The organism is Burkholderia sp. 572, assembly GCF_040545135.1.
In the GTDB taxonomy this organism is placed as follows: domain Bacteria; phylum Pseudomonadota; class Gammaproteobacteria; order Burkholderiales; family Burkholderiaceae; genus Burkholderia; species Burkholderia cepacia.
This window is the reverse complement of sequence record NZ_JBEPLH010000001.1, coordinates 279,951-337,621: the sequence shown is the minus strand read 5'-3', so window position 1 is coordinate 337,621 and position 57,671 is coordinate 279,951. Positions and strand designations below refer to the sequence as shown.

At 64.2% G+C, this 57,671-nt stretch carries 47 protein-coding genes and 5 pseudogenes (1 of these 52 only partly in view); 28 read left to right on the top strand and 24 right to left on the bottom strand.

The annotated features are described in order from the left end of the window. Positions 1–90: 90 nt before the first annotated feature. From ABIC51_RS01585 to ABIC51_RS01575, 3 genes are all read right to left on the bottom strand, one after another. On the bottom strand, positions 91–1,299 hold the full coding sequence (locus tag ABIC51_RS01585; protein ID WP_226128303.1) for an alpha/beta fold hydrolase: 1,209 nt from the start codon (positions 1,297–1,299) through the stop codon (positions 91–93). Positions 1,300–1,369: 70 nt separating this feature from the next. Next, a complete protein-coding gene (locus ABIC51_RS01580; RefSeq protein WP_049098466.1) occupies positions 1,370–1,972 on the bottom strand; it encodes a DUF8737 domain-containing protein in 603 nt (200 codons plus the stop codon). Positions 1,973–2,041: 69 nt separating this feature from the next. Beyond that, positions 2,042–3,136 (bottom strand): NmrA family NAD(P)-binding protein, encoded by a 1,095-nt coding sequence (locus ABIC51_RS01575; protein ID WP_226128300.1) that lies wholly within the window; start codon positions 3,134–3,136, stop codon positions 2,042–2,044. A gap of 231 nt (positions 3,137–3,367) precedes the next feature. Here ABIC51_RS01575 and ABIC51_RS01570 point away from each other — a divergent pair, with 231 nt between their 5' ends. From ABIC51_RS01570 to ABIC51_RS01560, 3 genes are all read left to right on the top strand, one after another. Continuing rightward, positions 3,368–3,901 carry a winged helix-turn-helix transcriptional regulator gene (locus tag ABIC51_RS01570; RefSeq protein WP_134255904.1) on the top strand — a complete coding sequence of 178 codons (534 nt, stop codon included), beginning with the start codon at positions 3,368–3,370 and terminating at the stop codon, positions 3,899–3,901. A 331-nt stretch (positions 3,902–4,232) separates the two neighbouring features. Further along, positions 4,233–5,528 (top strand): MFS transporter, encoded by a 1,296-nt coding sequence (locus ABIC51_RS01565; RefSeq protein ID WP_027790157.1) that lies wholly within the window; start codon positions 4,233–4,235, stop codon positions 5,526–5,528. A gap of 50 nt (positions 5,529–5,578) precedes the next feature. Beyond that, positions 5,579–6,361, top strand: coding sequence for a substrate-binding domain-containing protein (locus tag ABIC51_RS01560; protein ID WP_060083200.1), 783 nt, complete (start codon positions 5,579–5,581; stop codon positions 6,359–6,361). Between the two features lie 24 nt (positions 6,362–6,385). On the opposite strand, the gene dctA is transcribed toward ABIC51_RS01560, so the two are convergent. From dctA to ABIC51_RS01505, 11 genes and pseudogenes are all read right to left on the bottom strand, one after another. Next, positions 6,386–7,714, bottom strand: a complete 1,329-nt coding sequence (gene dctA / locus ABIC51_RS01555; RefSeq protein ID WP_175898533.1) for a C4-dicarboxylate transporter DctA — start codon at positions 7,712–7,714, stop codon at positions 6,386–6,388. Positions 7,715–7,747: 33 nt separating this feature from the next. Then, positions 7,748–8,671: a LysR family transcriptional regulator gene (locus ABIC51_RS01550; protein WP_027790154.1), complete on the bottom strand. Its 924-nt coding sequence runs from the start codon at positions 8,669–8,671 to the stop codon at positions 7,748–7,750. Positions 8,672–8,688: 17 nt separating this feature from the next. Further along, positions 8,689–8,971 (bottom strand): annotated as a pseudogene (locus ABIC51_RS01545) (helix-turn-helix domain-containing protein); the annotation flags it as partial. Positions 8,972–9,023: 52 nt separating this feature from the next. Continuing rightward, positions 9,024–10,226 (bottom strand): MFS transporter, encoded by a 1,203-nt coding sequence (locus ABIC51_RS01540; protein ID WP_027790153.1) that lies wholly within the window; start codon positions 10,224–10,226, stop codon positions 9,024–9,026. A 144-nt stretch (positions 10,227–10,370) separates the two neighbouring features. Further along, positions 10,371–11,798 carry an MFS transporter gene (locus ABIC51_RS01535; RefSeq protein WP_226128298.1) on the bottom strand — a complete coding sequence of 476 codons (1,428 nt, stop codon included), beginning with the start codon at positions 11,796–11,798 and terminating at the stop codon, positions 10,371–10,373. A 206-nt stretch (positions 11,799–12,004) separates the two neighbouring features. Further along, a complete protein-coding gene (gene aroQ / locus ABIC51_RS01530) occupies positions 12,005–12,448 on the bottom strand; it encodes a type II 3-dehydroquinate dehydratase (RefSeq protein WP_027790151.1) in 444 nt (147 codons plus the stop codon). Between the two features lie 19 nt (positions 12,449–12,467). After that, a complete protein-coding gene (gene aroE, locus ABIC51_RS01525) occupies positions 12,468–13,301 on the bottom strand; it encodes a shikimate dehydrogenase (RefSeq protein WP_060193192.1) in 834 nt (277 codons plus the stop codon). Then, positions 13,301–14,521: a CaiB/BaiF CoA transferase family protein gene (locus ABIC51_RS01520; RefSeq protein ID WP_146254250.1), complete on the bottom strand. Its 1,221-nt coding sequence runs from the start codon at positions 14,519–14,521 to the stop codon at positions 13,301–13,303. The genes aroE and ABIC51_RS01520 overlap by 1 nt, the downstream gene beginning before the upstream one ends. Then, positions 14,521–14,979: a MaoC family dehydratase gene (locus ABIC51_RS01515; RefSeq protein ID WP_021157528.1), complete on the bottom strand. Its 459-nt coding sequence runs from the start codon at positions 14,977–14,979 to the stop codon at positions 14,521–14,523. Before ABIC51_RS01515 ends, ABIC51_RS01520 begins: the two co-directional genes overlap by 1 nt. A 2-nt stretch (positions 14,980–14,981) precedes the next feature. Beyond that, entirely contained in the window at positions 14,982–15,374 is a 393-nt protein-coding gene (locus ABIC51_RS01510) for a VOC family protein (protein ID WP_027790149.1), read from the bottom strand. Further along, positions 15,371–16,321, bottom strand: a complete 951-nt coding sequence (locus ABIC51_RS01505) for a ketopantoate reductase family protein (protein WP_027790148.1) — start codon at positions 16,319–16,321, stop codon at positions 15,371–15,373. The genes ABIC51_RS01510 and ABIC51_RS01505 overlap by 4 nt, the downstream gene beginning before the upstream one ends. Before the next feature lie 132 nt (positions 16,322–16,453). Between ABIC51_RS01505 and ABIC51_RS01500 the strand changes: the two genes are divergently transcribed. The 12 genes from ABIC51_RS01500 (at position 16,454) to ABIC51_RS01445 (ending at position 27,294) form a co-directional block, all read left to right on the top strand. Beyond that, complete coding sequence (locus tag ABIC51_RS01500; protein WP_027790147.1) at positions 16,454–17,374, top strand: LysR family transcriptional regulator; 921 nt, start codon at positions 16,454–16,456, stop codon at positions 17,372–17,374. 227 nt (positions 17,375–17,601) lie between these two features. Continuing rightward, on the top strand, positions 17,602–18,282 hold the full coding sequence (locus ABIC51_RS01495; protein ID WP_226128296.1) for a hypothetical protein: 681 nt from the start codon (positions 17,602–17,604) through the stop codon (positions 18,280–18,282). A 31-nt stretch (positions 18,283–18,313) separates the two neighbouring features. Then, complete coding sequence (locus tag ABIC51_RS01490) at positions 18,314–18,805, top strand: Lrp/AsnC family transcriptional regulator (protein ID WP_027790145.1); 492 nt, start codon at positions 18,314–18,316, stop codon at positions 18,803–18,805. Between the two features lie 151 nt (positions 18,806–18,956). Continuing rightward, on the top strand, positions 18,957–20,036 hold the full coding sequence (locus ABIC51_RS01485) for a homoserine dehydrogenase (protein ID WP_226128294.1): 1,080 nt from the start codon (positions 18,957–18,959) through the stop codon (positions 20,034–20,036). Further along, entirely contained in the window at positions 20,033–21,463 is a 1,431-nt protein-coding gene (locus tag ABIC51_RS01480) for an aldehyde dehydrogenase family protein (RefSeq protein WP_354006312.1), read from the top strand. The genes ABIC51_RS01485 and ABIC51_RS01480 overlap by 4 nt, the downstream gene beginning before the upstream one ends. Before the next feature lie 82 nt (positions 21,464–21,545). After that, positions 21,546–22,343, top strand: coding sequence for an ABC transporter ATP-binding protein (locus ABIC51_RS01475; RefSeq protein WP_034196105.1), 798 nt, complete (start codon positions 21,546–21,548; stop codon positions 22,341–22,343). Positions 22,344–22,374: 31 nt separating this feature from the next. Then, complete coding sequence (locus ABIC51_RS01470; protein WP_226128292.1) at positions 22,375–23,154, top strand: ABC transporter substrate-binding protein; 780 nt, start codon at positions 22,375–22,377, stop codon at positions 23,152–23,154. Positions 23,155–23,225: 71 nt separating this feature from the next. Next, entirely contained in the window at positions 23,226–23,903 is a 678-nt protein-coding gene (locus ABIC51_RS01465; protein WP_059699164.1) for an ABC transporter permease, read from the top strand. 13 nt (positions 23,904–23,916) lie between these two features. Continuing rightward, positions 23,917–24,612: an ABC transporter permease gene (locus ABIC51_RS01460; RefSeq protein WP_081066296.1), complete on the top strand. Its 696-nt coding sequence runs from the start codon at positions 23,917–23,919 to the stop codon at positions 24,610–24,612. Positions 24,613–24,656: 44 nt separating this feature from the next. Continuing rightward, complete coding sequence (locus ABIC51_RS01455; RefSeq protein ID WP_027790138.1) at positions 24,657–25,826, top strand: trans-sulfuration enzyme family protein; 1,170 nt, start codon at positions 24,657–24,659, stop codon at positions 25,824–25,826. 104 nt (positions 25,827–25,930) lie between these two features. Further along, entirely contained in the window at positions 25,931–26,860 is a 930-nt protein-coding gene (locus ABIC51_RS01450) for a homocysteine S-methyltransferase family protein (RefSeq protein WP_124546350.1), read from the top strand. Next, a complete protein-coding gene (locus tag ABIC51_RS01445; protein WP_021157543.1) occupies positions 26,857–27,294 on the top strand; it encodes an Lrp/AsnC family transcriptional regulator in 438 nt (145 codons plus the stop codon). The genes ABIC51_RS01450 and ABIC51_RS01445 overlap by 4 nt, the downstream gene beginning before the upstream one ends. Before the next feature lie 132 nt (positions 27,295–27,426). On the opposite strand, the gene ABIC51_RS01440 is transcribed toward ABIC51_RS01445, so the two are convergent. Then, entirely contained in the window at positions 27,427–28,368 is a 942-nt protein-coding gene (locus ABIC51_RS01440) for a LysR substrate-binding domain-containing protein (RefSeq protein WP_175898553.1), read from the bottom strand. A gap of 82 nt (positions 28,369–28,450) precedes the next feature. Here ABIC51_RS01440 and ABIC51_RS01435 point away from each other — a divergent pair, with 82 nt between their 5' ends. The 6 genes and pseudogenes from ABIC51_RS01435 (at position 28,451) to ABIC51_RS01410 (ending at position 36,866) form a co-directional block, all read left to right on the top strand. Further along, on the top strand, positions 28,451–28,849 hold the full coding sequence (locus ABIC51_RS01435; RefSeq protein ID WP_027790134.1) for a nuclear transport factor 2 family protein: 399 nt from the start codon (positions 28,451–28,453) through the stop codon (positions 28,847–28,849). 37 nt (positions 28,850–28,886) lie between these two features. Beyond that, a pseudogene (locus ABIC51_RS01430) lies at positions 28,887–29,144 on the top strand (aromatic alcohol reductase); the annotation flags it as partial. Between the two features lie 838 nt (positions 29,145–29,982). Then, positions 29,983–32,766, top strand: a complete 2,784-nt coding sequence (locus ABIC51_RS01425) for a type VI secretion system Vgr family protein (protein WP_027790133.1) — start codon at positions 29,983–29,985, stop codon at positions 32,764–32,766. A gap of 11 nt (positions 32,767–32,777) precedes the next feature. Continuing rightward, positions 32,778–34,952 carry a T6SS effector phospholipase Tle3 domain-containing protein gene (locus tag ABIC51_RS01420; RefSeq protein WP_226212277.1) on the top strand — a complete coding sequence of 725 codons (2,175 nt, stop codon included), beginning with the start codon at positions 32,778–32,780 and terminating at the stop codon, positions 34,950–34,952. A gap of 149 nt (positions 34,953–35,101) precedes the next feature. After that, positions 35,102–36,586 (top strand): type VI lipase adapter Tla3 domain-containing protein, encoded by a 1,485-nt coding sequence (locus tag ABIC51_RS01415; protein ID WP_034195993.1) that lies wholly within the window; start codon positions 35,102–35,104, stop codon positions 36,584–36,586. A gap of 19 nt (positions 36,587–36,605) precedes the next feature. After that, positions 36,606–36,866 carry a PAAR domain-containing protein gene (locus ABIC51_RS01410; RefSeq protein ID WP_027790130.1) on the top strand — a complete coding sequence of 87 codons (261 nt, stop codon included), beginning with the start codon at positions 36,606–36,608 and terminating at the stop codon, positions 36,864–36,866. A gap of 71 nt (positions 36,867–36,937) precedes the next feature. Here the strand turns inward: ABIC51_RS01410 and ABIC51_RS01405 are convergent, their stop codons facing one another. Genes ABIC51_RS01405 through ABIC51_RS01395 form a run of 3 tightly spaced genes read right to left on the bottom strand, consistent with a single transcriptional unit; the run spans position 36,938 to position 40,516 of the window. Next, positions 36,938–38,059 carry a Rieske 2Fe-2S domain-containing protein gene (locus tag ABIC51_RS01405; protein ID WP_124919671.1) on the bottom strand — a complete coding sequence of 374 codons (1,122 nt, stop codon included), beginning with the start codon at positions 38,057–38,059 and terminating at the stop codon, positions 36,938–36,940. After that, positions 38,053–39,639 (bottom strand): GH3 family acyl-acid amido synthetase, encoded by a 1,587-nt coding sequence (locus tag ABIC51_RS01400; RefSeq protein WP_027790128.1) that lies wholly within the window; start codon positions 39,637–39,639, stop codon positions 38,053–38,055. The genes ABIC51_RS01405 and ABIC51_RS01400 overlap by 7 nt, the downstream gene beginning before the upstream one ends. A gap of 7 nt (positions 39,640–39,646) precedes the next feature. Continuing rightward, entirely contained in the window at positions 39,647–40,516 is an 870-nt protein-coding gene (locus tag ABIC51_RS01395) for a fatty acid desaturase family protein (RefSeq protein WP_244112266.1), read from the bottom strand. 179 nt (positions 40,517–40,695) lie between these two features. Here ABIC51_RS01395 and ABIC51_RS01390 point away from each other — a divergent pair, with 179 nt between their 5' ends. Further along, the gene (locus ABIC51_RS01390) at positions 40,696–41,580 is read left to right on the top strand and encodes a metal-dependent hydrolase (protein WP_226128284.1); all 885 of its coding nucleotides are present in this window, start codon (positions 40,696–40,698) and stop codon (positions 41,578–41,580) included. Next, on the top strand, positions 41,577–42,497 hold the full coding sequence (locus ABIC51_RS01385; protein ID WP_027790125.1) for a lipase family protein: 921 nt from the start codon (positions 41,577–41,579) through the stop codon (positions 42,495–42,497). The genes ABIC51_RS01390 and ABIC51_RS01385 overlap by 4 nt, the downstream gene beginning before the upstream one ends. On the opposite strand, the gene ABIC51_RS01380 is transcribed toward ABIC51_RS01385, so the two are convergent. Together ABIC51_RS01380 and ABIC51_RS01375 are read right to left on the bottom strand one after the other, a co-directional pair. After that, positions 42,485–43,591, bottom strand: a complete 1,107-nt coding sequence (locus ABIC51_RS01380) for a hypothetical protein (RefSeq protein ID WP_027790124.1) — start codon at positions 43,589–43,591, stop codon at positions 42,485–42,487. The genes ABIC51_RS01385 and ABIC51_RS01380 overlap by 13 nt on opposite strands. Before the next feature lie 4 nt (positions 43,592–43,595). After that, positions 43,596–44,285 (bottom strand): hypothetical protein, encoded by a 690-nt coding sequence (locus ABIC51_RS01375; RefSeq protein WP_226128282.1) that lies wholly within the window; start codon positions 44,283–44,285, stop codon positions 43,596–43,598. Between ABIC51_RS01375 and ABIC51_RS01370 the strand changes: the two genes are divergently transcribed. After that, positions 44,284–45,843, top strand: coding sequence for a fatty acid desaturase family protein (locus tag ABIC51_RS01370; RefSeq protein ID WP_354006311.1), 1,560 nt, complete (start codon positions 44,284–44,286; stop codon positions 45,841–45,843). The genes ABIC51_RS01375 and ABIC51_RS01370 overlap by 2 nt on opposite strands. Positions 45,844–46,148: 305 nt before the next feature. Here the strand turns inward: ABIC51_RS01370 and ABIC51_RS01365 are convergent, their stop codons facing one another. After that, positions 46,149–46,799 carry an alpha-ketoglutarate-dependent dioxygenase AlkB gene (locus ABIC51_RS01365; protein ID WP_080982168.1) on the bottom strand — a complete coding sequence of 217 codons (651 nt, stop codon included), beginning with the start codon at positions 46,797–46,799 and terminating at the stop codon, positions 46,149–46,151. Between the two features lie 68 nt (positions 46,800–46,867). Further along, a pseudogene (locus ABIC51_RS01360) lies at positions 46,868–48,368 on the bottom strand (DNA-3-methyladenine glycosylase 2 family protein). Positions 48,369–49,447: 1,079 nt separating this feature from the next. On the opposite strand from ABIC51_RS01360, the gene ABIC51_RS01355 reads away from it, so the two are divergent. From ABIC51_RS01355 to ansP, 4 genes and pseudogenes are all read left to right on the top strand, one after another. Continuing rightward, positions 49,448–50,449, top strand: a complete 1,002-nt coding sequence (locus ABIC51_RS01355; RefSeq protein WP_027790120.1) for an FHA domain-containing protein — start codon at positions 49,448–49,450, stop codon at positions 50,447–50,449. After that, positions 50,446–53,364, top strand: a pseudogene (locus ABIC51_RS01350) (TOMM system kinase/cyclase fusion protein); the annotation flags it as partial. The gene ABIC51_RS01355 and the pseudogene ABIC51_RS01350, both read left to right, overlap by 4 nt. Then, positions 53,300–53,604: pseudogene (locus tag ABIC51_RS01345) on the top strand (YcaO-like family protein); the annotation flags it as partial. The pseudogenes ABIC51_RS01350 and ABIC51_RS01345, both read left to right, overlap by 65 nt. A 346-nt stretch (positions 53,605–53,950) precedes the next feature. Next, a complete protein-coding gene (gene ansP, locus ABIC51_RS01340; RefSeq protein WP_027790119.1) occupies positions 53,951–55,441 on the top strand; it encodes an L-asparagine permease in 1,491 nt (496 codons plus the stop codon). A gap of 300 nt (positions 55,442–55,741) precedes the next feature. Here ansP and ABIC51_RS01335 read toward each other — a convergent pair whose 3' ends face one another. Next, entirely contained in the window at positions 55,742–56,833 is a 1,092-nt protein-coding gene (locus ABIC51_RS01335) for a porin (protein ID WP_060175099.1), read from the bottom strand. Positions 56,834–56,980: 147 nt separating this feature from the next. Then, a protein-coding gene (locus tag ABIC51_RS01330) for an SDR family NAD(P)-dependent oxidoreductase (protein ID WP_027790116.1) crosses the window boundary here: on the bottom strand, positions 56,981–57,671 show its 3' portion. It continues 32 nt past the right edge of the window; only the last 691 of its 723 coding nucleotides appear in the window; its start codon lies off the right edge, out of view; the stop codon is at positions 56,981–56,983.

Genomic DNA, 57,671 nt, shown 5'->3' with positions numbered 1-57,671 from the left:
GCTGCCACTGGCCGATCCTTCAATAGACCGCTCAATTGCGTCATCGAGATTCAGAAGCGGTCGCCGCGGACCCATCCCTCGTAGAACACATCATGAGCCGGCTGAAACCGGAATCGGCCAGATATCGCCAAGACTCGCTTGCGAGGGAGCATCGCCCAGCCATTGCATGAATTCGCCCACATGCCGCGCCCAAAGATCGGGACGAGTCATCGTGAAATGGCCCGGCGACGACGGTGTGCCCTGCTGCACCAGATACCGGCCATGCTGAAGCGTCGGCACAAGTCGCTCGAGAACGCGCAGGGTGTCAGGGTTGAATTCGTCGTCGGAGAAATTCAGGGCAAACAGCTTGGCCCGAATCCTGGAAAGCCCTGGCTCGGGATCGTAGTCAAACGATGACTTGAGCGAATAAAGAATGTCGTTCGCGTCGACATGCTCCGCCTGGAAGCGCACGGTCGCGAGAAACTTGCTTGCCGCCGCGCCGTCCGGAATTTCCTGCTGTAGCGCGGTCGCACTGTCGATCATCATTCGCAACACCCCGAAGCCTTGGACCCAGCCGCGGGGCGTTTGCGTGTACTCCCCGCTCTTCCAGTCGGGATCGGAGCGGATCGCGTCGATCACCATGCGCCGCCACAGCAGATTGCGGCCCGAGACCGTAATCGGTAGCGAGACCACGGGCATGACGCCGTCCATCATGTCGGGATATGTTTCCGCCCATTGCCAGGCGTTCATGCCGCCCATCGACATGCCGAGAATCGCATGAAGATGCTCGATGCCCAAGGTTTCGGTCACCAGCTTGTGCTGGAGATCGACGATGTCGCCGTAATCGTAGTTTGGAAATTTCGCCCTTAACCCGTCACTCGGTTTGCTCGACTGGCCGTGGCCCACGTTGTCGGGAAAAATCAGGTAGTAGCGATTCGCGTCGAGCGGACGTCCGCGGTCGAACAGGGCTTTTGTGTAAGTCGGACTCAGCAGCGTTCGACTGTCCGCGCCGGTCCAGTGCAGGACCAGGACGGCGTTGTCAACGGCGCCATGGGCATTGCGATGCGGCGTGCCGAGCGTTGCGTAGTGGATCCGCAGCCGGGGCAGCGTCTCGCCATCCCGGAACCGGTAGTTGTCGAACCAGGCATCGGCCTCAACGGCCGTCGGATTCGCGCGCTGGTCCCACGGCGCCGTCGCTTCGCCGGCGGAGGCGGCCGACGGGATACCGGGCTGTGCCGACGCGGTGTCCTGAAACGTGGGGCCGCACAGCAGCAAGCCGAACAGCACGCTGGCTGCGGCACGGGTACGACGAAAGTTCACGATGATTTCCTTGTCCGATTGAAGAAGCGGTTTCGTACAGGGGGCACTAGCGCCGTTGCTTCGGCAAGCCTCACCGCACGTTCGAAAGGCTCGGGCGGCGGCGCAGCAGGTCGAACGCCATGATGTGGCTCGCTCCTGAAATTCCGACGCCGTAGAACGGGATCAATGCCATCGGCAGCGTCTGGATGCCGGACATGCGGGGATCATTGAGCAGGAAGTAGGTCAATCCCGTACCGACCGCCACGACGAAATCTGCGAACCCGAACAGATGAAAGATCAGATACCGGTTGCGCGTTTTCGGCAGCATGGTGACGCCGAACGCCATCAACCCCGCGATGAGGTCGCCCCAGCCGGCGTTCCTGACGAATGCTTCCGGCAGGAGATCGTGCGCCCCGTACCAGAAGAAGACCAGCGCGGCCGCAATTCGCCAGATATGAAACGCAGTCAGCGTTCTTAGCCCGATGGTCGCGATGTATGTGCGAAAGCTCCGGGACATCGAATAAACGACAACTGGCGCCACGATACCGAGGGCAATGAGGCAGGCGAGCCCCAGCGGGTAGACCGCTCGATAAACCCCCGCTTCGGCCGCCGCGGCAACGGCTAATCCCCAGACGATCAGCACACCCAGCAAGCCCGTCCCGCCGTTCTTCCGGATCTCGACGATCTGATTCATTTCCGAAGCCCATTAGGTTAACTAAACATTGATCGAATTCCCGGTATCTACTGGACGTGATGCCGTAGATTAAAGCGCGCCTTTTCTGCCGTCTTCGGACAGCTTCAGAAGCGGCACCGACTTGAACAGGGTTTCCGGCTGCACCCGCTCCCAGAGACTTCCTTTGCCTTGCTGCTGGCCACGCTCGTCTTCTCGTCGAAGCCATTGCTCGACGGTCCGGATGCGGTTCGGATGGATTTCGTCGAGTAGCGCGTAGTCGCGGCGGATGACGTCGTGCTTCCAGATGTTCCAGAATCCAGTGAAGTTGTCGCGGAAACTCATCGTGCTCTTGTCATTCGGGTCCGCGTTGTATCCGGCGGGCGAGCTCGCTACCATCTTGAGCGGGCCGTTCCAGTAGGTGTCCAGATCCGTGTCGATGTAGCGCGCCGGATGCCCCGTTACCCGTTCGAACGCCTCGGCCAGCTTCCCGTACGCGACATGCTCAATGGCGACCTGGAGATCCATGCCGTTCGCGCGCTCCGGGTGATCGAACAGCCAGCGCGCGTAGTAGCCGCAATCCTCAAGTGCGACATGCGGCACCGCACCGTTGCCGAGCGGCACGCGCCAGGTGACGACTCCGTCCTCGACGAAGGGCATCATCGGCGTCTTCGCCGAAATGGCCATCTCCATGTATGGCCCGGTGGTGAACACGGCCGCGCCCATGCGGTCCCGGTTCGTCTGGTTCTGGAACAGGATCCATTCGCCTACGCGGCCTTTGCCGTCGTAGTGGCCAGCACGAAAGCGCGAATCGTAGCCGGCCTGTTTGAGCGCGTAGTCGAGGTTGCCATACACGAAGAACTTGATGCCTTCTTCCAGCGCGATTTCGTAGCAACGCATCGCCCAGTAGATCTCCGTTTTCTCGCCGGTGTTGAACCCGTCCAGATTGACGTACGCACCGTCGCAGCCGCGAAAGCCTGCCCGCAGAACGGCTTCGTCGGCAAACGTGCCTTTCAGGATCGACACGTTGCCGAGTGCGAGCAGCGCCTTGGCGCGCCGGGAATCGGGATCTCGGCTCAACGCGCGAACGGAATACTTGCCGTCCGCGACGAGCGCGCTGATGACAGGCAGGCCCTGCGCGCCTGTACCACCGATGACGAAGATTCTGGAAGCGGCATGGGAAGGCATGATGGTTTCCTTGAGTTCGATGCTACGGACGCCCACCGACGATGCCGGTCAACAAGCGGGACACTCACTCTTATAATAAGAGTGAGTGTCCCGCAAGACAAGAACTTTTCGGCACTTGAACCGGGAAGGCGACGGGCTCTTGGGTGGAAACGTCCTGTCGACGTTTGCGCGACTCTTATAATGAGACTCACTCTCGGCGACGATCGCCGGGGCTAATCTGGGAAACGGCTCATGCGCTCGAAGGGTTTTGACGGAATGGTGTGCCCGATTGCCGGCGTCATGGCGGCGATCGGTGACCGATGGGGCTTGCTGATACTTCGCGACCTTGTCTGCGGGCTCAGCCGGTACGACGAGTTTCGCCAGTCGTCCGGCATAACCAACGCGACGCTCAGCGACCGGCTCAAGCATCTGGAGGCCAACGGCCTCGTTGAGCGTAGGCGCTATCAGGTGAATCCGGAGCGATTTGAATATCTCCTGACTCACAAGGGCTGGCAGATCGCCCCGGTGATGCCGGTACTCGCCCAGATTGGGGACAGTCTGGAAGTTTCCGGAGCTTCGGCGCCTCCGATGAAGTTCGTGAATCGAAAGACGGGAGCCGAGGTGCGGTGGAGCTTTATCGATCAGGAGACGGGGGAGCAGACCAACGCGGCGGATTTGGAGATCCAGGAAGGTCCCGGCGCGGACGAGCTGGTCCGCTGGCGCCTGTCGCACGGTAACCGGCGACGCCGAAAAGCAGATCCGCCAGGCGGACGATCGCCTGCTTGATGGTCGCCCGGGTTTCTCCGTCGAACTCCATCGGGTCCTTCTCGGACACCTCGTCAGGCAGCATGCTGCGCTGGCGATCCTGGCGAGCAGCGCATCCTCGGCCCTCGCCGAGTGTTTCGCTTGATCAGCTCGACATCTCGTGATGCCCGACGACCTCGCCAGTTAGGCGTGCAGGCGCTGATCGAAACTGGCGAGGCCGTGTCGATTGATAACCTCCTTGCATCAATTCTTCCAAAAATCGCACTTATCGTTTGATCGACGTCGAGCGAACATTCCGGAAAACCACAATCGACCCGCCCCGCATATTTCCGGATTTTCAGGAGACACCTCGATGCACCCCTCGTCCAGCCTTCCGGCCGAACGTTCGAAGGCCGCCGCGATCTTTCGCGTCACGGCCGGCAATTTTCTCGAGCAGTTCGACTTCTTCCTGTTCGGCTTCTACGCCACGCAGATCGCCAATGTCTTCTTCCCTGCGCAAAGCGAGTTCGCTTCGTTGATGATGACCTTCGCCGTGTTCGGCGCCGGCTTCCTGATGCGGCCGCTGGGCGCAATCGTGCTGGGCGCGTACATCGACGAGGTAGGCCGCCGCAAGGGCCTGATCGTCACGCTGTCCATCATGGCGAGCGGCACCATCCTGATTGCGTTCGTGCCGGGCTACGCGTCGATCGGGCTGCTGGCGCCCGTGCTCGTACTGATCGGGCGGCTGCTGCAGGGCTTCTCCGCAGGCGCCGAGCTGGGTGGTGTATCGGTCTATCTCGCCGAGCTGGCAACGCCCGGCCGCAAGGGCTTCTTCACCAGCTGGCAATCGGCCAGCCAGCAGGTTGCGATCGTCATCGCGGCGGGCCTCGGCTTTGCGCTCAATCAGTGGCTGAGCGCATCGCAGATCGCCACCTGGGGATGGCGCGTGCCGTTCTTCGTCGGCTGCATGATCGTGCCGTTCATCTTCATGCTGCGCCGCAACCTGGAGGAAACCCAGGAGTTCAAGGCGCGCAAGCATCGCCCGGGCATGAAGGAAGTGTTCGGCACGCTGGTTCAGAACTGGGGCGTCGTGGTCGCCGGCATGATGCTGGTCGCGATGACCACCACGAGCTTCTATCTGATCACCGTCTACGCACCGACCTTCGGCAAGACGGTGCTGCATCTGAGCACCGCCGACAGCCTGCTCGTGACGCTCTGCGTCGGCGTGTCGAACTTCGTGTGGCTGCCGATCGGCGGTGCGCTGTCCGATCGGTTCGGCCGTCGGCCGCTGCTGGTCGGCATGACGATGCTTACCGTCCTGACCGCCTATCCGGCGCTGTCGTTCCTCGCTCACGCGCCGTCGTTCGCCAACATGCTGCTCGTCCTGCTCTGGCTCTCGTTCATGTACGGGATCTATAACGGTGCGATGGTCGTCGCGCTCACCGAAGTGATGCCGGTGCAGGTGCGTGTCGCGGGCTTCTCGCTCGCCTACAGCCTCGCGACGGCCGTGTTCGGCGGCTTCACGCCGGCCATCTCGACCGGGCTCATTCACATGACGGGCGACAAGGCCGCACCCGGCTACTGGATGAGCTTCGCCGCGGTGTGCGCGCTGCTTGCGACGTTCGCGCTCTACCGTCACCGCACGGCGACGCTCACGCCGGCGCATTGATAGCCCATCCGAAACTTCACCCCCACACACGAATTCGCATGACCACGACCATGAGAAATCAGCTCCTGAAATTTTGCGCGACCGCGCTCGTCGCCAGCGCGGCGTTTGCGGCCAACGTGCAGGCGGCCGAGCTCCACGTGATGAGCTCGGGTGGCTTCACGGCCGCCTATAAACTGCTCGGCCCGCGGTTCGCGTCCACGACCGGCAATACGCTCGACACCGCGCTCGGCCCGTCGATGGGCAAGTCGCCCGAAGCGATTCCGAACCGGCTCGCGCGCGGCGAGCCCGCCGACGCCGTCATCATGGTCGGTTACGCGCTGGACGAACTGATCAAGCAAGGCAAGGTCATCCCGGGATCCCGCGTCGAGCTGGCCGATTCGCGCATCGGCATGGTCGTGCGCGACGGCGCGGCAAAACCCGACATCAGCACCACCGAAGGTCTCAAGCAGGTGCTGCTGCACGCGAAGTCGATCGCCTACTCGGACAGCGCGAGCGGCGTGTATATCGAACGCGAGTTGTTCAAGAAACTCGGCATCGAGGAGCAGGTGAAGTCCAAGGCGAAGATGATCCCGCGGATTCCGGTGGCTTCTGTCGTCGCGAACGGCGACTACGAAATCGGCTTCCAGCAGGTCAGCGAGCTGCTGCCCGTCCACGGTGCGACCTTCGTCGGCAAGATTCCCGAATCGCTGCAGTCCGTCACGCGCTTCGCTGCCGGCATCCCCGTCGGCGCGCAGCATCCGAAGGAAGCGAAGGCGCTGCTCGATTATCTTGCGTCGCCCGACGTGCAGGCTGACGTGAAAACAACCGGACTGGATGCCGTCCCCGCGCATTGAGTCCGACCCGCGGGAAGGCTTGTGTCACAAAGTCTTCCCGTTGCCGCCGGCATCCCCTGCGGTACTGTCTTCATCGACCCCGTTCGGGGATGCCGGGCCGGCCATGGCGAGCCTCTGCGCAAGCCGCATGCGATCGCACGCACCTTCCCACAGCGAAACGAAGATCACCGCGCAGGCATTGCTGATCACGCTTGTCAGGGCGCGCGCCTCCGACATGAAGCGATCGATGCCGACCAGCAGTGCGACGCCGGCGACGGGCAGGTCGGGCATGACGGCGAGTGTGGCGACCAGCGCCACCAGCCCGCTACCGGAAACACCGGCCGCCCCCTTTGACGTGAGCAGCATGATGGCGAGCATCACCGCGATCTGCGACGCGGAGAGCGGCACGTCGCACGCCTGGGCGATGAACAATGCCGCGAGCGTCAGATAGATCGCGGTACCGTCCAGATTGAAGGAATAGCCCGCCGGCAGCACGAGCCCCACGATGCCCTTGTCGCAGCCGAGTGCCTCCAGCTTGACGATCAGACGCGGCAGAACGGGCTCCGTGGACGACGTCGCGAGGACGATGAGCAATTCTTCGCGCATGTAGCGCAAGAGCCGCCACAGCGCGAAACCGTGCAGTCGCGCGAGCGGTGCGAGCACCAGCGCGACGAACAGCACGCAGGCCACGTAGAAGGACGCCATCAGCTTCGCGAGCGAGCCGACCGAACCGATGCCGAAACGGCCCACCGTGAACGCCATCGCGCCGAATGCGCCGAGCGGCGCGAGCCGCATGATCATCGCGAGCACGCGAAAGACGACCTGGGCGACACCGTCGATCAGCGCAAGAACGGGCCGGCCGGCCCGCGGGTGCGCATTCAGCGAGAAGCCGAACAACAGCGACAGCAGCAGCACCGGCAACACTTCGCCTTTGGCGAACGCGCCGAGCATCGTGTCCGGAATCACGCTCAGCCCGAACTCCACAAGCCCTCGCGGCTCCGCATGCTTCGCATACGGAGCGAGGATGCCTGCATCCAGGTGGCTGACGTCGACGTGCATGCCGGCGCCGGGCTGCAGCACATATGCGGTGACGAGTCCGATCGCGAGCGCAGCGGCGGTCAATAGATAGAAGAGCGCCAGTGCCCGCACGATCGTGCGGCCGATCGCCTTCCCGTTCGCCAGCGACGTGATGCCCGAGACGATCGTGCAAAAGACGATCGGGGCGATGGTCATCTTGACCAGGCCGACGAACGCATCGCTGAGGGGCTTGAGCATCGCGCCCGCCGCGGGCCATGCGTGACCGATGCCCATGCCGAGCATCATCGCGAGCAGAACCTGCACGTAAAGCGATCCAAGCGGCCTGGCCAACCTCACTGTCCGGTCTTCCTTCGTGTCTCTCTGTCGTCGTTACGCCGATGCGCCACTGCTTGCGGTCCCGCCACGCTTCGCCTCGATGACCATCCGATGAAACGCCTCGGCGGCCGGCGTGAGCGGTCGTCCGCGCCGCTTCACGATTCCCACGCGTCGTTTGACGACCGGTTCGACCAGCGGCACGCTCGTGAGAATCGGGTGGTCATGCCCAGGCATCGCCATCGAGGGGACCGCGGCGACGCCGAGCCCCGCTTCGATCAATCCGAGCAGGGTCGTCACGTGGCGTGTCTCGCAGACGCTCGGCGCGCGCGGCGCGACGGCGGTCAGCGCCTGGTCGAGCAGCAGACGGTTGCCGGAAGTCTTGTCGACCGACACATAGTCGTGCTCGTAAAGCTCGTTCCAGGTCACGCGCTTCTTGCGTGCGAGCGGGTGGTCGCGGCGACAGGCGGCAACGAAGCGTTCCTGGAGCAACACCTTGAACTCGATCTCAGCCTCCTGGCTGCCGATGAAGCTCACGCCGAAATCCGCCTCGCCGCTGATGACGGCCCCGAGCACCTCGTTGGCGCTTGCATCGAGCAGCTTCACCCTGATGCGCGGAAAGCGCTGATGATAGCGCGCGACGATGGCGGGAAGAAAGTAGTAGGCGACCGACGGCACGCATGCGATCGTCACATGGCCGAGGCGGCTCGATGAAACGTCGCGAATCCCGAGCAGGGCGGCATCGAGATCGTCGAGCAGTTGTTCGGCACTCTGCGCGAACACGCGACCGACCGTGGTGAGCGAGACGCTGCGCGTGGTGCGCTCGAACAGCCGTACGCCGAGCGCTTCCTCGAGCTTGTCGATACGACGGCTCAAGGCCGGCTGGGAGATGTTGACTGCGTCGGCGGCCTTTCGGAAGCTCCCCGTTTCCACTACGGCGCGAAATGCCTGCAAGTCGGTTAAATCGAAGTTGATCCCCACAGGCAAATCTCCGCCACTCAGATGCGGTGCATTGTGCATGATTCTGCCGGCGCCATGCGTGTTGCGTTGCCTGAAACCGATGTCTTCGGGTTTGCCCGCCGTGGTTGCCCGAACCGCGCACGATAGTCCCGCGGCGATGCGCCGACGCATTTGCAAACGCACGCTGTAACGCGTCCACGCTTGTGGATCCCGATCGTTCGGCTATCCGTTCGAGCGGCCAGTCGGCCCGCTCCAGCCGTTCGCACGCCCGACCCGCGCAGCCGGCACGTAACGGGCCGGTGAGAGCCCGGTCTCTTTGACGCGTGTGATCCTTGCGCTGCGACAGATCGCCGGATCGTGGAAATCGAGGAGATTACCTTGCGACCAAGGTCGCGTGGATGACTTTTGGCAGCCACGCATACGCAATCGTCACCAGCGTCACGCCGACGACGAGCATCGGCACAACCATCGGCCACGCGCCCGACTGGTAACGCGGATCGGCGAATCCCGCTGCCGTCTGTCCCACGCTGAACGCGAAGAACATCATGATGAAGCCGGACCAGGATACGGCGCGGCCTGCAAGGTGAGGCAGGCCGCTGACCGCCCCTGCCTGCCCGCACGGCTGATGGATTCCGTGGCCGAGGCAATACACGCCATGCCCGACGAGCAGCGGCCAGATGCTGCCGGGAAGCAGCGCGCACCCCAATGCCTGGATCACCGCGCCGCAGAGGCTCAGCGTTGCGCCTTGCCGCACCGTTCGCAACATGCTCTGACGGCGCAGCAGCACGCGGCAGCCGAACGTACTCAGGACATAGACGAGCGTACCGCCCGCCGGTATCCAGCCATAACGCTGGGGCGAGATGCCGAGCTGCCCGATGTAGATAGCCGGAGACAACAGCAGAAAGCAGAACATGCCGGTGTACGTCGACGCGGCCAGCAGCGTCCATACCCTGAACGGGGCATTGCCGAGTATCTCGCGCACCTCCCGGTTCGAGTCCCGGCTCGGCGCGCTTCGCGCGAAGCTTTCCTCGAAGCCGTACCAGCACATGACGAGCAACCCGAGCGCATACACGCTCATCCCGGCGAGCACCCATCGCCATCCGGCTTGCTGTGCGACATACGCACCGAGGATCGGGGCGAGGAACGCCATCATCCCCATCCCCATGAAACCGCGCGCCATCACGTACGGGCCGTCGCCCGCCGAATACCGGTCGCGCACTGTCGCACGGGCGCATACCAGTATCGCGGCCATGGCCAGCCCCTGCATCGCGCGAGCGGCCACCAGCATCGCCGCGGTTGAGGCCAGCGCAGCGGCCAGTGCGGACAGCGCATAGAGCGCAAGGCCGGTCAGCAGGACGGGGCGGCGGCCGAACCGGTCGGAAAGGCTGCCCATCGGCAATTGCCCGACACCGAATATCAGCGCGAAAACCGTGAGGCTGACACTGGCGGAGCCCAGCGTGGCGGCGATTTCGGGCAGCGCCGGCAGGTAACTGTCGGTCGCCACCGGCTGGGCCGCCAGCAGAAGCGGCAACATGAGCGCGAAGTTCAGGCGAGCGGGTCGCGTGGAGTCCGGCATGGCGGTTTTCGACACGGTATCGGGCATCGAGCTTCGAGTAAGGGCTGCGGTTACGCAAGGTTGCTCGTCCGGCGAGGGCGGCCGCGGCGAGCTGAAATGGCCGGGCGGAAGGGGCGCCGAACCCGACGCCCCGCCGAACGCCGGCTAGCTGCCGACGGATCCGGGCACGGGTTCGCGCACGACGCGATCGTGCGACAGCGCCTCGGCGCGCAGCAGGTCGTATTCTGCCTTGCCGACCGGTTGCGCGTTCGCTCGCCCCAGGTCGTTCAAATGGACACGACTGGTCTCGCGTGCGCTCCAGGCCGCGAGCGACGCGATCACGGTGATGCCGAACGCGATCGCACCGACGATCAGCCAGACGTGATGGGCGCCGGGCGGCGCGACCGCGGTGAACAGCGCGGGCAGCATCGCCGTGGCTGCGGTACCGAGATTCTGCGCGATGGCCATCGCCGAGACGCGCGTGCGGGTCGGGAAGAGTTCCGGGTAGAAGGCGGGAAATACCGCGTTGTAGCCCTGATACACCACGCCCCACATCAGCATCGACATCACGAATGCGAGCGGCACGTTCCGGATGCTGATCGCATACAGGTACGCGAACGCGAGCAGCCCGGCGGCCAGCGAGCCGACGATGATCGGCAGCCGGCGGCCGATGCGATCGGACAGGTTGCCGACGAACGGAATCACGATCATCGCAACGATATTGCCCATCACCGTGATCCAGAGATAGACATCCTTCTGGAATCCGATTCCATATGCAGGCTGGACCGCATAGGCCGCGCCGAAGATCGTGGCGACGACCGGAATCACGTTCATCATCGACATGCAGGCCACGCGCAGCATGTCGGGAAAGTGGTGCCTGAAAGCGTCGGCCACCGGCGAGCCGGCTTGCGACCGGTTGCGTACCGCTTCGTCGAAGGCCGGCGACTCGTCGACCTCGCGGCGAATGATCAGGCCCGCCACGATGACCAGCGCACTCAGCAGGAACGGAATGCGCCAGCCCCAGCTATCGAATTGCGCGGACGGCATGTAGTAGGCGAGCGGCAGGAACACGGCGGCGGCCAGCACTTGCCCGGCCTGCACGCCCTGCAGCGTGAAGCTGACGAAGTAGCCGCGCCGGCCGAACGGCGCGTGTTCCAGGATCATCGAGCTCGCGCCGGTGATCTCGCCGGCCACGGCGAAACCCTGCAGCAGGCGAAGCGTCACCAGCAAGGCGGGCGCGATCAGCCCGGCTTGCTGATAGGTCGGCAGGAGGCCGACGCCGACGGTCGAGATGCCCATCAGGAACATGCAGAACAGCAGGACGGTTTTCCGTCCGCGCGTGTCGCCGAGGTGGCCCAGCACGAACGCGCCGATCGGGCGGGACACGTAGCCGACGCCGTAAGTGGCCAGCGACGCGATGATGGCCGTCGTGGGGCTCCCGTGCGGAAAGAATATCTGCGGGAAGATCAGCGCCGATGCCGTGGCGTAGATGAAGAAATCGTAGTATTCGAGCACCGATCCGATCCAGCCGCTGATGGCGGCTTTTCTCGATTGGTGCCTGCCCCTGGGCTCGTCTCGCAAGGTCGTCGTCATCGTCGTCTCCGGATATTGATATGTGTGCCGGGCAAGGCGGGTGATGCGGGGAGTCGTCACTGCCCGATGTGTCGACTCCGTCGTGCGACCTGACCGCGGCCCATCGATACGGCGCGCGGCGGGCACGCGCGGTGCGCTACGCCGCGCCCTGGCGACGGCTGCGCATGCGCGTCGGTCCCGCATCGGCAGCCAATGCGGGAATCGGCTTATTCGTCGCCGAGCGCCGAAACCGCGGCCCTCAGCGCCAGCAGATAACTTTGGACACCGAAACCGCAAATCTGCCCGCTGACGATCTCGGCCAGGACGGAGTGATGCCGGAACGGCTCGCGTGCATGAATGTTGGACATGTGCAGTTCGACGATCGGGCACGTGAGGATCGCAAGGGCATCGCGAATGCCGTAGCTGTAATGCGTCCATGCGCCCGCGTTGATCAGCACCGCGTCCTGGCGCTCCTCGAAAGCGCGATGAATGCGCTCGCACATCGCGCCTTCGTGGTTCGTCTGGAATGATTCCACCTGCACACCCAGTTCCGTCGCCAGCCCTTGCAGCCGCGCATCGATCTGCGCGAGCGTGATCGTCCCGTACTGCGCCGGATCGCGCTTGCCGAACATGTTGTGATTGATGCCGTGCAGCATCAGGATCTTCTTCATGCGAATCTCCGTTGCGTGTTCAATCAAAGGGCACGGCCAGGCGATCGATCACCGCGCTGGTTTGGGGGCGTACGCCGCGCCACCACGCGAACGCTTCGGCCGCCTGCTCGACCAGCATGCCGACGCCGTCCGCGATCCCGTGTACGCCTGCGTTTTTCGCGAGCCGGAGAAACGGCGTCAGACGCTTGCCGTATGCCAGTTCGTAGGCCGTGCCGGCCGGACTGAACACGCTCGGCGGGACCGGCGGCAGGTCGCCGGTCAGGCTGGCCGACGTGGCATTGACGACCAGGTCGAAACGCCCCATGCGCGCGAGGTCCGCGTAACCGCTGGCAACGAGCGGGCCGCGTCCGGCAACCTGCGCGGCCAGTGCGCGCGCCTTGTCGACGTCGCGATTCGCGATGACGAGTTCCGCCGGGCCGGCTTCGAGGAACGGCAGCAGCGCGCCGCGTGCCGCGCCGCCGGCACCGAGCACCAGGACACGCTTGCCGGCCATCGGCAGATTGAGGTTCGTTTCGATATCGCGCACCAGCCCGATGCCGTCGAAGTTGTCCGCCAGGATGCGGCCGCCGTCGAACTTGAGCGCGTTGGCCGCGCCCGCGAGCTGCGCACGCTCGCTGCGTTCGTCCGACATCGCGAACGCGTCGAGCTTGAACGGCGCGGTGACGTTGATGCCCTTGCCGCCGCCCTCGAAAAACGCGCGAACCGCGTCAGCGAAGGCGCCTGCCGGTTCGATCGGCCCCTCGATCGCCGTATAGCCGAGGTCCTGCCGCGTCTCCTGCGCGAAGAGACCGTGAATCAACGGGGATTTCGTGTGTCCGATCGGATTGCCGATCACCGCGTATTGGTCGGTCATCATTGGCTCGCTTTTGAGTAGAGGACGCCGTCGGCCTGCATCGCGTCGATTTCGGCCGGATCGAACCCGAGGGAACGCGCGATCTCCGCGTTGTGCTGCCCGAGATCGGGCGCGACGTCGCGAATCGTCGTGTCGCAATCGGAAAACCGGAACGGCAGGTTGGGCAGGCGCAGCGTCCCGTAGCGCGGATGCTGTTGCTCGACGACCATGCCTCTGGCCTGGATCTGCGGATCGTTCAATACCTCGTCGATGCGCTGCACCTTCGCGCACGGAACGTCGATGCCGTCCAGCAGATCCAGCACCGACGCGACGGAGCGCGCGGCCACCCACGGCTCGACCACCGACAGAATCTCCGCGCGGTGCGCGTTGCGCCCGGTGCTGTCGTGAAACCGCGTGTCGGCGCCGAAGCCCGCCGGGCCGCCGTGCGTCGCGATCAGCTCGGCGAAGCGCTTCCACGCGTCGTCGACTTGCGCGGCGATCACGAGATCGCCGTCCGCGGCGCGAAACACGCCGTAGAGCGTCGAGGTCGGCATGTCGTGCCCGGTCTGCTCGGGCAGCACGCCCTGCAGCGTGTAGCACTGCACCGCATATTCGTGCATCGATACCAGCGTGTCGTACAGCGCCATGTCGACGTGTTGCCCGCGGCCGCTCTTCACGCGCCCCAGCAGCGCGGCATTGATGGCCGCGACCGCATGGATGCCGGTGTACATGTCGCCGAGCGAGATGCGCAGCAGCGGCGGCCGCTCGCCCGGCGTGCCGACCATCTGCATAATTCCGCTCTTGGCTTCCGCGATCAGCCCGAAGCCCGCGCGATGCGCGTCGGGGCCGGTATGCCCGTACGCCGAAATCGAGCAGTAGACGAGGCCCGGATTGCGCGCCGACAATTCGGCATAACCGAGCCCGAGCTTGTCCAGCGCGCCCGGCCGATAGTTCTCGATGAACACGTCGGCCGAGTCGCACAGTCGCTGCATGAACGCCTTGCCGCGCGCCTCCTTCATGTTGACGCTCACGCCGCGCTTGCCCATGTTGAGCTGCAGGAAGTAGCCGCTTTGCTGGTCGTCGAGCACGGTCGCGTGCTGCCGTCCGGCGTCACCCGACCCGGGCCGTTCGACCTTGATGACTTCGGCGCCGAGCGCCGCGAGACAGCGCCCGACATACGGCCCGGCAAGAAAGTGGCTGTAGTCGACGACGCGAATGCCTTCGAGTGGGCGAGCCTGCATTACAGTGCCTCCGGGCGGCGCGGCACCATCAGGCGATGCTCGCCGCGTTGAACGACCTGACCGTCCTGATTGATCAGCTCCGACGGCAGCACGACGATGCCCCAGTCCGGGCGGCTCTTGCTGGCCCGCATCGAGCCGACGCGGAACTTCACGTGCAGCACGTCGCCGACCTTGATCGGCAGCAGGAAATCCCAGGTCCAGCCGAGCGACATGCCCGGCAGAAAGCGATAGTCGCTCTGCGTCTTCAGGCCGTCGGCAATGGACAGGCCGAACAGCCCGTGCGCGACGAGGCACCCGAAATGGCTCGCGTTCGCGTATTCCTCGTCCACGTGGACGGGCGTATGGTCGCCGGTGAGGTCGGCGTACGCGAGAATGCGCTCCTTGGTCACGATGTAGTTCGGGCTCGTGCACGTGTCACCCTCGCGGGCGTCGTCCCAGTATTTTTCGACGATCGTCATGGTCACGCCTCCGCGCGCGGGTTGATTGCCAGCGCCTGTGCGACGCAGGAAGCCGGCCGGGCCTGGATCAGTTCGACGGCGAGCCCGTCGGGCAGGCGAAGCCAGTTGCGCCCCTGCGGCATCTCCGTCACGCCGAATCGTTGTGCCGCGGCCAGCGCGGCCTCCAGGTCTTCGCACATCACGCCGAGATGGGCGAGCCGGCCTTCCGGGCCTTCGTATTCCGGCGCGTGGATGAACTGCAGGCCGCCGAGCGTCCAGTACTGCCGCGGCGCGTCGAGCGTGCCGTCCACTTCGCGCAGGGTCATGCCGAGCACGTCCTCGAAGAAACGGATATGCCAGCGGATGTCCTTCACCCAGATCGCAACGTGTTCGAGATAGGCTTTCGTGGCATTCATGCGGCCGCCTCCTGCCGTTGGCGGTCGGCCATCGCGCGTTCCAGCCCCTTGATGCAGGCGACGAGCGTTGCATTCACCGGGGTCGGCACGCCGTAGCGCTGGCCCCAGCGCACGACCGAACCGTTGATGAAGTCGATCTCGGTGATCGAGCCCTTCTCCAGGCTTTGCAGCATCGACGTCTTGAAGGTCGCGGGCAGCCCCTCGGCGGCCAGCGTCCATGCCTGTTCGGGATCGGTCATCGACAGCTTCACGCCCGCAGCCTGCGCCGCCGCGATCGCCTCGGCCACGGCCGCGAGCGACGTCGCCTTCAGCAGCGGCTCGTCGTAAAGCTGCCCGTAGGTGAGGCCGGTCAGGCCCGTCAGCGCGCCCGTCGCGACGTTCACCAGCAGCTTGTCCCACATCGTGCCGACGATGTTGTCGCTGATCGTCGTGGCGAGGCCGGCGGCATTGAACGCCGCGGCGATCGCCTCGACACGCGGTGTGATGCGGCCGTCGAGTTCGCCGATGTAGGTGTATTTGCCGATCACGCCGGATTCGATATGACCCGCGCCGCGCAGCACGCCGCCGACGTAGGTCTTGCCCGCGAGGACGCGCTCGCGGCCGACGACGTCGATCAGGATGTCCTCGTGTCCGAGGCCGTTCTGCAGCGACAGCACGGCGGTATCCGGCCCCACCAGCGATTGGGCGCCGCGGATGGCCGCATCGGTGTGGAACGACTTGACCAGCACCACCACCAGGTCGGCCACGCCGACATCGGCAGCCCGGGTCGTCGCGTGGACGCGTACGTGGCGGGTGCCGCCGGCGTCGTCGACGCGCAGGCCGTCGCGGCTCATCGCATCGACGTGTGCGGGCGAGCGGTCGATCAGCCAGGTCTCATGGCCGCCTTGGGTGAGGGTGGCGCCGATCGCGCAGCCCAGTGCGCCGGCGCCCAGAATTGCTATTTTCAATGGATTCTCCTTTGTCGACCAGAGTTGGCGCTTTGGCGCCTTACTCTGGTCCCATGCAAAGCTGACGTATGGCATCACGATAGGCGTCGCCGCTCATGCCGCCAATGCAATGGATACAATGGCGTCATTGCCATGGACAATAACGCCGCAATGCCTGCCGACCTGCCCGACCTGAAGCTGCTTCAGCTTTTCGATCTCCTGTACGACGTGCGCAGCGTCACGCGCGTAGCCGAGCAACTGGGCCAGAGCCAGCCGACGGTCAGCATCTGGCTCGGGCACTTGCGGGAACACCTGCACGATCCGCTCTTCATCCGGACGCCCGGCGGCATGGCGCCGACACCGCAAGCCGACGCGCTGATCGGGCCATGCCGGGAAATTCTCGAATCCCTGCGGCGCTTCACTGCGTGGGAGATCGCGTTCGATCCCGCGACGGCCCAGCGACGGTTTCGCATCTGCATGACCGACGCGAGCCACGTCACGCTGCTTCCGCGGCTGCTGGCCCATGTCCGGGCGCAGGCGCCCGGCGTCCGGCTGGAAGCCGCACGGATCGACGGCAATACGGAGCGCGCGCTCGAATCCGGCGAAGCCGACCTCGCGATCGGCTATGTGCCGTGGCTAGGCGGCGGCATTTATCAGCAGAAGCTGTACGACCAGGACTGGGTATGCCTGGCGAACCGGCATCACCCGAGAATTCGCGGTCGCCTCGGGGCGAAGCAGTATCGTTCCGAAGGACATGTCGCCATTACGGCGGGAACCGGGGCGCAACTCCTCGAGCAGGCGCTGCGGCAGGCGCGCATCGAGCGCGACGTCGTGCTGGAGCTGCCGGGTTTTCTGGGCCTGGGGGCGATCGTCCAGACGACCGACCTGATTACGACGCTACCTCGTCATATCGGCCAGACACTGGCTCAGGCGAGCGATCTGGCGGTTCATGCGTGCCCGATCCCGGTCGACGGGTTTGCGGTACGGCAGCATTGGCATGCGCGATATCACCATGAGGCGGGCAATCGATGGCTGCGTGGTGTCGTGATTCGATTGTTCGGTGCATCGGATTGACCTGCGGGTTTGGCGTTCGCGGCGGATGCCAGGCTGGCCGGTGTTTGGTGGGATGTAAAACGTCTAGAAAGCCGTGCTTTTCGACGTTTTGCGTCGATGTTCGACGCGGTTGAGATTTTTTTGGTCGCACCGAGGCGATATGATTTCTCCAGCTCCAACATCGTCGGCCAATCCATGACGCGCGCCAGCATTGCTGCGACGCGGCCCCGCAAGCACGAGAGAGTTGTATGCCGGACACGCCAATCGTCATCGTCGAACACGCCCGCAGGCGAACCGCCCAAGTCCGGTCCGGCGACGTTCCTGCCGCCTTGCAGGATGGTCCCAAGTGGGTGTGCCGTATCGTCGCGGATCACGCACAGAGATCCTGCGAAGGGCACCGATCCGCTGCAAGCGCGGCTGAAATGCTCGGCCGACTGAAGCCTGCGAACGTCGCGTTGACGGATCCTGTCCCGAGCGCCGGCGGCTGGCTGGCACGCGCTTCGACCGACGGGGCGGGCCGGTGTCGAGCCTATGCGCATCTCGGTGCGAACCGGATCCTCGAGATGGTCGGCATGCCGGGCGTCGGCCCGTGGCTTGACGAGCACGATACCTGGTGGCCCGGCACGTACGAGCTGCCGCTGCTCGAGCAGTTGTCCGCGGACGAGTCGCCTCTGCGCAACCTGCTTGGCGCCACTGCGCCCGCCCATCTGCTGATGAGCCTGACAGAAGTCGACGGCACCGCACTCGTGACCGAATCGGACGATGGCATCGAGCGCCCGTTCCGTATTCCTGCAGGTGTGGACACGATCCATTTCGAACCCGTATGCATCCGCGGGCCAGCCGCGCAGTGGCGCGAATCGCTCGTTACCGCGTTCGACCGTGTCCGGCATCTGGTCGGGCTCAGATCGGCCCGCCCTTTTTATCTTTGACGCAAGTACCCGTTCTCCGGCAGGCCACGCCATGACCGACGCACTCGACTCCTTCGACCGCAAGATCCTGAATATCGTCCAGCGCGATTGCACCGCGACGGCGGACGCCATTGCCGAGCGGATCGGTCTGTCCACCTCGGCCGTGCAGAAGCGGCTGAAACGCATGCGCACCGAAAAGATCATTTCGGCGGAAATCGCGGTGGTCGATCGCGCGGCAGTCGGCAGGCCGATGACGTTCATTGCGGCAATCGAGATCGAACGCGAAAACTACGAGACGGTCGCCAGGTTCCGCGAGTGGTCGAAGGCGCACGACGAAATCCAGCAGATCTACTACGTGACCGGCTCCGTCGACCTGATCGCGATCATCACCGCACGCGACGTCGAGGCGTACGACCGGCTGTCCGCGCGGATCATGCAGAGCAACCCGATGATCCGCCGGATCAACACGAATGTCGTGCTGAGCGCGGTCAAGGTCGGGCTGTTCGTGCCGGTCGACAAGGACGACGAACCGCCGGCCACCTGACGCAATTGCTTCGCGCGGCAACGGGCGATCCGCCCGTTCCGCATGACAAACCGCAACGGATGACTACCTGATTCGGGCGAAACGACTAATTTGAAAATCGATTCGCAGGACTAACCTGTATAACGTGGTCAATGAACAGGAGATGATCGAGATGGAACTCAAACTGGCACTGGTCGGTTTCGGCGGAGTCAATCAGGGACTGGTCGAACTGCTCAAAAAGAAGCGTGCAATGCTGGGGGCGGCGGGACTCGACGTATCGGTGACGATGGTCGCCGACCTGCGGCTCGGGATCGCGACGAATCCTCGCGGTATCGCGCTGGACGTCCTCGACGAAACCGCGCGGCGGGGCGTCGATGCGGAAGCGCTGCGCCGCGATCCGGGCACGCTGGTGTCGCCGGACGTCGGCCTCGGTGCGGTGCTGAAGGCCATCGCATCGGGCCACGTGGATGTCGTCGTCGAGGCGACCTTCACTGATCCGAACACCGGCGAGCCTGCGCTGTCGCATTGCCGTACCGCGCTCGAATGCGGCAAGCACGTGATCACGACCAACAAGGGGCCGATCGCGCTCGCGCAGCCGGCACTGGCGCGGATCGCCGCGCAATCGGGTGCCTGTGTGATGTACGAAGGCACGGTGATGAGCGGCACGCCGGTGCTGCGGCAGCTCGCGACCTCGCTGCGCGGCTGCGACATCAACGGCTTTGCCGGCATCCTGAACGGCACGTCGAATTACGTCCTCGGTGAGGTCGAGGCCGGCGCGAGCTTCGATGCGGCGATCCGGGATGCGCAGCAGCGCGGCTATGCGGAGGCGAATCCGGCGGCCGACGTCAACGGTTCGGACGTACAGCTGAAAGTCGTCATTCTGGCGAACGCGCTGTGGAATGCCGGCCTCAAGCGTGGCGACGTGACGTGCCGCGGCATCGTGGAATTGACCGAGCACGACGTGCGCGCGGCGGCGGCGGAGCGCATGTCGTGGCGGTTGATCGGTTCTGCCGTCCGTCATCCGGACGGCACCGTGACCGCGAGCGTCGAACCGCGCAAGCTCCCGGTCGGCCATCCGCTGCTTGCCGCGAGCGGCGTGACGAATGCAATCACGTTCGACACCGACGTGCTCGGCGGCGTGACGATCAGCGGGCCGGGTGCCGGCCGTGAGGAAACGGCGTTCGCGATTCTCTCCGACCTGATCGAACTCGCGGACAGAATCGGCGCAACCTCGCACGAGGTGGCGGCATGAGCGCGCGCGATGCGGTGATGACCGACTGCACGGGAGCCGGCGTGGCCGATGTTCGGTCGCCCTATGACGGCTCGATCGTCGGCCAGGTTCGCCTGTCGCCTGCAGATGCGGCGCCGGTCCTCGTCGAGCGCGCGCTCGACGGCGCGCGCGCGGCCGCAACCCTGCCACGCAGCCGGCGGGCCGACATCCTGTTTCGCGCGGCCGCGAGCGTGGAAGCACAAGCGGAGACATTCGCACGCACGATCGCGCTCGAAGCGGGCAAGCCGCTGCGGCAGGCCCGCAAGGAAGTCGCGCGCTGCGTGAACACGCTGCGCCTGTCGGGCGAGGAAGCGAAGCGACTGGCCGGCGAGACGATCCCGTTCGACGGGTATCCCGGCTCCGAGGATCGCAGCGGCTACTACACGCAGGAGCCGCTGGGCGTGATTCTCGCGATCACGCCCTTCAACGACCCGCTGAACCTCGTTGCACACAAGCTCGGGCCGGCGCTCGCGACCGGCAATGCGGTCATCCTGAAGCCCTCGTTGCTCGCGCCGCTGTCGGCGCAGGCCCTCGTCGAGGTTCTGTGGGAAGCCGGGGCGTCGCGCGACGCGCTGCAGATCGTGCATGGCGGCGCGGATATCGCGTCGGCTCTGGTACGCGACCGGCGGATCCGGATGGTGACCTTTACCGGCGGCCCGCAGACCGGCGAAGCCATCACGCGCGATGCGGGACTCAAGAAGATCGCGATGGACCTGGGCGGAAATGCGCCGGTGATCGTCATGGCCGACTGCGACCTGAAGGATGCCGCCAAATCCTGCGTGTCGGGCGCGTTTTGGGCGGCGGGACAGAACTGCATCGGCACACAGCGGATCTTCGTCGCCGAGGCCGCCTACGAGCCGTTCGTCCGGTATTTCGTCGAGCTGACCGGCAGGATGGTCGTCGGCGACCCACTGGACGATGCGACCGACATGGGGCCGATGATCGGCGAGGAACAGGCGATCCGCGTCGAACGCTGGGTCGACGAAGCGGTCTCGTGCGGTGCGACGGTGCTGAGCGGTCATCGCCGACGCGGGGCGCTGTATGAACCGACGGTGCTCGCAGATGTGCCGCACGACGCGCGCGTATGGACCGACGAGGTGTTCGCGCCGGTCGTGACGATCGAGAAATTCACCGACCTGCAGCAGGCGCTCGATGCGGCCAACGCGTCGGAGAGCTGCCTGCATGCAGGCGTGTTCACCAGCCGGCTGGAGGTGGCGCTCGACGCGGCCGAGCAACTGCAGGCGGGCGGCGTGATGATCAACGATTCTTCCGACTACCGCTTCGACGGCATGCCGTTCGGCGGATTCAAGCATGGGTCGCTGGGCCGCGAAGGCGTTCGGTTTGCGATGACGGAAATGACGCAGCCGAAGGTGGTCTGCTTCAGGCGCAACCGGCGGCTGTCGAGCTGATGCGCCGCGCCGGCGCCTGGCGGGCCGGCGCGGCGCGAACCGGAGCGGTGTGGTGAGCAACGTATCGAAGAAGGAGTCGAGGATGCCAGCAGCAATTCCTGCATGCAAACCGGCGGCGGACGCGCTGGTGGTCGAGGATATTCACAAGTCGTTCGGCGGTGTCGAGGTGCTGAAGGGCATCTCGCTGACCGCGAGGAATCACGAGGTCGTGTCGATCCTCGGCAGCAGCGGGTCAGGCAAGAGTACGTTCCTCAGATGCATCAACCTGCTGGAAATGCCCGACCGCGGCCGGATCTGCGTGAACGGCGAAACGCTCGCGCTGAAGCCGGCGGGCCGCGACGGCGCGCTCGTCGCGGCCGATGCGCAGCAGGTGATGCGCGTGCGCCGCAAGCTCGCGATGGTGTTCCAGCAGTTCAATCTCTGGGCGCACATGACCGTGCTGCAGAACGTGATGTTCGTGCCGGTGCGCGTGCTCGGCGTGCCGAAGCGCGACGCCCGCGACAAGGCGATCGCGATGCTCGAACGGGTCGGGCTCGCCGGCAAGTGCGAACACTATCCGAACCAGCTGTCGGGCGGCCAGCAGCAGCGCGTCGCGATTGCACGTGCACTCGCGACCGACCCCGACGTGATGCTGTTCGACGAGCCGACGTCGGCGCTCGATCCCGAGCTCGTCGGTGAAGTGTTGAAAGTGATGCGCTCGCTGGCCGACGAGGGACGCACGATGCTCGTCGTCACGCACGAGATGGGGTTTGCACGCGAAGTCGCGAACCGGGTCGTGTTCGTCCATCAGGGAAGAATCGAGGAAGACGGCAGTCCCGATGAGGTGTTCGCGAGCCAGAAGTCACCGCGTTTCCAGAAGTTTCTGTCCAGCATCATCTGATGCGGATTCATTGTCAACCGGAGAGGAAACCATGAAGAAGCTGCTTCAGTCGCTGTGCGTGGGCGCGGCATTGCTCGGCTCGGTCGCGCACGCCGAGCAGGTCGTGCGGATCGGCACGCTCGCCGATTACGCGCCGTTCGAATACAAGGATGCATCCGGCAAGCTGCAGGGCATGGAGATCGACATCGGCAAGAAGATGTGCGACACGATGAAGGTCAAGTGCCAGTGGGTGACGATGGATTTCGACGCGCTGATTCCGGCGCTCAAGGCGAAGCAGATCGATGCGGTGCTCGCGCAGATGTCGAAGACGCCGGAGCGTGAGCAATCGGTGGACTTCTCGCACATTTTCACGACGGCGCCCGTGCAGCTCGTCGCGAAGCAGGGCTCGGGCATCACGGACAACGCCGCCACGCTGCGTGGCAAGACGATCGGCGTTCAGACGGCCTCGACGCACGAATCCTATCTGCGCCGCCGCCTGCCGGCGAGCAAGTCGGGGATCAACGTGAAGGTCTATCAGACACTCGACGAGGCCTGGCTCGATCTCGAGGCCGGGCGCGTCGATGCGGTGTTCGCCGACAACACGGTCGCGTACGACTGGCTGACGAAGGCCGGCAGGAAGGAAGGCTTCGACTTCGTCGGCAAGCCGATCGCCGATGCGGAGATCTTCGGCGACGGTACGGCGATCGCGGTACGCAAGGGCGACGCGCCGCTGAAGGCGCTGTTCGACAAGGGCATCGCGCAGGTGCAGGCGGATGGCACGTTCGCCGCAGCCAACAAGCGCTATTTCCCGTTCAGCATCGCGCCGCAATAACCGCGTATCGGGACCGCGCGGTCGCCGGACGGCGGCCTGCGCGAATCGGGCTCACAAGGAGCGATATTACGATGGACATCTTGGTGAACTACGGCGCGCAGATCGCGGCTGGCGCGCTCGTCACGCTGGAGCTCGCGGTCGCCGCGCTGTGCGTCGGCATGTTGCTCGGCATCGCCGGCGCATCGGCAAAGCTGTCGAGCCTGGGGTGGCTCAGACATGCGACCTATGCGCTGACCAATTTCCTGCGCGGCATTCCCGAGTTCCTGATCCTGTTGATCTGCTACTTCGGGCTGTCGCATCTGCTCAACGCGCAATTCGATGGCGCCATCGTCATCAGCCCGTTCTCGGCCGGCGTGATCGCGCTCGCCGTGGTGTTCGGCGCCTACTCGTCGGAGATGTTCCGCGGCGCGTTCATCGCGGTGCCGGCCGGACAGATCGAGGCCGCGCGCGCGTACGGGATGACACGCCTGCAGACACTGTGGCACGTGCGTCTGCCGCAGGCGTGGCGCATCTGCCTGCCGAGCCTGAACAACATGTGGCAGAACTTGCTGAAGGACACGTCTCTGGTGTCGATCGTCGGGCTCGAGGACATGCTGCGCAAGGCCAACATCGCCGCGCAGTTCACCAAGCAGCCATTCGTCTTCTACGTGACGGTCGGCATCGTCTATTTCGGCTTTCTCGCCGTATCCAACCCCGTGTTCGCATGGCTCGAGCGCATCGCGGGCCGCGGTTACGCAAAACGCACCTGACGGGGGCCACGTGATGAACGACTTTCTTTCCCTCATCGTGCAGTCCGGCCCGGACGTCGCGCGCGGCATATGGATCACGCTCGAGCTGCTGGTGCTGTCCTGCACGCTTGCGTTCGCGCTCGCGGTGCCGCTGGCGGTCGCGCGCACGTCGGCGTGCCGGTGGCTGTCGACACCGAGCCGCCTGTTCATGTCGGTATTTCGCGGCACGCCGCTGCTGGTGCAGATTTTCGTGCTGTATTACGGGCTCGCGCAGTTCTCCATCGTGCGTGCGTCGCCTCTGTGGCTGCTGGTCGGCGGATCGTTCTCGTGTGCGTTGTGCGCGCTGACGCTCAATCTCGCGGCGTACATGGCGGAAGACATCCGGGGCGGGATCGCCGGCGTCCCCGCCGGCGAGAAGGAAGCCGCGCTCGCGTTCGGGATGAGCCGCTTCATGCTCACCTGGTTCGTGATCGTGCCGCGCGCGATCGGCATCGTCGCGCCGACGCTCGGCAACGAGATCGTGCTGCAGCTGAAGTCGACCGCGCTTGCCAGCACGATCACCGTGCTCGACCTGACCGGTGTCGCACGCCGCATCGCGATCGAAACCTATACGACCGATGCGCTGATGCTGGCCGGCATCGTGTACGTCGGCATCACGGCGGTGCTTTCGACCGTGCTCAAACGCATCGAAGGCCTGCTGAATCGCCATCTGGGCAGCGCGCGTGCTTGACAGGCGCCGAATGAACGCGACACAACCAACGATCCGAGGACGACATGGGATACAAGCTTGAAACGCTGGCGCTGGCTGCGGACCGCGACGTGACCGACGAGAAGTCGGTCGCGCCGGCGATCCACTATTCGGCGGTGTTCAAGGCAGCCGGCAGCGAGGAATTCGCGGAGATGTCGAGCGTGCCGCAGCATCCGCGCAACTACACCCGCTACGGCAATCCCGTTCACGAGCGCGTGAAGGCGGTCATGGCGGAGCTCGAGGGCACCGAGACCGCGCTCGTCACCGCATCCGGAATGGGCGCGATCGCGACCGCGATCCTCAGTGTCGTGAAGGCCGGCGATCACGTCGTCGGACAGACGCGTCATTACATGAGCACCACGAAAATGCTCGACGACATGCTGCGCCGGTTCGGTGTCGAGGTGACGTTCGTCGACCAGACCGACGTGGTCGCGTTCGATCGTGCGATCCGGCCGAATACGCGGCTGATCGTGCTCGAGTCGCCGGTCAATCCGCTGCTGCTCGTGACCGACATCGCTGCGGTGACTGAAATCGCAAGGGCGCGCGGCATCCTGACGCTCGCGGACAACACGTTCGCGTCGCCGGTCAATCAGCAGCCGCACCGGCTCGGTGTCGACATCGTCGTGCACAGCGCGACCAAGTATCTGGGCGGTCATCACGACCTGACCGGCGGCGTGATCTGTACGAGCCACGTGCTCGCAGAGCAGATCTGGCATACGCACATCACGCTCGGCTCGGTGCTGTCCCCGATGGACGCGTGGCTGCTGCTGCGCGGGCTGCGCACGCTGCCGATGCGCGTCGAGCGGATCAACGCGAACGCTCAGGCGCTCGCCGAATTCCTCGAAGCGCACGCGAAGATCGAACGCGTGTTTTATCCGGGCCTGCGCAGCCATCCGCAGCACGGACTCGCATGCCGGCAAATGCGCGGCTTCGGCGGTGTGGTGGCGTTCGGCGTGCGGGGAGGCTACGGCGAAGCGCAGCGCTTTGTCGAGGCGCTGCGCTTGCCGCTGAATGCAGGCAATCTCGGCGGCGTCGATTCGCTCGCGATCCATACGGCATCCATGTGGGCGGGCACGATGTCGGCGGAGCAAATGCGCGCTGCCGACATTCCGCTCAATTTCATCCGCTATTCGGTCGGCATCGAGCACATCGACGACCTGAAAAGCGATATCGCGCAAGCATTGGAGCAGATCTGACACGGACCGGTGCGCACGCTCGATCGACGTCTCGTGTGCGTCGCGCCGACCTTTGAATCGATTCGGGCACGAGATGCGCGGATTGCAACGACGGAGCACGGACTATGCATGACATCACAGTACTCGACGGCGGCATGGGGCGCGAACTGGCGCGGATGGGGGCGCCGTTCAGGCAGCCTGAGTGGTCGGCACTCGCGCTGATGGAAGCGCCGCATTACGTCGGCCTTGCGCACGACGCATTCGTCGCGGCGGGTGCCGACGTGATCACCGCAAACAGCTATGCGGTCGTGCCGTTCCATATCGGCGAGGAGCGGTTCCGTCGCGACGGAGTCGCGCTCGCGGCCCTTGCCGGGCAACTCGCGCGGCAAGCGGCGGACCGCGCAGGGCGGCCCGTGCGCGTCGCAGGATCGCTTCCGCCGACTGGCGGTTCCTACCGCCCCGACCTGTTCGACGCGGCGCGCGCCGATGCCATCTTGGCGACGCTCGTCGATGGGCTCGATCCCTACGTCGACCTGTGGCTGGCCGAGACGCAGAGCCTGACCGACGAGATCGGCGCGGTCCGGCGAGCGCTGGGTGAGAATCCGAAGCCGCTCTGGGTCTCGTTCACGCTGCGCGATGACGTCGAAGCAGACGCCACGCCGGTATTGCGATCGGGGCAGACGCTCGGCGAAGCGATCGACGCCGCCGTGTCCGCGCGCGCGACCGCGCTGCTGTTCAATTGCAGCCAGCCGGAGGCGATGGGTGCGGCGATCGAGACGGTGCAGCGCGGGCTTGCGCGAACGGGAACGTCGCTCGTGATCGGCGTCTATGCGAACGCGTTTCCGCCTCAGCGCGCCGATGCGCGTGCGAACGAGGAACTCCACGGTTTGCGCGGCGACATCGATCCGCCCGGCTATGCAAGATGGGCGGAGCAGTGGCTTGCGCTGGGCGCGCGGATCGTCGGCGGATGCTGCGGAATCGGCCCCGGCCACATCGCGGCATTGCGCGACGCGGTCGATGCACGCGGTGCCCGGCACACCGGGCTCGGCGAATGAAGATCGACGGCCTGGACCAGAAGATAATCGACGCGTTGTGTGCCGATGCGCGGATTCCGCTCGCGGTGCTGGCCGACAGGATCGGTTTGTCCAGGCAAGCGGTCCGGAACCGGATCGACCGGCTCGAAGCACTGAACATCATTGCAGGCTATACGGTGCGGCTCGCATTGCCCGATGAGGTCGTGCCGGTGCGCGCCGTGATGCTGGTTTACCGCAAGGACCGGATGCGCGGTGCGGACGTGCTTGCCGCACTCGAGCGGATCGCCGAGGTGCGCGATTGCGCTGTGCTCAGCGGCGAGGTCGATTTGCTCGTACAGATAGAGGCCGCCACACACGAGCGCATCAGCGACATCTGGGCGACGATCAGTGCGATGGACGGTGTGCAGAACATGACGACCAGCTTCGTGCTCGATTCGGTTGTCCACAAGCGTTGACCAAACTGGCGCGACGGGAAAGGAGCAGGTGGGGTAGCTTGCCGATTATGACCCGATCCTGTCATTCGCCTGTACTTCGGCTGCAACATCCGACTGTCGGCCCTGCCCGGGTATCGGACTCTCGCCTATCGATCAGTCTTCTCGCGCAAGCCGCAGCAAGATGTCGGCGAGGGCTCGAATTTTCGGTTGTGCCGCACGTTGGGACGGATATACGAGGAAGTAGGAAAGGCCGTCCTGAACCACGTCCTCAAACGGCGTCACCAGCGATCTGGCACGGAGCCGGTCTCGTGCCATTCGTGGGTCGCCGATTGCAATTCCGTGTCCATCCATCGATGCCGCGAGCGTCAATTCGAGGGTATCGAATACAAGTCCACGTTCCGCATCGATCTGGAGCGCCCCAACATGATCGAGCCAGCATCTCCACTCCGCGTGGCTGGGCCCGGGATGGAGCAAATCGACATGCGCAAGGTCGGCAACGGATCGCAGTGATGTTGCCAATGCGGGCGCGCACATCGGCGTGAGCGTCTCGGAAAACAGCGGTACCGCTTCCATACCGGTCCACTGTCCTGTGCCTCGCACAATGATGGCATCGACGTCGGACGTAGTGAAATCTGGCGTATCGTCCGCGGATGTCGAAATACGAAGCTCCGTCCCGCTCATGGCGCGATGAATGTCCGGCAGCCGCGGGAGCAACCAGCGAATGGCGAACGTGGACGGCAACTTCAAGGTGAGAACCGAGGTCGTCCGCGCATGGAAGTTTGCGTGCTGAACCAATTGCGTGAGCACGTTGACCGCGACCGTCAGCAGTCCATTTCCTTCTGCTGTCAACGTCAGACCCGATACGTGGCGCACAAAGAGCGCGCATCGATAATGCGTTTCCAACTGCTGTATCTGGCGGCTCACCGCGCCTTGCGTACGGCATAGATGAGCCGCCGCCTTGCTGACGCTGCCAAGCTGCGCCGCGGCGACGAATGACTGAATCGCTGCCAACGGTGGGAGGGGCCGCGTCAGGTCAGCCAGCGGATATGCATGCGCTGCATACCCGGATTGCACATTTTTCGATTGTTCGGTCATCGGTGCGTCGCTATCGTGCGTCTACCGGATGCCCTGTTCTTGCGAATGAACGGGGTTGTCAACGAATGATCGGAGGATAATTTTGGACTCAACGTCGGGATCACTATATACGGAACAGGTTCGCGCGTACCTTCGGGAACTGGAGCGAGGCGATGTCGGTGCCATCTGCGCGCTATTTACGCCGGACGCGCAGATTTTCTCGCCATTTCTCGGCTGGATGCATCCTGAGGCCTTTTTTTCGAAGGTCGCTGCCGCGTCGGGAGAAAGCAAGATTACACCGATCGATATCTGCGTCAGCGCGAGTGGGGCTCGACGTGCGACAGGTTACTTCATCTACGACTGGGGCCTGAAAGACGGATCGGCGGTGCGCTTCGAGTGCGTCGACGTGTTCGAGTTCGACATCGCGGGGCTCATCGAACGGATGATCATCGTCTACGACACCCATCCGATTCGGAGTACGGTCGGCGACAAGTACGCGTAGCGGAATCGATGTCGCTCAATACCGAAGGCTGGTTTGCGGGGAGGTAGCCGACAAGCTGCAAGCGGGTCTCGGCCGGCCGTTCAGCCGTTCGGTGTGGAGCGAGCAGTATTTGCTGGATGAGCTGCCGCGCGACCCGAACAATATGATGCGCAAGTATCGTGCGGCTTTTGCTCAAGGGCGAGGGGTCGCATGGGACGAGAGTGGGACGGTCAATCGACGCCACGCCATTCCGGTCACCGACGTTGCATCGTGGATCAATGCAAACCTTACTTCGGGCCGCAGCGAGCAATCGTGAGTACTACCGTCCAGACAAACGGCATCGACGACAGCTTCCCCGAACAAAAAGCGCGACCTCGGCGATGGGTGCGGGCTCCCGTATTCCGTACTGACTTCAACCGAATTCTGCTCGGCGAAGTCGGCGTGTGGAAGCAAAGTGGCAGATGGCGGAAGTTGCTTGTCAGCGGTCATTGACGCCGCTGAAGATTGGATGACGGGTTAGGGGCGAACAGCGGCCGCTCGCCAGCGCACAATCGATCTCCCTTCTTTGGAGAGGAGGTTGACATGGAAACGCTTAATTCTTCCGCTGCCGGGCGGGTGCCGTGGAACAAGAGCAGATTGACCGGACAGAACGGGATCAAGCCCTCCCCAAAGGCCCGTTGTGCCGAACAGCTCATGCAGATGCAAGGTATCGCGCAGCCTTACGCAAATCGGGGACGGTTGTTCAAGATCCAACCGAACTAGATGTTCGGAGTACCTCAAGAGTTTCCAATATCGAGCGTCTGGGTGATTGGTGGCGTTCAGTTGACGAGCCGATGGCCGTGATACGGCAGCGAACTCTGACGTGACGGATTGGATCCACATGCATACCGTCTCGGCGTGGTCCGTGCGCGCAGGACCTTCGAAAAATGCTTCGCGTGGAGGGGCTCGGGACATGGCCGGCGTTCGGAGTACTCCTCGTCGGTCCAGCTGGAGCCGCGAAATTTAGTGGCCTTAGTCGAATAACATGAAAAATTGCTAATCGATATCCGGGATTGTTATTTCCGCGTCACATTTTGGTAAACTCACGCGCAGCCGCCAGCAATTTAGAACAGCAACATCCGGCGGGTCATAACGAATCAAACTGAGAGACCGTCGTGAATATCCGAGAGTCGTTCCGCAATTTCATATCGGGAATCGATGCGAATCGCCGGCCGGTCGTGCTGAATTGGGGTAAGGCGCAGCACGCGCTGGCATCACAGGTTGCGTTGCAGCACGCGAGCATCCATGAAAGCATGATGACCGGCATCAGCGGCTATCTGACCTGCATTTCGCAGCAGGGCGATCTGCCTCCGAAGCTTTTCATTGGTGCGCCGGTCTCAGTCGGTATCGTCACCGATCGCGGCCAACTGCGTGCCATCAACGCAATCGTCAGCGCCGTGCAGATCGGCCGGACCGACGGAGAGCTGACGGTTTACCAGTTCACCGTGACCGACGCAGTGAACCTGCTGCAAAAGCGCACCAACTCTCGCATCTTCCGTAACGTCAGCGTTGTCGATGTGCTTGGAGTTGTCCTGAACGAATGGCGACAGCGTAGCGTGGCCCTCGCGCAGGCGTTCGAATTCGATCTGTCTCAACTCGACAGGTCCCGCTACCCGAGTCGATCTTTCGTACGTCAGGTCAATGAATCTGATGCCCGTTTCATCTCCAGGATTGCGCGTCGCGACGGCATCACGATGTTTGTGCGCGCCGGACGGGTGAGCGGTGAGACGAAAGACGGCGATCCTCCCGTGCATACGCTGGTGTTCTGCGACGACCCTCAGAAACTGAACGAGTCCGCCGCGGGTACGGTGCGCGTCCATCCGCGAGACGCTGGAACGGAGCAGCGCGACACCATCACCGCTTTGACGATGCGCCAGCAACTGATTTCGGGGGAATCGGGGCGACCTTCGTGGGACTACCGATATGCCCGTGTGGACCAGTCGAGCGCATCGACAAAGATCGATCAAGGCGAATCGGGCAACGATCTCGCGAAATTGCTGACGGACATCGTGATCGACGTCCCGCATATGGCGGACTCGTGGGCGGACCACGAGCGGATGACGGAGGATCGCATTCTGGCTCATGAAGCGCAGGCGGTTCGATACGACGGCGTGAGCGGAATTCGCGACCTCGCAGTCGGCTCATGGATCACGATCGCCGGAGATGATGAGTGGGGCACGCTCCCGTCCGACAAGCAACAATTCGTGATCACGTCGCTGCACCACGAAGTCTGGAACAATCTGCCCAAGGGGTTGAACGAGCGTGCGCAGGCGCTGTTCGCGGCCAGCCATACGCTTCAACGGCCGCGAACGATGACCGACGGCGATCCGTCCGGGCAGGATACGCGCTACGAGAATACATTCTCGTGCGTGCCGCGCGGCACGCCGCTCACGCCGCTTTACGATCCCAAGACTGATCTTCCGCCGACGCCGCTGATTACCGGACGCGTAGTCGGGGTCGATGGAGAGGAAGTCAGTTGCGACGAGAATGGCTGCGTGTTCGTTCAGATTCTCGGTCAGGATTCTCGCGATCATGCGCATGCGCAGGGTGCCGGAACGAACAGCAACGAGAGCGACAGCGCACCGATTCGCGTGGCATCCAGTCTGGCTGGGCCGAATTTCGGGGAGACTTTCTTGCCGCGGGTGGGCACCGAAGTTCTGCTCGGGAGCCTCGGCGGGGATCCGGACCGGCTGGTCATCATCGGCGTGCTGGCAAACGGCGCGAACATGCCGGCGAGTTTCACTCATACGGGCAGTCTGCCGGGCAATCGCTTTCTTTCCGGTATCAAGACGAAGGAAATCAAGGGGCAGCGCTACAACCAGCTTCGTCTCGACGACACGCCGCAGCAAATCAGCGCGCAGCTTGCATCGGAGCATGCGCATAGCCAGTTGAATCTCGGCTACCTGACTCAACCACGCGATAACGGACAGGGCGCAGACCGCGGCCAAGGCGCCGAATTGCGCACGGACGCGGCAGCCGCGCTGCGTGCGGCGCAAGGGATGCTTCTGACGACATACGCGCGTACACAGGCGAGCGGCGGACAGCTTGATCGCGATGAACTCGTCGAGTTGCTCGGCGAATGCGCGGAGCTGTTCAAGGCGTTGGGAGACTACGCCGGACAGCACGGCGGCACGGCGACCGATGCGACGGGACAGCAAGCTGTCGTGACCGCCTTCAAGGGATGGACACCGGGTGGCCACGCTTCAGGCGACGATCGTGCATCGAACGCCGGCGCAGGCGACTCTCAGGCGCTGATGGCATTTGGCGCAAAGGCGGGGGCGCTCAATATCACCCCGAAGACTTACGTGACCTACGCCGGCGAGAACATCGATCAGATCGCGCGGCAGAACCTGCAATTCGCTGGCGGTCAGCGCGTGATCACGACGGCTGGCCAAGGCATCCACCTGTTCGGGCGCGGTGAAGGCGTCCGCGCGATTGCCGGCGAAGGTCCCGTTGTCTTGCAGGCGCAACAGGACACGCTTGCGGCGACTGCCCAGAAGGGAATACAGATCATGTCCGTTGGCGACGAGGTGTTGATCTCGGGCAAGTCGATTCGGCTCGTCGCGGAAGACGGAAGCTACGTGAAAATCGGTGGCGGCGTCGAGGTCGGTTCAGACGGTGCCTTCACTGCTCACACGGCGGGACATGATTTCGTCGGCCCGAACACGGACCACGTTGCGCCGCCGGCGTTCAATCGCGGCGGTGCCGATCAGAAGTTCCGCTTGCGGTACCCCGGTACCGACGGCGATGACGGTACGCATCCCGTACCGAACCGTCCATACAAGATCACGTTGCGCAACGGCCAGGTCATTAATGGGGTGTCGGATGCACACGGGTTGACGGAGCTGGCATCCAGCGACGCGATGCACATCGCTCATATTCAGGTTTTCGACGTTTAAGGCAGGCGGTCATGTCCGATACCACAACCTCGTCGCCCCGGATTGTTGGCGAACGCAAGGCGATTCTCAATTGCAACCGGCCGCAGGATGCGTGCGTCAATACCGACGTGCAAAATCGCTTTCCGTGCACGACGATCCTGATCCATGGTGTGAATGACCTCGGAACGGATTTCGGTACGGTCGAAGGCGGACTGTGCGAAGGATTGAACGACCGCCTCGGTCGTTCCGATTTCAAGGGCGCCGAGTACTCGCACGGCCGCATGGCGAACGACCCGAGCAAGGTGAGCGTTGCCGACATGATGAAGAACATGGACGATGTCATCTATCGTCGGCAGGAAAGCGAAGAGACAAAGAGCCCGTTGATTCCGTTTTATTGGGGGTTACGCGTCGGGAAGGAGGATTTGCCCCGAGACCCCAATAAGGAGACCGTCAACGGCCAGTACGTCGACCGGTTCGGCAACCGCCTTGATGAACACCGCGCGCGCAACGGCGGATTCTTCGCCAATGCGACCAATAACATCCCCGACATGTTCGACTCGAATTTCAAAGGGGGAATGACGACGAAAATTCTCGACCGGATGCAGGGCGACCCGACGCACCCGCTTCGCGAAGCGGAAAATCGGCATTACATGGTGCTGGCAGCTCGGCGGCTCGCGGCATTGGTGCGGCAAATCCGCCTTGTCGATCCGGACGGGACAGTCAACATCATTGCGCACAGTCAGGGCACGCTGATATCGCTGCTCGCCCAGGCCTATCTCGTCGAGGGGCTGATTCCAAACCAATGTGGCCCGGCCGACCGTCCTGCCGACACGCTGGTCCTGATCGACTCGCCCTACAGCTTGAGCGAGGAGTTCATGGATCGGTTGCTGCAACGCGGGGACCAGCAGCAGACGGCTTACGCGCGTGCAAAGACCCTGGCAAATCTGGCCGGGCATGTGGCGAACGGCAAATATCCGACGCCGCCGCTCGAACAATTGAAATACGAGCCAGGACGGGACAATTTTGGCATCGTCGGCCCAACCTGGGATCCCGCGCAGGCGACGCGCCTGAGCGGGTTGCAAGGCAACGAATGCGTCGTGTTCGCCGAGCGCGACAATCGCGGCAAAGTGTATATGTACTTCAGCCCGGAGGATGCGACCGTCGGCCTGCGCGGCGTCAATGGCATGGGGTGCTCGGGCTTGCCCGACTCAATCGATGTGCGTGCGGCGCAGCGGGGAAGCAAGCTCGAGAAAATTAATCTGCTGTCGGCGGCTTTCCGGCAGCGTGTTTTTACCCGGCGTCTGCGGCAGGGCAAGCCGGTTCAGGTTGGTACGCCGCCCGGGAACTTTACGGTGCGGGAAAAGGGCGAAACATCCCATGGCTTGCCCGGCGGCTTCACGACATGGGTGAAATCGACGCAGATAGACGTCGGCACCGAGCGCAATATCAATGGCGAAGCATTGACGCCACCGTTCGATCCCGAAATGGAAGGCAATGTGCTGCCTGGAACGGAGGCAACGCCGCTCTCGGAAAAAAATGCCGGCGAGTATGCGCCCGGCAAACAAGCCATTGACCAGCTCGAAGCGGAAATTGCCCTGAGCACGAACAGTGGCGAAGGTGCGTTGCAGCCGTTGCCTGCACAAATCATCGACTGGCCAACGAGCGAGGATGGGACGTTGCCGACCTCCGCTGAGGTGGAGGCGTCGTTGAACGCGGGCAAGGATCCCGACGATCAGTGCAAGGTCGGCCGGGTCGTGTCGACGGTACCGCCGTCGCCCGGGCACATCGTCGTTTATCGTCAGGAGACGCTCAACGAAGCCAAGGTTCGGCTGATGAATGAACATCGGGGAGAAAGTTCATATCACTCGGCGGTCATGAGCGGTCGTAGAAATCACCGCTGTGCGACCGCATTCGATGTGTCGGTAGGCCGAGCGCGTGCGCTCGACGATCCGGACTGGGCAAAACTCCTGCGGGCTATTGCTGATTGGAGACTTCCGGAGAGCGATATAGTAAAAGCCGAGAGAAAACTCGGCAAAAAGCTCGACTCCGTAACGTCCGACATAGTAAAAGCCAATTGCAGCTATTACGAAAGCGGAGTTTTCCCGGAAGACGATATCGTGCCGAAGGATTTTCCTGAAGGTGTGGTCAGTGAAACCAGGAAAGATCGAAATAGTGAAGTTGTAAAAGAAGCACGATCGGTACATTGAAAAATTGACGCGCCATGATTACGACAAACGTCACACGACCACCGGCTGCACGAATATTTCTGCTTTCACTCGCAATCCTGACTCTCTTGTGGATTGCAGTCGTCGAATTTGTTGTTGGAAGGGAGGGATTCTTGGGAGGAAATATTGCAATGTATCGACGCTTGTCGCTGTTGATCTTGCCGCCGCTGTTGTTGGCGGCAGGCGTCAGTATCGCCTATGGCGCCTCGTTGCGTAGAGACTCGCCGCCTCGAGACACGCCGGCGGCCGCTCGTCCATCCAGCGCAAACGAAGCTGTCGTTGCCGGGGACGGGTCCAGGGATGCGCGATTCACGTTGGAAATACGCCGTTTTGGCGTCGCCGTTGACCGGTTTCGCCAGCGTGCGCTATTGATGCGGCTGGACGAGGCAGGGGGCAGCGGAACGTTGCTCCTGCAGGATCCCAAACAATATCCGTGGTCGAGTAGCGATCGAAGCTTTGCGGGACATAAGCGCGAGAACAACGTCTTCGGCTATACGTTGCGCGGATGGGTCGATTATTGGCCGATTCCCGTGATAGTGGCCGGGCCGCCGCGAAACGAGAGTGATCCGGATGCGGACCGGATGGCAACCCACATCAGTAGTGCGGATAACGGGGCGGGGATTGGTAATACCCTTTATACGAGACTCGATGAAATACATACTGCGCACGGGGACGAGGTAGTCTCTAGAGTATTTGATATCTTTGACCGCGAGCCGGACTTGCCGGCAGTGGTATTGCTGGTTGAGGATGGAATCAATACGCGATCCTATTTGGGCACTCCGGGCGCCGATTACCTGGGTTTGTCCACAAAAGATGGAAACTTCGTACCAAAGAATCCTGACAGTTACGTTGCGTTGCTGGTGACGAGAAAGGACCGTGTTGACCGACTGATTCGTCCATATGTGGTGGACGCACCGGAGGCAATCGACAACAGCCAGACCCAATATGACGTGATCAAGCTGTGGAATTATTTCTGGCAGCTTCAGAAAGCCCACTGGAAGAAGGGTGAAAAGGAGATGCCGGTGGATTATTGGCAGGCGAAGCTCCCCGAGTTCTGGAAGACTGCGTCGTTGAAGATGCCGGACGGCTTCAAGCCGAACCCGTGGGTGCCGATTCCCTGGACCACGTGGCAGTTGAAGGAGTATGACAAATGGCCGGTTCTGGCCAATCTGCATCGGCCGGTGCGAGTCGATCTGAGCAACGGGCACGGGGCGCCGTTGAAGAAGGGCGAGCGAATCGAAAAGATCCGCGCCGGCTGGCAGCAGGCTGTGGGTGCGCTTGCGCCCGGCGAGCAGCCGGGACGCATGTTCTACGATACTGGCGCCTCGACCGCCAATCTCGCGTTGCTGGTGCAGTCGCTGCACGACAACCCGCAGCATGTCGATATTGACGATCCGAAAGACGCCTTCGACATGCAGCGCCGTATCGGCGGCGACACCGGAACGAGCTCGATCTGGGTCCAGACCGCGCTGGCGCTGATGATGGGTTATGGCGACGGGAAGACGAGCGCACTGATCAACCTGCGGGATCCGCTGCATGCCACGATCGTCATGCTGACGCCGCCGGACGCCGCGTCGCGGCAGGCGCATCCGCAGACGTTCAGCTGGGATTTCTGACGGACCGGATCGACACGTCATGGGTCAAAAGCGATACATCATCGAAGGCGATGTGCACAGCCACGGCGGACGCGTTGTGTCCGGGGCGCCGAACTCGCGAATCAACGGGCGTGCGATTGCACGCTTGCACGATCCCGCGATTTGCGAGATTCACGGCCTGACCTTCATTGCGACGGTGTCGGGCCACGCCCGGTTCGACGGGCAAGTTGCCGCCTGCGATGGCGACTTGCTGGCATGCGGAGCACGCCTGATCGCGAGCCAGGATCAGACCGGCGGCTGACGGAAATACGGGGCGCGCGGGCGGTGCGCCGGTCAAGCCGGGCCGGCCTCGTCCGATCGTGCCCGTGACGCTCAGATCACGAATTCCATCGGCTTCGTGCCGCATTGCTCATCGGGCAACGGCTCGCCACGCTGCGCCGCGGCCAACAACCGGCCGATCGCAATGTGGACCACATCGGCGCGCACGCTCGACGGGGTGAAGCCTGCGGCGTTGTCGAGTCCCTCGCGGTGTGCACGCATGATTCGCACGTCTTGCTGGATCACGGAATGCGTGTAGAGGTGCAGCAGCGGTTTCAGCGCGCGCAGCACCGCGGCCGGCAAGGCAAAGCGATAGGCGATGTACGTATAGACACGCGATCGACGCGTGTCGAGCGGCGTGATCTGGCTGATGATCAGAAAACTCGAGCGGCTGCCCCAGTGATAGTCGCACCGCGTGACGTTCGGTGCATAAAAATGATCGGTATGTCGAAGCGGTTCCCTGGACGGATTGGTCAGCCAGTCCAGCATGCCGATCTTGTCGCCGTCATCGTGATACGTGACCTCGACGCTCTGCTGCTTGAGTTCGACGGATGCCCGTAGTCGCCGTCCAGTGGATGAGCGGAAGATCCGGTCGTGCACGAACACCGTATGCGGGACGTCCATGAAGTTCTCGACCAGCGCACCGAGGTCGCCATCGAACGTATTGACCATGTAGTACGACTGCCACGGCCGTTCGCCGTAGTGCGGCATGTCGAACGGCCGCTTCAGCGCTGGATCGTCTCGCCCGCGATAGACCCAGACGAGGCCGTGCCGAGTCAGCACCGGTAACCTGCGCTGACGATACGGGTAGGTCGTACCTGGCGGTGCTGCGCTCGCGCCGTCGATGCTGGGAATTCGGGTCACGCTGCCGTGCTGGTCATAATGCCAGCCGTGATACGGACAGACGAGGCAGTCGTCGACGACCTTCCCGGCCGACAACCGGGTGCCGCGATGCACACATTGATCGACGAGCGCGACGATCTCGCCGCCGGCCGCCCGGAACAACACGATGCCGAGGCCGAGTACCCGCGTGCCGAACGGCTTGTCGCGCTTGACGTCGGCTTCGGTGCCCGCGACGTACCATTGCTCGACCAGCGCGCCGAAGGCTTCGCCATCGGCGTCCGGCACGGATTCGTCGCACGGGGGATGCGTCGATGCGATCGATATGTTCAACATGAGCACGTGTCCTCGATGAAGGCGCGGAGTGCGTTCGCCACGGCGGGCTTGGCCACCAGTGCGCGGGGTTTGACATCGCCAGCCCGGATGCCTGCGCGCTCGTGGGCTCGCTGGACGAGATCCGCCAGCTGGGCGGCGCCCCCGGGCACGCGAACCGCGCGCAACGGGCCAAGCTGGCCGACCGTGCGTGCGTGCCGGTAGTGAAAAGCGCGGACGAGAGCCTGTTCCAGCGCATCGCGCAAGGCGGCGACGTCCTGCGTACCGCTGGCAAGCAACAGCAGGTAGTGGGGCGGATCCGCGTCTGCGCACGGAATCACGCAACCTTCGTCACCCGGTTGCAGCACGTCGGAAAGCGACGCAGCCAGATAGGCTTCGTCCAGCTTTTCACCGACCAGATCGCTTTGCGTGCCAGCCCGCCCGACGAAGGTCACGCATGGCGTTCGTCCCGCATATCCGGTCACACGGACCCGATCGCCGAGCCGATAGCGGTACAGGCCGCCTCCGGTCGTCACGACGACCTCGACCGTATCGCCCGGCTTCAGTTCCTCCACGCCAATCGCGGTTCCGTCGTCGAGCAGAAACTCCAGGAAGTGGCTGCAGACGGCGAGGGGACAGCCGGTCGTATCGCCGAACGGCAGGCTGACCACCGCCTCGGTGGAAAACAAGCCTTTCGGAAGCCATGCCGCCTGCGGAAACAAGGTGCGGGCATGTGCGGCGTAGCCTTTGCTTGGACCGTCCATCCAGCAACTCACTGCCGCGAGCTGCGGCCACAGCCGGCCGCAGTGGCCGTCGTCGAGTGCGCGTCGCAGCGCTGCCATACGGCTCGACGGTAGCGAATCGAACAGGAAGGTGAGCGTATCGCGGCGCTGCGGTTCGGCGTGGTCGAACAGCGGACGAAGCAGACTGGTCAAGAAGGTCGGGCTCCATATGCTGATGAAGGCCAGATCGTCGGCGGAGATAATCGCGCGTAACGTTTCGTTGCGCCACGCCCGATCATTACCCGACAGTGACGGGGCGACGAGTGTCGGCAGTAGATCGACGAGCGGGCTGCCGGCCAGGTAATCGAGATCGCTGTCCGATCCGATCATGATGCCGTTGGGAGCGCGTTCGCGCGCTTGCATTGGAGGCGACATCGACCAGTACGCGCGTCCGGCCGCGACGCCGGGCACGGTGCGATGCAGATCGGAGAGCCAGACGATCAGCGCGAACTGCAATTCTTCGAGAAAGGCTGGCGTATAGGGAATGAGCTTTTGCTGCTCGCTGCCGCCGCTCGTGCGCTCGAAGAAGCGTGGCGCCTGGTCGGTCAGGATCGGAGCGGACTCCTCGAGGGCACGATCGATCCATCGGGACATGCCGGCGTAGGAGGTTGCCGGCACGCGTTCGCGAAATTGGGCCGGATCCGCGATATCGGCAAACCCGTTGGCCATGCCGAACGCCGTGTTCCGATTCGTGGCGAGCAGGCGTGACAGAAAGGTTGCCTGCGCGTCGCCCGGCGCATCGAGCGCGGTGAGCCATGCGCGACGGAAAGGTTCTGCAGCAGCGCTAAACGCGGCCCACGCATCTTGTGCACGCACGTGCATCCTCTCGTCAGAAATAGGTTTTTTCGAGCTGTGTCAGATCGCTGGGCAAGCGCCGGGGCGCATCGAACACATGCAGCCAACCGTACCACAGCGGTCGCGTCTCCGCCGCGTCGGAGCGTGCATGAAGCTCCTGCCAGCGCAGGCTCGGATGCCGGTGATGCGTCAGGTTGTAGTTGAAGTTGAGGAATGCCCAGCGGATCAGTGTGGGGGCACGCATGTTGTATGTGCCCTCGACAACGTCGAGCGGCGTGTGCATGTGATACACCCATTGGAGCGACGACCACGAAAACGCGAATGCGAGATAGGCAAGCGCGATATCGAGCACGCGCCAGTCCAGCAATGCGCCCAGTGCGATCCACGCGGCCACGCCTGCGAGGGTTTCGTATCGAATTCGCCGAAATTCAGCCTGGTCGAAGTCTTTGAACGCAGCCGCATACGTGTTGTCGCGTCCGTACTTCGCCCAGCCATACGGGACGCGACTCGGAAGCACGGCGAGGACGAAGCTGCCCGCGAAACTCGCGAACCAGATGCCGCCGACGATCGCCGCGTAGTATTCGATTCGCTTGCGCCACAGCGAAGCGTCCGGCTCGACGAAGTCCACCCGCTCCGCGAGCGTTCGATTCCGCACGTGGTGACCGAGATGATTCACGTGGATCAGCGTTGCGGCCGCGCCGAACATCGCCGATGCCCACCACATCATCAGGTAGTTGACTGCCCCGCGCCGATGCCCGAAACCGTGGAAAGTTTCGTGCATCATCGAAAACACACCTTGCATGATCAGGCAGAACGGTACGAGCGACGCCCAGCGCAAGGGGCTCGTACCGTGCGACAGCCACGTCAGGATGCCGGCCCATGCAACGCTCTGCAGCGCGAGCACGCAGAGATTCAGCCGATCGAACCGTCGCGAACATTTATCTATGGCGCTTGCATTGGCAACGAACATACAATTCGGACATGGATGGTGGCGGCGACGCAGAGCATACCTTCGATCGCCATCATCGAACAATACGCCCGCCTGCGCTGATCTTGCGCGTTACGCCACGATCGATCGCGACCATGTCCGCCAAACGAACCGACGATTCCATGCATGAGCGCTGCAACGACGCGGCAGACATCCGTCGGCGCAATCCGCGTTTTTGTTTTGCCGACCACATTCCGCGCTATTGGTATCGTGAAAAACGCCTCGTGACGCGCTTTTTCGATGCGTTCTCGATCATGTTTCCGCTCGGCGAGAAGTTCTTTGTCGATAGCGTGAGGCAGTACCGCGACGCGCTGCCGGTCGATGGCACACTCGCCGCTCAAGTGGATGCTTTCCTGTACCAGGAAGCTGCTCACATCCGCGAGCATCGCGCGTATAACCGGCGCCTGGCTCGCCAGGGCATGCCGGTCGACGCACTCGAGGCGCTCATGCGGAGACGGCAGCAACAATGCCGGCGTGTTGCGTCGCCGCTGCTTCAATTGACCTTCACGGCATGTCTCGAGCACTACACGGCTATTCTGGCCGATCTGCTGTTGCGCGATCCGGCCATTCTTGACGGCGTCGACCCGTCGATGGCCGCGATCTGGCGATGGCATGCGATCGAGGAAACCGAACACAAGGCCGTCGCGTTCGACGTATTTCGCGCTTGCGGCGGCGGCGCGATCAAGCGCTATTTCATACGGACGGCGGCGATGCTCGGCGTCACGGCATGCTTCATCGTCGATCTGGGCTATTTCATCGTGCGTCTCGCGCGTGCCGACCGCGGCGCCGGCAATTGGCGAAGCTGGGCACAGCTTGGCTGGTGGCTGTTCGGCGCGCCGGGCATCGTTACCCGCGTGCTGCCCGCGTGGCTGGTATGGTTCTCGCCGCGTTTTCACCCTGCGCGAATCGGGAATCCGGCCACCCTGGCTGCTGCCCGTGCGGCACTCGCTGCCGACGGCGTGACAACGGAACCGGCATGAGCGCACGGCGTCCGGCATGGTCGCCGTCCGGCTTCGACGAGTGGCGGCAACACTACCCATCGACGCCGTTCGAACCGGCGCCCGCAGCAATCGACTGGACCGGGCACTTCATCGAATGTTGGCATGCGCATGGCGCCCGCGCATTCCCGGACACCGTCGTCGTGTTGATTGCGGGACTCTATTCCGAGTGGATACCTGCCTGCTTCCGGCATGCCGTGCGGGCGTTGCATGCCGCGCGCTACCCAATCCTGCGTGTGCCGGTCCGCTCGTCTCGCGCGGTTGCCGAGCAGGGCGCGCATATCGTGCGCTACCTGTATGCGCGCCTGCCTGCTGATCGCCGCTTTATTGTCCTCACCCATAGCAAGGGCGGGCTCGATGCACTGGCGGCGCTGCATGCGGATTCAGGGCTTCGCGCTCGCTGCGACGGTATCGCACTCGTGCAGCCGCCCGTCGGCCCGAGCGCGATCGTCGACGGCCTGCTCGGGCAACGGGGGGCGCGCATCGATCCCGCATGGTTGGGTCGAGCCGCCGGGAGATTGTTGCGCACACGCTGGCTCCATGCAGGCTCGCGCGATATCGGCAGCGAGCGCGACGCCGGCATCGCGAATCTGTTGTCTGCGGTGCCCGGTGGCCTGCACTGTGTGCATGTCGTGAGCTGGTCGATAGAACGCACGTCCCGGTTCGACGCACATCACTCGCGCCTCGACCGCTACCGTCCCGGTTGTGCGCATGACGGACAGTTCTACCTGGACCACCAGACGATTCGCGGCATGCCTCAAGTATGCGTGCCGCATCTCGACCATGGCCAGCCTGTACTCGGCGGCGCCGGTTTCGATGCGGGACGTTTCTGGCTTGCACTCGTTGCGCTCCTGAACGACACGCGAGCGGCAGCGGTCGCGAGCGGTCAGACGAGATAGATCTCGAATCCCGGGATCGCTTCGGTGCCGCCCGGATCGAGTGCGGTCGCGCCGGGCGTCGATAGCGTATACAGATCCATCGGCAGCGCGGTGTATCGATAGCCGCGCAACGCGGACCATAGCGGATCGTGATCGTACAGGCAAAGCTGCAGCAACGCATAGCGGCTCCGCTCTCGTTGCCAGACTGCATCGAGCAGCGCCTGTGCGATGTCCGGGTCGCGTCCGCTCACATGCAGATGAGTCAGGTAGATGTCCTGAAGCGGCTGGCCGGGTGCTGCGATGGGAGGGCGTCCGAGCAACGGCGCGACGGCGTTGACGCCGTGACGCAACGCACCGAGTGAGCGCGGCAGACGTTCCAGGACGATGCGCTTGATACGTCCCGCATCCCACGGAGCAACGCAGCCCACGATACGCCCCTGCGCGTTGCGTGCGACCAGAAAGCGCTCGATTCCGAAGTCGGGCCAGGCGTTCAGGCGGCGCGTGAATTCGTCCGCTGTAAAGACGCAGCCGAAGGGTTGGGAACGCGACTCCTGGTCCAGGAATGCGCGGAGCGCGTCGGCATCGGTGGCCGACGCGTTCGTGATCCTGACGGAGTCGGCGCGCCGCGCAGCGATACGTCGCGCATAGATCGATACGTTACTGTAGCCGCGCCAATGTCGAAATCCGAGCCGGGTCCGCTTGCCTGTCCTGAATAGCGATTGCGTTGCGATCCGGTTGTCGCGAATGACGCAGCAGTACGTATGCTGCACATCTTCGTGCCGGGCGAGATCAGCGAGGCGATCGACGACATAATCGACCCACGTGCGTGCCAGTTCGCGATCGGGTGCGATGCGCAAGTCGCCGAGGTAAGCGATGCGCTGTTTCTCTCCGGCGAGGTAGCCGTCGCGAACGACCATGCTGGCCATTCCCTTGACGTGCCCGGCGCTGTCCTCCGCGAGCCAGGTTCGATAGTCGTTCGAATGGCACCGATGCAGTGCGAAGTAATCCGGTGAGCGATCGAAGCGAAGCGGCATCCCGCCGAGCATCGCGTAACGTGTTTGAAACGCGAGAAGCCGTTCGTTGTCGGACGCTGTGGCTGGCCGGATCCGCGTCATTGGCTCATTCACCGGCGAAGATTCGTCTTGCCATCGGGCGCAGGTTTTCCGGCGTCAGTTCACACAGGCAGACGAGCTCGTTTCCGTGCGCGTATTCTGGATTGCGCTCCAGAAAATAGGCGACATCCGGCAGCCGCCGATGCGCGTCAGGCACTTCGGCGAGGGCCGGGGCGAGGCGGCCTTGCGGTACAGGGAAATTGAGCACGCCGGACGCGGCGTCGTATGCGTGCCCGAAGCGCTCGACAGCCAGATGATCGAGCAGTGCCTGAATCGAGGGCTCGGTCGGTCGGTCGAATCGCGGGGTGAAATCATGCGCGAACGCTCGCAAGTAGCGGTACGTGCGATGCCCTTTGCAGATCAGAAACCAGTATAGTGCCAGGTCAGGCGAGTTGCGTTTGAGCTCACCGGCGAGTCGAATCCAGCAAAACGCGAGTTGCTGGCTGCCCCAGCAGGCCGGATCCACGATCGTGTCGCCGGAAAACAGGATGCGCAGTGTGGTGTCGCACCACTGCTGTTCATACAGTTTCAACGTGGAGAAGCCGCGCAGCTTGCCGGTGTCATCGCGCATGATGACGCAATGTGTCTTGTCGTCGAGATCGTGTTCGAAGCGTGCCTGTTCCGTATCCCGGTAACAGGCCGAATAGAGCGCGTACATGTGTGCAACGTCGACGTCGCGCAGCTGCGCACGTGTCATGGAACTGGCTCGAAGCGGCATAGCGTCGTCATTCATGCGAGCTGAAACGATTTATCATGATACGCGATTGAGCCGCTCCTTTTTTCACATGCGCGCCATACCTTCTGTTTCCCTCTCCTATATACCGTCAGCATTCGACGCGTGGCGGTGGCTCGCAATCTATGTCGTCGCGTCGGGCGCACTCTACTTCTGGGTCACACACGCGCCGATGGCACCCGTGGTGGTGCTGCGTCCGGGGCCGTACGATGCGGTCATTCCGCGAGTGTCCGCCAGTGTGCCGCTTTATTTGAGTTACGCGCTCGTGATGCCGTCGATTGTCTGGTTCGGCCGAGGCCGCAATTGGCTGCTGCCCGCGTTTTTCGCCGGTGCGCTTGCCGCAGGCCTGTGCATCGTCAGTCATCTGTTCTGGCCGACTGCCGTGAGCCGGTCGCCGGCTGTGTCGGGATGGATCGCATGGCTGTATCGGATCGACACGCCACTCGCCGCGAGTCCATGCGGGCATGTTGCGTTGCCTGTGGCGGTAACCATGGTATTGGCTGCGCTACGTGTCCGCGCAGCGCGCTATTACGCTGCGTGGAGCGCAATACTGGCGCTCACGGTCTTGACGACCGGGCAGCATCTGCTCGCGGACATGCTCGCGGGGCTCGCACTCGGCGTCGGCGTCGGCGGTGCGACGACCGCGCTCATTCGTCTCGACGTCGACCTGCGTACGGCTGCGGCATTGCTGCTTGAATGGCTATGTATCGTAGTTACGCTGCGAGTTGCGTTATCGGTGGGGCATTGGGGCGGTTATCTCTTCGCCGCTGTCATTGTCGCGACCCGGCAACACGCGTTATTCATTCTGTATCACGACGCGACACACTATCATTTGACCCGCCGTCGTTTCGCGAACGATTTTCTGATCAACCTGGCAATCGGCGTACCGGGACTCGTGCCCATCGAATTCTATCGCCCGCTGCATCTTGCACACCATCGACACGTCGGGACTGCGGACGATCCTGAGCGGAACTATCTGTACCACGCGCAGCCATGGAAATTCGAGCCACTCGACACACTCCCGCTCGTCCGGCAACTGCTCGGTGACTTGTTCGTGGTCAACATGGTGAAAAACATGCGCGCATACCGGCGCGCGAACGGGCGTGGTGCGTCCATGTCACTGCCGCTGCTCGCTGCGATATCGACATGGGTCATCCTGCTCGTGCCGCTCGTGCATGCATGCACGGTACGCGAACTGTTGACGCTGGCGGCGCTTTGGTTCGTGCCTCTCGTGACAATTGGCGCGCTGGTGCAGAAGATTCGTAGCATTGCAGAGCACAGTGGCGGGCCGGGTGTCACGGCCGGCTGGAATGACTGGACTTATTCGTGGCGTGTCGGGTTACTGGGCCGCTTCTTTATTTGGCCGTACAACATCAACTATCACCAACAGCATCATCGCGAACCCGGCGTGGCGTGGCATCGCTTGCCCGGATTGCGTGCGTCCGACGAGCCGGTTCTGTCTTCGAGGCAATTGCTTGCATTGCTTTGGTCGGGTGCCTCGCGCCGTGGTAGTCAAAGATAGAAAATCCCTTTCAGGACACGATGAAGTTCCCCATCGATCCAGGAGCGAAAGATCGGCACGGCCCGTTGCGATCCGTCTGACGCGTGCCGCGCAACCCCGATCGTGAATTGAGCGCAGCCATTGTCTTGACACGCCGTGGATTCATCAACCGCAGTGCGAGGCTTTGTCCGGAACGACAGGGTCAACCCCACACCAATGCACAGCGGTCAGGCGGCATCCACGCGCACGCGGCCCGGATGAATACCCATGCGGATTGTCTTCGTGTCGAGAGACGTCACACCGCCAGATCTCGGCAGCTTCGCGTGCTAATCCCTCACGCCCTGCGCCGAGCTCATGAAGTTGACGCTGATCCGCGTGCCCTCGATTTCCGGTTCCTTGGGCACGCAGTGCACCCAGTCTTGCTGCGCGCGCCCTCCCATCACCACCAAGTCTCCGGAAGACGGTTTGAAGGTCATGGAGCGGCCGCCCTTGATCGGCTTGATCAGGAACCGGCGTATCGTGCCGAGCGTCAGGACGGGGACGATGCAGTCGAGCTTCCGGCACGAACCGTGGTCGCGATGCCAGCCTGTACTGTCTTGCCCGTTGCGATAGAGGTTCATCCACAGGCCGTCGTATTCCACGCCGTAGTGACGCGACAGCGCGCAGACGGCCTGCAGCAGGCGCGCGTCGGGCACATCGGCGACATGCTTGTAGACCGCCGTCATGCGCGGCTCGCGAAACACCTGGTTGAACATGCGCCGATCGTGCTCCAGCCACGGAACGCTGTTGCGCAACTGCTCATAGAGCTGCGACGCCCCTGAAATCCATCCGGGCACGATGTCGATCCAGGAATGAGCGTCGAGATCGAAACGCCTTGCCGATCGAAAGGACTCGTCTATCGAGAATTCGGCGTCGCTGCTTCCGAACAAATCGCTCTGTGCAGGTACCGTGCTCGGGATCCGTGTGATTGAATTCATCGTGCAAGTTGATCGCTTCCGGTGGTGACGAGTCACGCGGCCGGGAAAGGTGTCGATATGAGGCGTAGTCAGGCCGAAGCACCGTGATTCATCGCATGCCACGCACGCAGCACCGAATAGCCGCGCCAGGGCCGCCATTGCTCGGCGGCTTGTGCCGCGGCACGGGCGCTACCCACGCCCAGGGCCTTTTGCAACGCGACGTCGCCGGCGGGAAAGGCGTCGGGCCAGCGCAGCGCGCGCATGGCGATGTACTGCGCCGTCCAGTCGCCGATGCCGGGCAGCGCGCACAATTCGGCGCAAGTCGCAGCGACGTCTACGCCGGGGTGCAAAGCGATGCGCCCGTCCAGCACCGCGTGCGCCAGCGCATGCAGCGCGGTCTGGCGTTGCCGCGTGATGCCCAGGCGGCCGAGCTCATCGCCGGTGGCGGCCGCCAGGGCAGCAGGCGGGGGAAAGAGACGATCCAGACCCGCGACAGGCGTTTCGATCGGATCGCCGAAGGCCGCAACCAGGCGCGCGCCCAGTGTGCGTGCAGCGGCCACGGTGACCTGCTGGCCCAGCACGGCGCGCACCGCCAGCTCGAAGCCGTCCAGTGTGCCCGGCACGCGCAAGCCTTCGCCCGACGGGAACGCGGCGTGCAGAGCCGCGTGGATGGCGATCGGGTCGGCGTCCAGATCGAACGCGGCGCGCACACGGTTGATCAGCGCCGGCAGGGCGGCGGCCAATGAATCGCTGATCGTCAGCACGGCCTGCGCGCGATCTTCGTCGAAGCGAGCGCGCAACCAGCCGCTACGCGCCTGCGTCCCTTGCACAAGCCGCAGCGTTCGCGTGTATTCCAGGCCCGCGACCTGCTCGACGCCGGGCAACGCGCGCAGGCGCAAAAAGCCCACCATTGCCTGTACGTCATAGGGAGGCCGCCAGCCGAGTCGCACGGTCACGCCTTGCGGATCTGGCCCGGCGCAAGGCGCTGGGATTCAGGCCGTAGTGGCGCGAGAAGGCATCGTTGAAGCGTCGGACGCTGGAAAAGCCGCTGGACGCCGCGACCTGGCTCATCGGCAATCGCGTGTCGGCAATCAACTGCTTGGCCGCCAACAGCCGGCGTGTTTGAAGGTACTGAAGCGGCGACACGCCAAAGTGTGCGTCGAAAATGCGGCGCAGATGGCGGTCGGTCACTCCCAGCCGCTGCGCAATGCGCGGCATCAAGCCGCCGCTCGACTGTCCGAAGGTCGGGCGCGCGGAGGTCATGTGCCGCCATGCGTCGGGTTCATCCATCAACCTTGCGGCCTGCAGGGCCAGGATGCGCGAAGCGTCCTCCGTGCTCCAGGATGCCGCGCGCGGGGCCAATTCGGGGCGGCAACGCAAGCAGGGCCTGAAACCGGCCGCTTCTGCCTCTGCCGCGTGACGGTAGAAGCGGAGGTTCTCGCGACGCGGTGTCTTCACGCGACACACCGGACGACAGTAGATGCCGGTGCTGGTGACGGCCGCGAAAAAGGAGCCGTCGAAGCGCGCGTCGTGCGCCTTCAGCGCCAGGTAGCAGGCGTCGCTGTCGGGGGTGTCGATGGGGGTAGGCATGGGTGACATCGTATATCCCGCGCGCCCACGACGTGCGCCATTTTCGGACATGTGGTCTGTCGGCTTTGCGCCGCCAAACACCGGGCATCTCGAGCATCAGGGACGGCAGAGAATGATTGCGCGGTCCGCCCCGCCAACCTCACGGAACGCGGTATGCGCTTGACTTCAAGGTGATCGGGAACCTGGATCGTGCGTGAGGCAGTGCCGTGCGCTCATAAAACGGCCCGGCCCTCACGACGGCGCATTCTCGTTCCCTCGCAAGAATCGGAGTTGCCGCGCGACCTCTCCCCGGCAAGGTGTTGCTACGCGCAGGCCAGATGATCAAGCCGTGAGTGGCATGGGCCATAGCGGCCCCATTTCTTTGCGAGCCTGCCGCTTGCGGCGGTGGTTGTTGCCGATGGGTTCCATCGGCCTCCTGGCGGAGCGAGCACGGCGATCGGATCGTCGACGCCTTGCCTGCGTCCAGCCGTTGCCGGCAATCGATCGTGACGCGGCGGCGTGCCGGTACCCGCTTGCCCGTCGACACCCCCCGAAACATCGGATGCGACGCCTTAATCCCGCAGTAACTCTTTTAATGCAATTCGCTAAAACATCGAGGGTAATTATTTAAATCGCCGAAACTATTTAATTTATTTCCTTTTAATCAAACAAAACATCCGCGCTGGCAAAGGTATTTAAGTTCGCCTCGTCATTCAATGTGGCTGCGTCCGTTTCAGACAAGCCAGTCGGGGATCTAGAGGCGATTCGAATTTACGACCCTTTATATGCGATCTAAAAATCGGTCGAAAATGTAAAGCATTGCAATATCAAGGAGAGAGTTGAGTATTCCGATTGCGATGCATGATTTTATTTGGCAGGATTTTCATCAGGTTGCTCGATTTCAAGACAACAATGCAGCCGGCCATTCAATCAGTCGAAACAACACGTGCCGGATGAGCAACGATCCGAAAGGAAGCTGACGAAGAAACGGATAACGAGGCGGCGAACGGGCGACATCGTTCGCGTTCATTGAAGCAATCGTTTGCCTGGGCGTCGATGCGTCACTCGAGCGACCCGGGCGGATTCGATACGGGGCAGCCATGGCGATACTCATGAACGATTCTTCCGGGGAAGCGTGCCTGCTCCGCGCGTATCACGTGTTCGGCCGGGATGCCGCGCGTTGCGATACGGTCATCCGGGATGCGTCGGTGTCCCGTGTTCACGCCCACATCCGCTGGGTGGGCGGGCTGTGGGAACTCCACGATCACAGCAGCAACGGCACGTCGCTGTCCGGCGTGCCGTTACGCCACGGCGATCACGCGGTACTGCAGCCGGGTGACATGATCCGGTTCGGCAGGGCCGGCATCGCGCCGTGGCGCGTCGATGCGCTCGACGATCCGGCCGATACGCTGTGGCCGATACGAGGCGCTGCGCATCCGATCGTGCTCGCGCCGCGCCAGATCCTGGCCGCACGCGCCGCGCAGCCGGTCACGATCGTCCGGTCGCCGGCCGGCGAATGGCTGTGCGACGACACGTTGCCGCCGCGCGCGCTCCATGACGGCGACGAAGTATCGACCGGCGACGCCACGTGGCGCCTGGCACTCGCGCGCAATGGTTCGACGATGAGGCTCGCCGCCCCCGCCGATCCGGCCGTGCCGGCACAACTGCTCGAATTCCTCGTCAGCCGGGACGAAGAGCATGTGCGCATGCTGCTGCATGTTCGCGGCGGCGTGGTCGACCTCGGCGAGCGCGCGCATCACTACAGTCTCGTCACGCTTGCCCGCGCGCGCTCGGCCGACATGCAGGCCGGCTACGACGCCGCCACGCAAGGCTGGATCGAACTCGACCGGCTGGCGCGCATGCTCGGCATCGATACGTCCCACGTCAACGTGCAGATTCACCGCGCCCGGAGCCAGTTCGCGGCCCTGCCGGGGCTGGGCGCGAGCCAGCTCGTCGAGCGCCGGCGCGGCAGTGTCAGGTTCGGCGATTTCCCGTTCCGAGTCATGCGCGGCGCGCATCTCGAATGCCAGTCGGTGCCGCCCGCTCAGCCGCGTATCGGCGTGCATCGTCCGGCGCCGGCCCCGGTAGTCCATTGCTCATGAACTCGAGAGAACCGGTCTCGGCGCCGGCCGCGCCCCTCGCGTCCGGCGCGCCATTTGCGGAACTGGCCGGCAAGCGGCGTTACCGGCTCGGTTCGTTGCTCGGCGAAGGCGGCAATGGCGTGGTGTTTCGCGCGACCTGCTGCGAAACGGGACAAGCCGTCGCGATCAAGCTGATGCGGGATCACGCCGCGCGGACCGCGACGGAGCGCGCGCGTCAGCGTGCGCGCTTCCAGCGCGAGACGAGCCTGTGCGAGGCGCTGCGGCACCCGAACATCGTGGCCTTGCTGGACAAGGGGGAAGCGCCCGACGGCCGGCTGTTCGCCGTATTCGAGCTGGTGCAGGGCCGGACCTTGCGCGACCGGCTCGCGGCACAGGGGCCGCTGTCGGCCGTCGACACGGGCCGGCTGATGGCGGAGGTGCTCGACGCGCTCGCGGCCGCGCATCGCAGGGGCATCGTGCATCGGGACCTGAAGCCGCAGAACATCGTGATCGCGATGGCCGATGACGGGCCGCACGCGAAGCTCCTCGATTTCGGCATCGGTGCGTTGCTGCCCGGCGCGGAGGACATCGGGCGCCAGACCCTGACGCTGGCGACCGAGGTGCTTGGCTCGGCGTCCTATTGCGCGCCCGAGCAATTGCGCAACGAGCCGCCGACGCCAGGAAGCGACCTGTATGCGTGGGGCCTGGTCGTGATCGAATGCCTGACGGGCGAGGTCGTCATGCGCGGCGCGAGCGTGGCCGACATTCTCTATCAGCAGCTCAGCCCGGCGAATGTCGCGTTCCCTCCGCCGATCGCATCGCATCCGCTCGGCGCGGTATTGCGGCGCGCGCTGAGCAAGAATCCGGAGCAGCGCGCCGCGTCGGCCGACGAACTCGCGGAAGCGTTCCGCACGCTCAACTTCGCGTCGCTCGTCGGCCAGGTCGATGCCGGCCGCGCAAGCGGGCCGACGCATCCGCGCCCGTTCGCGCCGTACGGCGAGCCGATCGCAACGGCGGGCGGGTACCGTCAGATCACCACGCTGTGCTGTTGTGTGACGATCACCGGAGAAGGCCGGCGACGCCACGCCGGAGTCGATCACGACGCTCTGCTCGACGGCTACGAGGACCAATGGCAGACGAAGTGCGCGGATATCGCCGTCGGTTACGGCGCGCAGGTCGACGCACGGCTCGGCGACACGCTGCTGTTCCATTTCGGCCTGCAAGGCGACATCGATTGGCCGGCGCGCCGCGCGGCGCGCGCGGCACTCGACATGGTGCGGGTGGCCGGGCGCGCACGGCTGCCGGTGCCTGCGGCGGCCGGCGGCGAAGCCGGTGGTGCAAGCTGGCGCGTCGAAGTGGCCGCCGCGATTCACGTCGGGCAGGTTCTCGCCCATGCGTCGCATATGTCGGGCGTATCGACGCCTGCCGCGGCTGCGCGGCTGCTGCGGCTTGCCGGGCCCGGACAGATTCTGATCAGTGACGATGCGCGGCTGGCGCTCGAACGGCATGCGGACTGTCGGCCGACCCCGTTGCGGCTCGCGCGGGCGGGCCTCGTGCCGCAGCCGGTTCACGAACTGCTCGGCGAGCGGCGCGCCGATACGCCGTTCGATTCGCTCGACGCCGGCATGCGGGCACCGATGGTCGGCCGCGCGCGCGAACTCGACGTGCTCCTGCGCGCGTGGCAGGAGACGCTCGCACGACATCGTCGCGTGATGCGCGGCGAGCCTGCGCCGCACGGTGTGCCGCGGCTGGTCGTCGGCGACGCGGGGCTCGGCAAATCGCGCCTCGTCCACGAGTTGTGCGAGGCCGTCCGGGGCGAGGGTTCTGCCTGCGCGTATTGCGGGTGCCTGCCCGAGCGGGAGAATCACGCACTGTTTCCGATCCTGCGATTCATCGCCGCGCATTGGCATATCGACGCCGACGACCCGGCGGGTCTCGCGCTCGCGGCGATCGACACCATGATCGCGCCGCTCGAATGCGATCACGCGGCGGCCCGTGTCGCACTCGCGACCTGGCTGGGGGTGCCCTGTGACGGGACGAGGGTCCCATGGTCGAGTGCACGTGAACAACACGCATTGTTCGACGTCCTCGAGCAGCTGATCGTGTCGCTCGGCAATGGCGCGCCGGTGTTGTTCGTCGTCGAGGATGTCCAGTGGATCGACCGCTCGACCGAGGATTTTCTTGCGTACCTGCGGCGCTCGCCGCGCGCGGTGGCGCTCGGCATCGTGCTCACGTCGCGCCCCGACCAGCTCGCGCGCTGGCGCGGCGCGACCGAACGCCTGGTGTTGCGCCGCCTGCCGCGCGACGACGCGCAGCGCCTGATGTCGGCATGCCTGGGCCCGGGCGAGCTCGATCCGCTCTGGCTCGACCCGCTCGCCCGGCGCACGGCGGGCATTCCGCTGTTCATCGAGGCCGTCGCGCGCGAGCTGACGATGGGCGGCGCGGACGGCACGCTCGCCGGGCTGCTGACGACGGATCCCCGTCCGCTTCCGCTCAGTCTCGGCGGGATGCTCGGTCGAGCGTTCGACCGGATCGACGACGCGCGCGACACCGCGCAGCTCGCCGCGACGATCGGGCTCGAGGTGGATGCGCAACTGCTCGTCGCGGCTTCGCCGCATGATCGCGCGACGCTCGACGCGCACCTGCAGTTGCTGCTCGAGGAACGGATCCTGTATGCGCAACATCGGCGCGATCGCGTGGTCTATTCGTTCCGCCATGCGTTGATTCGCGATGCGGCGTATGCGTCGATGCCGCCCGACCTGCGGCGCGGCAACCAGGCACGCGTCGGCCGCGCGCGGGTGGCGTAAGCCGGCCGCGGCGCCGGTGCGCACGCGTCTGGCGTCGCGGAGCACTTCGCGCGCGCGGGTGTGCGGGGGGCGTTTGCGGGCGCTCGACATCACCACCGATCTCGAGGTGCCGACGGTGGCCGCGCCGGCGGAAAATCCGCAGGACGGGCGCTTTTCGATCGGCTTCGGCTCCCGTCCGGATGGCCGAATCGCGGTGCAGCGCGCGCTGACCGAAATCAATCAGTTGTTCGATGTCGAGGCGGAGGGGCGCTGTGTCATCTCTGGCCGCGTTTTGGTGCACGACGGCTTTACCCGGTGCCGGTGGATCTTGGGTGGTGCGCCCGGCCACGCAGCGAAGCCGAGTTGAATCCGGCACTGCTGTTTCCGTGACTTGACCGGTCGTCCGCCAGCGGAGCCGGGTTCCGGGCGCGACGTCGGTCGAGGTGTAGTTTCATCTCGTGCTCCCGCTTTCGTCTTTCGAAATCCTGACGTATTTCAAAATGCTTTCCATCCATGTCGCATGCGCGATTCGATGCCGGGACAGTCGAAATTTGCATAGCGTTTGTGAACGGAATTACGGCTGCATACGTTCGCGGTTGACGGTGCCGCGCGCCATGTCCGGCGCGCAGCGGCCTCGATGCGCGGCGTGATGGCGCGTCGCACGGCCGCGGGCGCCGACGGGCCCGGATCGCGGTACGGTCCGAACGAGATCACGCAAGCACACGAGGATGCAGTCATGGCATCGATTCCCGAACCCGCGCCGACCGGCGACACCAGCAAACGGAACTGGCTCGAATCCCACGAGGCCGGCTATCACAAGACCCTCGGCAATCGACAGGTGCAGATGATCGCGATCGGCGGCGCCATCGGTACCGGCCTGTTCCTCGGTGCGGGCGCGCGCCTGCAGGCTGCCGGGCCGTCGCTCGCGATCGTTTATCTGGTATGCGGCGTGTTTTCCTTCCTGATCCTGCGCGCGCTCGGCGAGCTCGTGATGCATCGCCCGAGCAGCGGCAGCTTCGTGTCGTATGCGCGCGAATTCCTGGGCGAGAAAGCGTCGTTCGTCGCCGGATGGATGTATTTCCTGAACTGGGCGATGACCGGCATCGTCGACATCACCGCAGTCGCGCTCTACATGCATTACTGGGCGCCGTTTTCGGGCGTGCCGCAGTGGATCTTCGCGCTCGCCGCGCTGTGCATCGTCGCGACGATGAACCTGATCGGCGTGAAGTGGTTCGCCGAGATGGAATTCTGGTTTGCGTTGATCAAGGTCGCCGCGATCGTGCTGTTTCTCGTGATCGGCAGCGTGATCCTCGGCACCGGCGGGCACGTCGCAGGCCATGACACGGGCATGCACCTGATCACCGACAACGGCGGGTTCTTCCCGCACGGGCTGATGCCGGCGCTGGTGCTGGTGCAGGGCGTGGTGTTCGCGTTCGCAGGCGTCGAACTGGTCGGCACCGCCGCCGGCGAATGCAAGGACGCGCGCAAGGTGCTGCCGCGCGCGATCAACAACGTGATCTGGCGCATCGCGATCTTCTACGTCGCGTCGGTCGTCCTGCTGGTCTGCCTGCTGCCGTGGAGTGCGTACAAGGCGGGCCAGAGCCCGTTCGTCACGTTTTTCGGCGCGCTCGGCGTGCCCGGCATCGGTTCGGTGATGAACCTGGTGGTGTTGACCGCGGCACTGTCGAGTCTCAACTCGGGACTGTATTCGACCGGGCGCGTGCTGCGTTCGCTCGCAATGGGCGGCTCGGCACCGGCGTTCCTCGGCAGGATGAGCGGGCAATCCGTGCCGTACGCGGGCATTCTCGTGACGGTCGCGATCTACGTGGTCGGCGTGCTGCTCAACTACCTGGTGCCGTCGAGCGTGTTCGAGATCGTGCTGAACATCGCGTCGCTCGGCATCATCAGTACGTGGGCATTCATCGTCGTGTGCCAGATGAAGTTCCGCGCGGCGGTCGCGCGCGGCGAGGTGGACGACGTGTCGTTCAGGATGCCCGGCGCGCCCGTGACGTCATGGCTGACGCTGCTGTTCCTGCTCGGCGTGCTGGTCCTGATGGCATTCGACTATCCGAACGGCACGTGGACGATCGCGTCGATCCCGCTCGTCGCGCTGTTGCTCGTGGCCGGCTGGAAGTGGCTGAGCGGCCGCGCGCACCGCGCGTCGCTCAAGCCGACGATTCCGTCGGTCGCGCTCACGCAGAACGTGCTCGAGAAGGACGGCGACTGACGGGATGCGCGACAAGGCGCGGCCGCCGGCCCGGTTGCGGCGCGCCCGCTCAAATTTGCTTGCAGTCGGCATTCCCGGATCCGGTTCTGCGGCGTATGGTCGGTTGCGGCGCGTGCGCCTCGATACGTTCGATGCGCTTGCCGGCCGGTCGGGCGACAGGCCGGGGGCGCGGCCGTGATGCGCGCGACGGTTTCTACGTGAAGCCGACCGTCGTCGTACCGAAGTCGTTGCAGCCGAGCGTGTGCCGCAACGAAAGCTTCGGGCCGGCCACGCGGGTTGCGCGGCCGGCCGCCGCGCGTGTCAGAACCGCGTACTGAATCCGACCCGCGCGATCGACTGCAGTGCGCCGCTCGATGCGCCGTTCGCGTCCATCACGCCGTTGATCTGCGCGTTGCTGCCGTGGTTCGCGCGCTGATGCACGCCCGCCACGTACACCATCGTGCGCTTCGACAGCCAGTACTGGACGGCCGCCAGGAACTGGTGCGCGTGCGCATTGTCGAGCGTGTCGTTGCCTTTCATGTAGGTGTAGCTCGCGCCGACCACCCACGCAGGCGACGGATGCCACGACGCGCCGGCTTCCGCCGACCACGCGCCCGCGCCGTTCGCCGAGTTCCGTACGGTCGTCACGAGCGCCTTCCCCGTGACCGTGCCGAGCGTGTAGTGCACCCCTGCGCCCCAGTTGCGCACGCTGGTCGGCGGGAGCCCCGCCGACGCGCCGTATTTCTGGTTCGTATAGGCCGCGCCCGCGCCGAACGGGCCGTTGTCGTAGCTCGCGCCGACGCTGACCGTGTTGTTCGCACCGACCGACCCCGCGACGTTCCCGAAGCCGTACAGCGCGCCGAAGGTCAGGCCCGACAGCGACGGGCTCGTGTACTTGACGGAATTCGCGACGCGATTGCTGCCCGCGACGCGATCCCAGTCGAACGCGCCGGTGGGGTTGTTCGGCAAGGCGAGCTTGTCGAACGGCCCGTTGCGAAAGCCGTACAGGCCGACGAGATCCTGCGCGATCTCGTTGCCGCCGGCGGCGAGCGCATCGACCATGAACTCGTACTGGTTGCCGAGCGTGAGCTTGCCGTAGCGGTCGTTCTCCAGTCCGACGTAGGCCTGCCGAGCGAACAGCCCGCCGCCGATGATCGAGCCGTTGCCGAGCGAATACTGGTTCACGAGCCGGAAGATCGCGCGCGTGCCCGCGCCGAGGTCCTCCTTGCCTTCGAAACCGAGCAGGTTCGGAAAGAAGATGTTGTCGTCGAACTTCGCGTTGCCGTGGCCGCCTTCGTTGCTGACGTAGCTGATGCCGGCATCCATCAGCCCGAACATCGTCACGCTGCTCTGCGCGAACGACACGGCGGGAAGGGCGCATGCCGCGAGCGCCAGAAGGGTCTTTTTCGTCATCTCCAATGTGCTCCTCACATGTTTCCGGTCAGGCCGGATATTTTTAATTGGACTACTGATTGATATGAAAAAACCCGAGCCGGGCGATTCCCGGTTCGGTGGCAACCGGAGCGAACCGGTGTGTGGCCGATGCCTGTCGAGCGCGCGCTAGACCGTCGAATACCCGCCGTCGACCGGCACGACCGCACCTGTCACGAACGACGCGGCGGGCGAGCACAGGAACAGGATCACGTCCGCGACTTCGTTGGCCGTGCCCCAGCGCCCGAGCGGCGTGCGTTCGAGGATGCGTCGTGACGCCTGCGTGTCGGCCATCAGGCCGCTGCTGAGCGGCGTGTCGATCCAGCCGGGCGCGACCGCGTTCACGCGGATGCCGCGATCGGCCCACGCCTGCGCGAGCGAGCGCGTGAGCTGCGCGATGCCGCCCTTGCTCGCGCTGTACGCGGGGCGGTCCTTGCTGCCGAAGTACGTATACATCGATGCGACGTTGACGATACTGCCGCCTTGTACGGACAACGCCGGCAACGCGGCGTCGGAGGCGCGCATCACCGACGTCAGGTTCACGTTCAGCACGAGTTCGAACTGGTCCATCCGGTATTCGTCGGCGTGCCGGCTGATGCCGACGCCGTTGACGAGCACGTCGAGCCGCGGCAAAGCGGCGATCGTGCGCGTCAGTGCGTCGCTGTCTGTCACGTCCAGTTCCATGCACCGGACGCGCGGATGCACCGGCGCGTGCGGGCCGGTAGCGTCGAGCCCGAGCGCAACGACCGATGCGCCGGCTTCAGCGAAACGCCACGCCGTGCTTGCGCCGATGCCCGATGTGCCGCCCGTGACGGCGACG

Bases quoted from the DNA above. Each gene is read 5' to 3' on its own strand.
- ABIC51_RS01540 (WP_027790153.1), bottom strand. From the start codon at position 10,226: ATGCCGGACTCCACGCGACCCGCTCGCCTGAACTTCGCGCTCATGTTG.
- ABIC51_RS01565 (WP_027790157.1), top strand. From the start codon at position 4,233: ATGCACCCCTCGTCCAGCCTTCCGGCCGAACGTTCGAAGGCCGCCGCG.
- ABIC51_RS01410 (WP_027790130.1), top strand. From the start codon at position 36,606: ATGGGTCAAAAGCGATACATCATCGAAGGCGATGTGCACAGCCACGGC.
- ABIC51_RS01455 (WP_027790138.1), top strand. From the start codon at position 24,657: ATGGGATACAAGCTTGAAACGCTGGCGCTGGCTGCGGACCGCGACGTG.
- ABIC51_RS01480 (WP_354006312.1), top strand. From the start codon at position 20,033: ATGAGCGCGCGCGATGCGGTGATGACCGACTGCACGGGAGCCGGCGTG.
- ABIC51_RS01420 (WP_226212277.1), top strand. From the start codon at position 32,778: ATGTCCGATACCACAACCTCGTCGCCCCGGATTGTTGGCGAACGCAAG.
- ABIC51_RS01485 (WP_226128294.1), top strand. From the start codon at position 18,957: ATGGAACTCAAACTGGCACTGGTCGGTTTCGGCGGAGTCAATCAGGGA.
- aroE (WP_060193192.1), bottom strand. From the start codon at position 13,301: ATGACCGACCAATACGCGGTGATCGGCAATCCGATCGGACACACGAAA.
- ABIC51_RS01475 (WP_034196105.1), top strand. From the start codon at position 21,546: ATGCCAGCAGCAATTCCTGCATGCAAACCGGCGGCGGACGCGCTGGTG.
- ABIC51_RS01490 (WP_027790145.1), top strand. From the start codon at position 18,314: ATGACCGACGCACTCGACTCCTTCGACCGCAAGATCCTGAATATCGTC.
- ABIC51_RS01385 (WP_027790125.1), top strand. From the start codon at position 41,577: ATGAGCGCACGGCGTCCGGCATGGTCGCCGTCCGGCTTCGACGAGTGG.
- ABIC51_RS01535 (WP_226128298.1), bottom strand. From the start codon at position 11,798: ATGACGACGACCTTGCGAGACGAGCCCAGGGGCAGGCACCAATCGAGA.
- ABIC51_RS01575 (WP_226128300.1), bottom strand. From the start codon at position 3,136: ATGCCTTCCCATGCCGCTTCCAGAATCTTCGTCATCGGTGGTACAGGC.
- ABIC51_RS01440 (WP_175898553.1), bottom strand. From the start codon at position 28,368: ATGACCGAACAATCGAAAAATGTGCAATCCGGGTATGCAGCGCATGCA.
- ABIC51_RS01465 (WP_059699164.1), top strand. From the start codon at position 23,226: ATGGACATCTTGGTGAACTACGGCGCGCAGATCGCGGCTGGCGCGCTC.
- ABIC51_RS01400 (WP_027790128.1), bottom strand. From the start codon at position 39,639: ATGCACGTGCGTGCACAAGATGCGTGGGCCGCGTTTAGCGCTGCTGCA.
- ABIC51_RS01445 (WP_021157543.1), top strand. From the start codon at position 26,857: ATGAAGATCGACGGCCTGGACCAGAAGATAATCGACGCGTTGTGTGCC.
- ABIC51_RS01355 (WP_027790120.1), top strand. From the start codon at position 49,448: ATGGCGATACTCATGAACGATTCTTCCGGGGAAGCGTGCCTGCTCCGC.
- ansP (WP_027790119.1), top strand. From the start codon at position 53,951: ATGGCATCGATTCCCGAACCCGCGCCGACCGGCGACACCAGCAAACGG.
- ABIC51_RS01495 (WP_226128296.1), top strand. From the start codon at position 17,602: ATGCCGGACACGCCAATCGTCATCGTCGAACACGCCCGCAGGCGAACC.
- ABIC51_RS01415 (WP_034195993.1), top strand. From the start codon at position 35,102: ATGTATCGACGCTTGTCGCTGTTGATCTTGCCGCCGCTGTTGTTGGCG.
- ABIC51_RS01460 (WP_081066296.1), top strand. From the start codon at position 23,917: ATGAACGACTTTCTTTCCCTCATCGTGCAGTCCGGCCCGGACGTCGCG.
- ABIC51_RS01405 (WP_124919671.1), bottom strand. From the start codon at position 38,059: ATGTTGAACATATCGATCGCATCGACGCATCCCCCGTGCGACGAATCC.
- ABIC51_RS01470 (WP_226128292.1), top strand. From the start codon at position 22,375: ATGAAGAAGCTGCTTCAGTCGCTGTGCGTGGGCGCGGCATTGCTCGGC.
- ABIC51_RS01390 (WP_226128284.1), top strand. From the start codon at position 40,696: ATGTCCGCCAAACGAACCGACGATTCCATGCATGAGCGCTGCAACGAC.
- ABIC51_RS01510 (WP_027790149.1), bottom strand. From the start codon at position 15,374: ATGAATGCCACGAAAGCCTATCTCGAACACGTTGCGATCTGGGTGAAG.
- ABIC51_RS01450 (WP_124546350.1), top strand. From the start codon at position 25,931: ATGCATGACATCACAGTACTCGACGGCGGCATGGGGCGCGAACTGGCG.
- ABIC51_RS01365 (WP_080982168.1), bottom strand. From the start codon at position 46,799: ATGAATTCAATCACACGGATCCCGAGCACGGTACCTGCACAGAGCGAT.
- ABIC51_RS01580 (WP_049098466.1), bottom strand. From the start codon at position 1,972: ATGAATCAGATCGTCGAGATCCGGAAGAACGGCGGGACGGGCTTGCTG.
- ABIC51_RS01520 (WP_146254250.1), bottom strand. From the start codon at position 14,521: ATGCAGGCTCGCCCACTCGAAGGCATTCGCGTCGTCGACTACAGCCAC.
- ABIC51_RS01370 (WP_354006311.1), top strand. From the start codon at position 44,284: ATGGAACTGGCTCGAAGCGGCATAGCGTCGTCATTCATGCGAGCTGAA.
- ABIC51_RS01380 (WP_027790124.1), bottom strand. From the start codon at position 43,591: ATGACGCGGATCCGGCCAGCCACAGCGTCCGACAACGAACGGCTTCTC.
- ABIC51_RS01500 (WP_027790147.1), top strand. From the start codon at position 16,454: ATGGACAATAACGCCGCAATGCCTGCCGACCTGCCCGACCTGAAGCTG.
- ABIC51_RS01375 (WP_226128282.1), bottom strand. From the start codon at position 44,285: ATGACACGTGCGCAGCTGCGCGACGTCGACGTTGCACACATGTACGCG.
- ABIC51_RS01515 (WP_021157528.1), bottom strand. From the start codon at position 14,979: ATGACGATCGTCGAAAAATACTGGGACGACGCCCGCGAGGGTGACACG.
- ABIC51_RS01560 (WP_060083200.1), top strand. From the start codon at position 5,579: ATGAGAAATCAGCTCCTGAAATTTTGCGCGACCGCGCTCGTCGCCAGC.
- aroQ (WP_027790151.1), bottom strand. From the start codon at position 12,448: ATGAAGAAGATCCTGATGCTGCACGGCATCAATCACAACATGTTCGGC.
- ABIC51_RS01570 (WP_134255904.1), top strand. From the start codon at position 3,368: ATGCGCTCGAAGGGTTTTGACGGAATGGTGTGCCCGATTGCCGGCGTC.
- ABIC51_RS01335 (WP_060175099.1), bottom strand. From the start codon at position 56,833: ATGACGAAAAAGACCCTTCTGGCGCTCGCGGCATGCGCCCTTCCCGCC.